Here is a 57,671-nt window from a genome sequence, read left to right as displayed (position 1 = left end):
GCCCCCAAGAGTGATGCCGCAAGCGCTCCTGTGGTGACCAATCTCAATCAGGTGTCCCTCTTGAGCCTGGAGTTCAATGGCACCCAGGCTCAGACTCAGACGCTTGATGCGCTCAATGAGGCGGGTTTGAACCCGCTGGCCTACTGGTCTCAGGGGCAACACAAACTTGAGCTGGCCTATACTCCCGAATTATCCCGCCAAGTCTGGCAGTTACTGGAAGCGCAGACATCCGAGCTCAAAATTCAAAGCATTACCGAGGACAGAGAGCTTGGGCTGGTAGCCCTGGTAAGCAGTGGCGCCGGCAGTTATCGCCGCAGCTTTGCCCGCTTGCTGAGCCGTGAAGCGCGGCCTCTGTATCAGGACCAACTCAGCCTGGTCACCCTGGTGCCCAAATCGCAGGTGAACCTGCTGACCCAGAAGGTGCACAGGCGCTGCGCCGGCCCCCGCAAACGCATAGGCGTTATTCTGCTGGGGGTGGGTAACATAGGCGAAGCCTGGGTGGAGTTGTTCGGCCGAGCCCGCGACGGCCTCAAACGTGAGCTGGAGGCCAGTGTTGAACTCCTGGGCTTGGCGAGTTCGAGCCGTGCCTGGATCTGCAATGAAGGGATCTTTGGAGATGACTGGCAGGCAAGGTTTGAAGCCGAAGCCACCCCTTGGCAGTATGAACATCTGTTCGAACAGCTTGCGTTGCTGCAAGCCGATGAACTGGTGGCGCTGGATATCAGTGCCAGCGCCGGACTGACACTACAGTATCCTGAGTTTTTTGCCCGTGGAATTCATATGGTCAGTGCCAACAAGTTGGCCGGCTCCGGGCCATTGCCTTTCTACCGCGAGCTGAAACAGCAGTTGGGTAACCGCCGACTGTTCTGGCGTTACAACGCCAGTTGCGGCGCCGGGCTGCCGGTGCAGCACGCGCTCAATGATTTGCACAACAGCGGCGACAGGGTAGAGGCTGTCGGCGGTATCTTCTCCGGCACGCTCTGCTGGCTGTTTGAGCATTTCGATGGCATCAAACCTTTCTCCGAGCTGGTGCTGCAGGCCAAAGAGCTGGGGATCACTGAGCCGGATCCCAGGGACGATCTTTCCGGGCGTGACATGCAGCGCAAGCTGTTGATTTTGGCTCGAGAAATAGGTCTGGAACTGGAGCTTGAAGATATTCGCTTAAGCTCTCTGGTGCCTGAGGCGCTGGCCGACATTCCGCTGGATGAGTTCTTGCAGCGGATCCCCGAATTGGATGCCGCTCTCGCGCAGCAGTTTGCTGCCGCGGCCGAGCAAAACAAGGTGCTGCGCTATGTGGCTTCATTGGAGCAGCAAGATGGCCAGGTTAATGCCGAAGTCTCTCTGCAATGGGTCGAGCGTCAGCATCCATACGCCAATCTGACCCCGGGAGATAATGTGTTTGTCATCCGCTCGGCCTTCTACCAGGGTAATCCGCTGATCATTCGCGGCCCAGGTGCCGGCAGGGAAGTGACTGCCGCGGCAGTACAGTCGGATCTGGTGCAGATCTGTCGCGATCTGCTGCAGGAGTAGGGCTGGTATTAGCGTCATATTTGAAGCTGGTGGGCTCTTGGCTAGGAAAAGCCTGTGTGAGTGGCCGTTCTCGGACGTGCTGTCCTTCACTGTATTCGGGCTTTCAGTCTATCCGCACCGCGGGTGACGGGCTTGCGGTTTAGCTGGAAGCTGAGATCAAGTTCATTGGTGAGCTTTGGCTTAAAGCCATGCTAGCCGCTGTGCCAGCGGCGTAAAGTCGTGGTGTTCCACACCACACCGGGCAAGGGGCTTTGCTTGTCCAAAGCCCCTTGCATCCCCAAGGACACCCCCGACGTAGCCGAAATCCCCGCTGGCTTATGAAGCAAATTGGCTACACTCAGGACTCGCCAAATGCATCCATGCATAAGGGCCAGCTCGCCTTCCTTGGCTCGCGCTCATGAACTAGTTGCTTCGCAACATTCGCCTTGCTCGACCTTCGAGCCTCGACATCCCTGTCTCGGCTACGCTAATTTGCAACAACCCCAGCGGCGGCTCCGAAGGGGGAATTGGTGCAATTCTGCAATCATAGCGTTGCTTGAAATTGCTTATATATCTGCAGAGATACGCCTATTTTCCAGGCACAGGATAACTTGTGTGGAAGCTCTCTCCAGGTGTAAAGCCGAGGCTTTGCAGAAACGCTCATTAGCGGCTTTTATACTGATTAAGATAAATACATCTTTGAAGCCATCTTAGGGCTTGACTTCAATGACAGTTTCTCTAGTATGTGGACATATAGACGTCCAAACGTCCAGATAGACAGTTGAGGGAATTTTCAATGGCTTTTCATCACGCACAACATGCGCACTCGCTGAACCAGAGCTTGTCCGAGCTCAACGGCGACATCAATGTTTCTTTCGAGTTCTTTCCGCCCTCAACGCCTGAGATGGAAACCTTGCTGTGGAACTCAATTCAGCGCCTGGAGCCACTGAATCCCAAGTTTGTTTCCGTCACCTATGGTGCCAACTCAGGAGTGCGGGATCGCACTCACAGCGTGATCGAGCGGATCCAGCAGGAAACCGAGCTGGTGGCGGCGCCGCATCTGACGCTGGTGGATGCCAGTGATGAAGAGTTACTGGAGTTGGCGCGACACTACTGGAACAGCGGCATTCGCAACATAGTGGCGCTGCGGGGCGATCTGCCGGAAGGCAGTTCCAAGCCGACACGTTTTGCCTCAGATTTGGTGCGTTTGCTGCGCTCGGTTGCCGACTTTGATATTTCGGTGGCAGCCTATCCTGAGGTGCACCCGGATGCGGCCAATGCCCAGGCTGACCTTATCAACCTGAAGCGCAAGATTGAGGCCGGTGCCAGCCGTGCCATCACCCAGTTTTTCTTCGATGTGGAGTCTTATCTCAGGTTCCGCGACCGTTGTGTGGCCGCCGGCATTGATGTGGAAATTGTTCCCGGAATATTGCCTGTGGGCAACTTCAACCAGCTCAAGCGTTTCGCCGCCATGACCAATGTGTCTTTGCCGGGATGGCTGCACCGCCAGTTTGAAGGTTTGGATAACGATCCCGGTACCCGGGCGTTGGTGGGCGCCAACGTGGCCATCGACATGGTCAAGGTGCTTTCCCGTGAAGGGGTGAAAGATTTCCACTTCTATACCCTGAACCGCGCCGAGCTCACCTATGCTATCTGCCATACTCTGGGGGTGCGTCCAGGCAAGTGATGGCCTCTCAGTGAACCTTTGATAAAAGGAAGCCCACCAATCGGTGGGCTTGTCTTTAGTGAGTTAAACCTTGAATTGGCTGACCAACTGCTTGAGGCGTACCGACAGCTGCGCCAGCTCTTCACCGGCGACGGCTATCTGGGCGGCGCTTTCACTGCCCTGAGCCACGCCATCATTGATATTGTTGAGATTGCGATTTATCTCGGCCGAGACAGCGCACTGCTCATTGGCGGCGCTGGCTATCTGGATATTCATCTGGGTGATGGCGGAAACCGCGGCGCGGATCTCATTGAGAGCCGCATCGGCGTTTTGCACTTCGGCAACACACTTATCCATGGTTTGATTACTGCTCTGCATCACACCGACGGCTGACTGCGCCCCTTGTTGCAGGGTTTCAATCATCTGCTGAATTTCGGTTGTTGATGCCTGAGTGCGGCTCGCCAGGGTGCGTACTTCATCGGCCACCACGGCAAAGCCCCGTCCCTGTTCGCCGGCCCTGGCTGCTTCAATGGCGGCATTGAGTGCCAGCAAATTGGTCTGATCGGCAATATTGCGGATCACTTCCAACACTGAGTCTATCGCCTGACTGTCCTGCTCTAGCTTGTCGATAGCTGCCGCGGCGCCGCGGATCTCTGACTCCAGCCCGGCCATCAGCTCAACCACACTGTTGACCACCTGTTTACCCGAATCTGTGGCGGCATCGGCTTGCTCTGCCGAGTCGGCGGCAACAGTGGCATTTTGGGCGACCTCCTGAACCGTGGCAGCCATCTCGTTCATGGCGGTAGCCACTTGTTCGGTTTCCCTTTGCTGCTGCTCGGCGCTGTGGCGGCTGTCACTGGTGATGCCGGACATCTCTTCGGCTGAGGTTGCCAGTGAGTCCGTGGCTTGAGTCACCTGCTGAATAGTTTGCTGGATTTTGGCGACAAACAGATTGAATGCCCGCGCCAGATCGGCAATTTCATCCTTGCTGCTCACTTCGATACGCTTGGTCAGGTCGCCTTCCCCTTGAGCGATATCTTCCATGGCGCTGGTGGTTTGCGCTATAGGGCGGGTGATGCTGCGGGCGATAAAGAAGGCGATAACGGCGCCCGCCAACAGCGCTATGGCACCAATGGCTACCAACTTGAGTTTGATATACCAGAGGCTGGCTTCCGAGTGGCTGCGATCCATGGCGATCGCCAGTACGCCAATGGGATTATCGGAAAAGTCAGTCACCTGATGCAGGTAGAGGACATGACTATTGTTATTCAGACTTATCAGAGACTTGTCAGCTTTTCCCTGTTGTACTTTCTGCAGCAGCGCCGTGTCTTTGAAAGCCGCGGTTTCAAAGGTTCCGCCAAAACGGCGGTAACCGCTGCTGTCAGGTGTAAGCAGGGCAATTTCGGCCTGGTAATTCTGTTTGAAGGCATCGAAGAAAGGCTGGCCAAATGACATGCCAAACTCAACCGAACCTGTGTGTTGTCCCTGATAGGTCATTGGAGCCAGGCCACGGATCCCGAGGCCGGCCACACCCTTCTCGAGCCCCATTATCGGCTGCTTGCTGTTGTTGGTTTTCACTACGGTTTGGCGAAACCCAGAGAGATCGTCACCGAACTTTTCCGGCTTATGTACCCTGAGGAAGGAGGTGGCCGGTGGCAGATGGAACTGAAACTGCTGCACGGCAAAATCCCGCTTCAACGGGACAAACAGTTGTTGGCTGCGGTTGTTGAGTGAATCCCTGTCACCGAAGGCGAATTCCTGCTGCATTTCCGGGGTGTTGGCCACCACTGTGGCCAGCGCCTCGGCCAATCTGCCTGAAGAGTCAATTTCAGCAATCGCAGTTTGATACAGCTTATGCAGTTCACGCTGCTCGGCATTGTCAATTTGGCCGGAAAATTCCGACAGTACCAAGGGCATGATAAAGCTCATCATGGCGATAAGCACGGCGCAGATCCCCAGCACGATTCGAGTGCCGATTTTCAAATGTGAGAACAAGTTAGCCTCCAGGCATGGGAGTGATTAAAACGAGGGCGCAGGATCTCAATAGCCTTGTAATAGCCACCGACCTTGCGCTGGGCTCATTGTACCTTCACCGGGTCAAACAAGGTTGGAAAATTATAGTGGCCCTTGTGTTAACTGATTGCGACGTATGACAAATTTTTGTCCCGATCCGTTTACTTACTGAACAGATGTGCGAGGCAGATCGGGTTTATTTTCGATCGGCTATTTACTTAGCAGGCTAAATAAATAAAATACTTAGCCTGCTAATTAATCAGTTAATCAAGATGCACAGATATATAGAACAGCTGACCGAGACTTCTCTGGGAGAGCGCTTGGGGCGTTTACACAGGTTGTGGCGCATGGTCGCCGATAACGAGTTGGCGCCTCTGGGATTGACCCATCCTCGCTGGACCGCGCTGTGGAAGCTGAGACGCATGGGCGACCACATCAGTCAGAAGCAGCTGGCCGAGTCTCTGGAGATAGAGCTGCCTTCTTTGATGCGTACTCTGGGGCAGTTGGAGCAGCAGGGGTTGATCACCCGCCACAGCTGCGAGCACGACAAAAGGGCTCGCATCGTTTCCATGACGGCCCAAGGAGAGGAGGTCATTCGCTCCATGGAAGCCAGAATCATCCAGGTGAGGGCCAAGCTGCTGGTGGGTATAGATCCGGATGAGCTGGCCCATTTTGAAGCCGTGATTACCAGGATTTGCGATAACGCCCAACATCAGCTGCAGCAAGAACAAGATAAGTGAGAGAGACTTTATGACGCCAGATCAACAATTTGCCAGACTCGTTAAAATTTCCATGGCAGGCTTTGTGCTGGTCTTTGCCTATTTCATGTTGGCGGATCTGGAGATGCCGCTGACGCCGCAGGCGATGGCGACCCGCACTGTGGTCAAGATAGCTCCTCAAGTGAGCGGCCCGGTGCAATCTGTGGCCGTGGCCAACAATCAACATGTAGAGGCCGGTCAGTTGCTCTTCGCCATAGATCCGGCCCCCTTTGAGCTCGCGCTTGAGCAAGCCAAATTGGCGCTGGAGCAAGCGATGCAGGATAACGCCGAGCTGGATGCCGCCATAGAGGCTGCCAGAGCCGATGTCAGCGCCAATGAGGCCATGTTGCAACAGAAACAACGTGAGGCCAGGCGCCTGGATGCACTCTATGCCAGCAATGGTGTGTCACGCCAACTCAAGGATCAGGCAGATACCGATGCCAGTTCGGCGCTAGCCAAGTTGGCAGCCTCCAAGGCGCAGTTGGCCAAACTCAAGGTTTCCCGGGGAACAGCCGGGACAGAGAATCTCAAGTTGCGCCAGGCCCGCAGCCGTTTGGCTCAGGCGGAATTGGATCTGAGTTACACCAAGGTGCTGGCAGAAAACGAAGGCATAGTGACCAATCTGCAACTGGCCAGTGGCAGCATGGCCAACAAGGGCCAACCTGTATTGGCCCTGGTGTCGGAACAGCTGGATATCATTGCCGATTTTCGCGAGAAAACCCTCAGGGGGGTCGAACCTGGAACTGAAGCCTGGGTGGCGTTCGATGCCGAGCCAGGCAGACTCTACCCCGCCAGGGTCAGCAGCCGCGATGCCGGTGTCAGCGCCGGACAATTCGACGCCAACGGCATGTTGGCGACACCGACCGAGTCGGATCGTTGGGTGCGGGATGCCCAGCGTCTGCGTTTGCACTTTGAACTCCTGGGTGAAGAACACCCCATGTTGGCCGCCGGCTCCCGTGCTACCGTACAACTACTGCCGGACAACAGTTTCTACCGTTTCATGGCCAAGCTGCAGATCAAGGCAATCAGCCTGCTGCACTATATCTATTGAGGTGGCCGATGATCCTGCGTCACCACCCCTTGACTCAGAATGAGCTGCGCCAGTGCCTGCGCATAGCCACCGGCGCCAGCCTGGGCTTTCTGATCTGTAAGCTGATGAATTGGAATTACGGGGTGTTTTACACTGTCACTCCCATGTTGTTGCTGGGACTGGTACCTGTGATGAACGGCCATGCGGCGCGTCAGTTGCTGGCCGCTGCGGCCATCTGTGGGATTGAGGTTGGCATCATAGGCGGTTTGCTTGGCAGCCATCCGGCACTGATGACCTTGATTGTCTTTGTGCTGTTTTTGTATCGCTTTGCCTGTATGTCCCGTGGCGCTCTGTTTCTATTTGGTGCCAATGGGGTGATCAGCCTCAGCATCATGCTGCATTTTGCCAGCTATCCGGATACCGATCTTAACGATCTCATCTTCGGTAACTTTTGGGCCAGTGTACTGTCTGTGCTGATAGCTTATTTGATGACAGTGCTGATCCCGGATGTTGAACCTCGCAGCGCTTATGTGCCCGGGCCCAAGCAGCCCCACAGAATGCGCCATGAAGCGCTGATGGGGGCCAGTGTTGCAACCCTGTCCTTTCTGATATTCCAGGCTTTTGATCTGCGCGACTCCATGTCGGCTCAGGCAACCACCTTGCTGTTGCTGTTCCCCATGCATTGGAATGGGGCTCTCGATTATGCCCGCAAACGGGCAATGGGTACTGTACTCGGGGTGGTATACGGGATGGCGGTGCAGCTGTTTCTGTATGATTGGTCCGGTGTGCTTTTGTTGGTCGTACCCATGCTCTGGTTCGGTACCCTGTTGTTTGCCCAGGCCCATGTCAAAGAGGCCAGCGGCTCGGCGGTGGGCTTTGGAGCCATGACCACCTTGGGAATACTGTTCGGCCAATACCTGACTCCGGGGAATGATCTGATCTTCAGTGCCCTGTATCGGGTGAGCAGCATTCTGGTGGCCATAGTCGGTACTTTACTGGCCTGTTACCTGTTACATCATTTTCTCAACAGTTTTGAGGCGACCCGCTTTGGAGAGTAATTACCTCTAAACGAGAATCGTTATCCAATACATTGTTAGAAAAGGGTTTTTTATAAAACTCAAATCGTAAGCAAATATTTCAAAGGTTGGGATTTATTTGAGCTGCAAACCTTATGGCATCTGGATTGTGCCCGGTCGTCCTGGTTTTTTGATATTTATCGCAAACTTCTCATATATGTGATTTGGATCTATGCTATAGCCCTTACTCATAATGGGGGATAACAGATGAAATCAATCACGCTCGCCGCAGGTGGCCTGCTGCTGTTGGCTCAGTCCATAGGGACAGCCATGGCAGCACAACCGGCTATGCCACCACAGGCCGCGCTTTGTGGCAGTTGCCACGGCCCTCAGGGACAGGGCGTAGAGCCGCTGGGCCCAAGGCTCGCCGGACTTTCCAGCCAATATATTCAACAACAGATCAAGCTGTTCCAGGCAGGAACCCGCCAAAACGCCACTATGATGCCGATGGCAATGACTCTGCAGGGTGATGAGGTTATCGGCCAGGTGGCGGATTACTTCTCTGCCCAGAGCGTTGCCGAGGTCAAACCCAAGCTCAGAGGTGAGCAAGTGGTATTTGCCGATCCGACTGAAAAACTGGTGTACCAGGGCGATTGGACCAGGAACCTACCCGCCTGTGTAACATGTCATGGCCCGTCAGGCCTGGGTGGCGGCACTTTTCCAAGGCTTGCCGGTCAGCAAGCCAGCTACATCAAGACTCAACTGCACGCCTGGCAGGATGGCAGCCGTAAAGGTGATGTCGATGGCATGATGGAGCATGTTGCCAAACAGCTCAGCAGCGCCGAAATCGACGCCATCGCCAGTTATTTTGCCAATCTCAAGTAAGGACGCAGCATGAAAAAATCTACTCTGTTTATCATGGGTGCTGTGGCCGCAATGACAGCTCAGGCCCAGGCCGAGAATCTTCCCGATCGCCAGGCGCAATTGCCTTCTTCTCCCAAGGTGGAGGGACAGGAATATCTTATCCCCAGACCGCTGGATACCATTCCGGCCGGTGCCTTTGGTGACAAGGTGCGCAAGGGCTATCAGCTGTTCGTCAATACTCAGCAACTGCGGGATAAATACGTCGGCAATGAGCTGAACTGTGTCAACTGCCACATGGATGCCGGCCGTAAGCCCAACGCTTCTCCTATCTGGGGTGCCTATTTTGCTTATCCTGCTTATCGGAAGAAGAATGATAAGGTCAACAGCTTCGAAGAGCGTATCCAGGGCTGTTTTACCTATTCAATGAACGGCAAGGCGCCAAAGAGCGGCAGCCCTGAGTTGGTGGCCTTGTCTGCCTATGCCTATTGGCTTGGGGTAGGTGGCTTGATGGATCAATACGGCGTCAAAGGCGAAGTGCCTGAACTGGCCGATGCCGAGCTTATCAAGGGCGGCAAACGGGAAGACTTCCCTATTCCTGAAGCCATTAAGCAGCAATTGACGGTAGAGCAACGCGCCAATCTGCCGGGCCGGGGTTACCCTTCAATCCCCAAACCTGAGCAGGCCTATGACCCTGCCCGTGGTGAGCAGGTTTATCAGGCCCATTGTCAGGCATGTCATGGTGCCGATGGCCAAGGTCAGGCGATAGCCGGTGTATATGCCTTGCCACCTCTTTGGGGGCCTCAGAGCTTTAACTGGGGCGCCGGAATGCACAGGGTTAACACGGCAGCCTTCTTTATTCACGAGAATATGCCACTGGGCAAGAGTATGCAGCTAACCACTCAGCAAGCCTGGGATGTGGCCGCCTATATCAACTCCCATGAGCGTCCTCAGGATCCCCGCTTCAAAGGAAAGCTCGAGGAAACCCAAGGCAAGTATCACAAGCATGCCGGTTACTATGGTAAAGAAGTAAAGGGTATCTTGCTGGGCAAAGAGGCTTATCCAGTCTTCCCCAAGAAGCAGTAAGCTCAGAGCCTTAATCTATTCAGCGCGCCCATAGGCGCGCTTTTTTATACCTGGCTGCAAGGAGTAGGGATTGCAGCTCTGCTGGCTATAGACCGATGAGAGGACAGGCATTGAATAGCCGAGAGGGCATAGAAAGAAATAGAAAGGCCGGTCTCAGGGGGATGACCGGCCTTGGATACTGATGGGCTCAAACGGAGATGAGCCCAGGCATCATACTCTGCTTAGATGATCAGAGGTTATTTTCCAGGTACTGGCGGATAGCTGTGTCGTTAAAGACACAGGCGTGGTTGCCGCCGAAACCGACTTCGAGTGCGAAAACGCCATCGCCGATACGCATGTTCTTGGCTTCTTCGGCATTGTCGTTGATGTTCTTGATATGCAGGGTCTTGATCTGCGCAACAATCTCTTCCTTGGCATCCTGGTCGTTGGCGAGTTCTCTGAACGCGGATTTGACACGATCCAGTGCATAGGTGGGCACGTACATGATCTCTTTGGCGCTGTCGAAGCTATCCCAGTCAAAGGTTACGTCCAGGTCGGCATCCAGAATGCTCTTTATGTCCTGCTTGAACTCAACCACATACTGCTCTTCGATAGAGCGCTTCCATTGCTTTTCTTGTAAACCCATTATTTCCTTCTCTATAAGTTGAGGAGAGCGCGTACTGGCCACTCAAGCAACCGATTTACGCCCCCAAATCATATCCCTTGGTTTGTTTCCAAGGAGGTAAACCGGGGCCAGTCTACCTACTTTGTGGCATGGGATCCATAGGGTTATGAGCGAAAAATGCTTCCTTAAAAATAAATTAAAAACTCAGCTAATCAATGAGATTGGTTGTTTCGCTCCGATAGTATGCGATTTGTTCGCTATCAGAAACATTCGTTGGCACCCCCTCGGCGTTGATGACAAATCCTCGGTGCCATAGGGGCGGTAAGCCGCCTGATAGCGCCATTATCAATAGAGCAACCATTATCAACATTATCGGTTCAGGCATGGGTTTGAGCTCTGCAGCCTCAGGAGCTCGAAGCTGAATGTTCCATTATGGCACCTGGAATAGTGGCAATTTACTGCAACAATATCGGGTGAAATGCTTACCCATTGGCAGGAGGATAAGCATAGAATGAATGTCTGAATGGAGAATTATTTAGCTTGGCAGTTCAGCTTCTGTCTATTGGCAAGCGTTTTTCCCTGGGGCAAGATGAAATAAGCCGTATGCCGTTTCGCTTGAATTTTCAGCATAAGCTTGCCCGATAAATCAGGATTACAGGGATTGTCATGACTCAGACTCACTATATTGCCCGTTGCCATTGTGGCGGGGTTCAGTTGGCGCTCACTTTTCCCAAGGGAGTCAACAATGTTCGCCGTTGTGATTGCTCCATGTGTCGCCGCCGCGGCGCACCGGTAGCTTCTGTGTCCTTGGCCAATCTCAAGCTGGTGAGCGGCGCAGAGCTGCTCAGCTGTTATCAGTTCAATACCCATACCGCCAAACACTATTTCTGTAGTCGCTGCGGTATCTATACTCACCATCAAAGGCGCTCAAACCCACAAGAGTACGGCATTAATCTGGGGTGTATCGACGAGTTGGATCCCTTTGCCTTCAAGGATGCTCCCGTGATGGATGGCATCAATCATCCCGCTGACAGGGAGGCCTTATGACAGATAAGTCCGCCGCCCTGTGCCCCGTCTGCAGGCAAGCCAATCAATGCGCCATGGCGGCAGGTACAGATCCTGCGCTTTGCTGGTGCATGCAGGCTGACTTCAGCTACCTGGAGTTGGCGCTGCGGAATATCCCACGCCATAGCTGTATCTGTAGTCGTTGCCTGCAGGAGTTAAAGCAGGAAAAATCCACAGTTCCAAAAAGTTAGGCATGTTAACCTAGGTCTACTACAATGACCTCAGCGTAATGGGCAAGGAACTGCGAACTGCAAATCAGCGTGAATTCAGTGTATTTGGCGTATTTGGCCAACCTCCTCCTCTTCTCAATTCCTCCGCTGTATCTGGCAACTTTGCCGCCCATGGTGCGCAGGGTAGGTCTATATAGCTACTTGTCCATTATTCTGCTCATTGGCGGAGTATTGGGCGGCGTATACACTTTTCCCCTGGCCGATGGCCTGACACTTTCCGGTGGCAACATGGCTTACGGTGCCTTTATGGTGACGGCCGTCATGCTGCTAATCACCGAACGGCGCGAGTATGTGTTTCACTATCTGCTCAGGTTGCTGGTCTCGGTTAATCTATTTGTCTTTTGCGGTTTCGAGTTCCTGCTATGGGTGTTGGAAAGCCCGAGTATGGTCAACTTCAACAATCTTAACCCGGATCTGTTTCGGGTTTCGTTGTGGATGATGTTGCTGGGCGGTACCATGATAGCCCTGCAATTTCTGCTGATGATGCAACTGTTTATCTGGCTCAAGAAATGGCTCAAGACCTTGGCCGCCGTGACCGGAGTCTACACCTTGGTGTTTATTCTGGTGCTTTGTCTCGATGGGGTAGTGTTTCCGCTGATCGCGGTTGGGTTGTCACCTGAGCTGATTGAGTTGATGATCAGTAATCTGCGCGGAAAGCTGGTGCTGGCCATCTCTTTCAGCTTGCCTTTACTGCTGTTTTATTGGCTGTTTCGCAATAATTTGCGCGCCTTTATCCGCACGCCACTCACCATGCGCAAACTCCTGTATGTGAGCCGAGATCAGCTTATCCGTGAGCTCAATGCCAGCCACTCAGAGGCCAGTCGCCTGAAGGAAGACAATGCCCAACTGGCGAAACAGTCGCAGCAGGATCATTTGACAGGCCTGTCCAATCGCCGCCATTTCGATGATAGATTCCAGTATTACTGGCTCCATAGCATGCAAGAAGGGGAGCCTTTCTCACTGGTGATCGGCGATATCGATTTTTTCAAGCGTTACAACGACAGATATGGCCATCAGCAGGGAGATCGTTGCCTGCAGCAGGTTGGTGCGTTGTGGCGGCGCTATCTCTTGTCTCATGGTGCTCTGGTAGCAGCCAGGATAGGCGGTGAGGAGCTGGCAGCGCTGTTTCCGGGTAAGAATGAAGCTCAGGTCAAACACTTGCTACAAGGGTTTATTGAGGCGCTGCTGGCGCTGGGGATGGAACATAAAGACTCTGACGCGGCCGCTGTGGTAAGTATGAGCCTGGGAGTTGCCTGCCACCTGCCAAACCAGAATCATGCCCCATCAGAGCTGTTTGCCCAAGCCGATGAGGCCCTTTATCGCGCCAAGACATTGGGGCGTAACCGGGTTGAAGCCGCATCCGGCTGATGTTTTGTTGTTAACCGTGAAGCCGATACAAAAAACCACCCTTGAGGGTGGTTTTTCATTGGCAGATATCAGCCGCGGTCGTCACGACGACGGGGCTTACGATCCGGACGGCGCTCTCCAGAGTGCTTGCGAGGGCGACGAGCCGGGCGCTGTTCACCTTCGAAGCTCTGGCTGCCGGCTTCACGGATATTGATAGGTTTGCCACATACCCGTACTTTCTTCAGGTGTGCCAGTACGTCTTTAGGCATGCCGGCGGGCAGATCGACTGTGGTCAGGGTATCGAACAACTGGATCTGGCCTATGTAACGGCTGTCTATGCTGGCTTCATTGGCGATGGCACCCACGATATTGCCTACACCTACACCGTGTTCACGACCCACATCCAGCACGTAACGGCACATTTGCAGATCCGGGTTGTCCTTCAGGGAATCGGCCTTGCCGAGATCGCCTGGAACCGGACGAGAGTCACGACGGCGCGAACCACGCTCTTCCCGTGAACCACGATCGTCGCGTGAGCCGCTGCGCTCATCACGGCTGTCACGCTGACGCTCCTGGATCGGAGGCAACTGCAGCGGACGTTCTTGCTGTACCTGGTGCAGCAGTGCAGCAGCCAGAATATCTGTGTCCACTTCCAACTGCTGACACAGCTGAGCCACGGCGCCTTTCATAAAGTCCAGCTCTTCGTTGGCTATGATGGCAGCAACCTGTTCGCCCAGGCGTGACAGACGGCGCTCGGCCACAGTCTCGGGGCTTGGAACCTTCATCGGGGAAATACGGCTGTTGGTGGCACGCTCAATGGTGCGCAGCATGCGCATCTCTCTGTGGGTCACAAACAGAATCGCCATCCCGGTACGACCGGCGCGGCCGGTACGACCGATACGGTGTACATAGGCTTCTGTATCGTAAGGGATGTCATAGTTAACCACGTGACCGATACGCTCAACGTCCAAACCACGGGCGGCAACGTCGGTGGCAATCAAAATATCCAGCTTACCGGACTTGAGTTGATCCACGGCGCGCTCACGGGCCTGTTGGTTCATATCACCGTGCAGTGGTGATGAGGCGTAACCGCGGGCTTCCAGCTTTTCGGCCAGTTCCACACAGGAGTTACGGGTACGCACAAAGATGATGATACCTTCGGTGTTTTCCACTTCGAGCACACGTACCAGGGCTTCCAGTTTGTTGTGCTGAGACACCTGTACAAAACGCTGCTCGATGGAGTCAACCGTGGTGTGGCTGGCGGCAATGCTGATGGTGGCAGGGTTGTTCAGGTGCTTGTTGGCAACCCGCTTGATCTGCTCAGGCATGGTGGCAGAGAACAGTGCCAGTTGACGCTCGGCCGGAGTATGATCCAAGATCCACTCGATATCGTCGATAAAGCCCATTTTCAGCATTTCATCGGCTTCATCCAGCACCAGAGCCTTGAGGCTATCGAGCTTGAGGGTGCCACGGCGCATATGGTCCATGACCCGGCCTGGAGTACCAACAACTACCTGAGGGCCACGACGCAGCGCCTGCAGCTGTTGGTGCATGCTTTGACCGCCATAGATAGGCAGTACATGGAAACCTTTCATGAATTTGGCATAGCTTGAGAAAGCTTCAGCTACCTGTACCGCCAGTTCGCGGGTTGGTGCCAGCACCAGAATTTGCGGTGCGTTGAGGTTATGATCTGTTGCATTAAGCAGAGGCAGAGCGAAGGCGCCGGTTTTACCCGTACCTGTCTGTGCCTGGCCGAGAATATCCTGGCCCGCCATCAGGGGGGCGATACTCGCAGCTTGAATTGGGGTCGGGTTCTCGTAGCCGAGCTCATCTAGAGCACGCAGCAACGCCTCGGAGAGGCCGAGTTCTCGGAAAGTTTTTTCACTGGATGACATGGGTTGTAGCCTTGTGGACGCGTCCGGATGACGCAGAAAGTTTCACAGACAGAAAATCAACCCCGTGTCGATTTCCCGCATCGAAAACGCCAGATTATAACAGCGAAATCTGCTTCTTTCCACGGCTAAAGGAATTTTTATGGCAAATTTAAAGCAAATAGTAGGCCAACTATCGGTTTTGTAACTGCTTAGTTGGCAGTCGCAGCAACTGTTCCGCCGCCTCGGCCACGGCGCCGATGAAAGGATAATCCAGTCTGTCTGCCGTGTCGTCACGGGTATGGTACTGGGCGTGGGCGGGAACGCCGAAATAGAGCCAGGGGATCCCAGCCTGGTGGAAGGGATAATGATCCGAGGCCCTGAGCCAATCGGTACGCTGCACGCTGCGACCAATAGGGCGCGGATGACTGGGGCGAATGCACAGCCCTGTGCCCGCCATCAGTACGGCGCTGAAGTTATCATAGTGGCGGAAATAGCGGCTGCCTTCGAGGTAGATGGCATAAGGAAGCCCGGGCCTGCCTATCATATCCAGATTGACCGCCAGCGAGATGTGCTCGGCAAAACCGCTCTGCTGTAATGCGCTCACCAAGGCCTTGCTGCCATAGAGTCCCGGCTCTTCGGCGTCACTGGCAATAAACAGCAGGTTGTAGCGACTGGGCGCTTGTTTGACTCTTCGGGCTATGGCCAACAAGGCCGCCACGCCAGAGGCGTTGTCGTCGGCACCCGGATAAAAGCCCGGGCCGCGATCGCCCAGATGATCATAGTGGGCAATCAGCAGGCGCCACTCAGTGGTCGGCTGGGCAGCCGGCAGCCAGCCCAGCAGGTTGATGCCCCGAGCGTCGGCTAAGCCATCGACATAGTTGAATGAATGTTGAAAGCCGCTCAGAGTCTCGGCCAGGGGCGGAAATACCGAAGTGGGTGGCTGCAGGCCGATCTGTTCAAAGCGCTCCGTGAGGTACTCACGGCTGAGCGCCGCACCTTGGGTGCCGCTGCGCCGACCTTGCAGCCTGGGCGAGGCCAGCACTTCGACATCCAGTTGCAACTGCTTCGTCTCGGCCCAGCTCAGTTGAATCTCACCGCCACAGCGTTCGGGCGAGCTGCTGCAGCCGGCAGCAAGCGCCGGCAATATCAATAGGAGTGCCCACAGCGGCAGGCGGATAGAGAGTGCCCACAGCGGGGGAGGGATAGAGAGTACCCACATCTGCGGGCGGATAAAGAGTGTCATCGGCATCCTGCCTCCGGCAACGGCAATCAACTCAAGCTATGTTGCAGTTTATACCATTCCCCAAGACGGGTTTGCCTGCTTATTTGGCGAGTTGTGCCATGCCGCCCTGATAGCCGGGCGGTGGGGTGTTGCCACCGCGGCTGGCGGAAGGTGTCTCAGTTTCCGCTCGGCCCTTGAGCTTGAACACCTCAATACCCGACACCAAATGACGCTTGGCGCCTATGGTGACCAGAGTCGCCGGAGGCAGGGCACTGGGTTCAACCAGCGCCGTGCGGCCATCGGGCAGAGCAACCGTAGTGCCGTCCGGACCGGAATGCACTACTTCACCCAAATAGCGTTTGCAGTTGCCCACCAAGGGATCAAAAGCTGCCAGCAATAAACCCGCCATACAGATAACCAGGGCCAATAACAGCAGTCTGTTGCCTGTCACAGTCACCTCACAGCATAGGTTTAAGGAAGCGGGCGGTATGGGACTCTGGATGCTCGGCTACCTGCTCCGGGGTACCGGCCACCAGAATGGTGCCGCCACCCGAACCGCCTTCCGGCCCCAGATCCACTATCCAGTCAGCGGTTTTGATCACATCCAGATTGTGTTCAATCACCACTATGGTGTTGCCCTGGGACTTGAGTCTGTGCAGTACATCCAGCAGCAGCTGGATATCGGCAAAGTGCAGCCCTGTGGTGGGTTCATCCAGAATATAGAGGGTCTTGCCGGTATCCCGCTTCGATAGCTCTTTAGCCAGTTTGACCCGCTGAGCCTCGCCGCCGGAAAGGGTCGTGGCGCTCTGGCCCAAACGTATATAAGACAGACCGACATCCATCAGGGTTTGCAGTTTACGGGCAATGGCCGGCACCGCATCGAAGAACACACGGGCTTCCTCGACCGTCATCTGCAGCACTTCGTGAATGTTCTTGCCCTTGTACTTCACTTCCAGCGTTTCACGGTTGTAGCGCTTGCCCTTACAGACATCGCAAGGCACGTACACATCCGGCAGGAAGTGCATCTCTACCTTAATAAGGCCGTCACCCTGACAGGCCTCACAGCGGCCGCCCTTGACGTTGAAGGAGAAACGCCCCGGCTGATAGCCGCGGGTACGGGATTCCTGAGTCGCCGAAAATAGCTCGCGGATTGGGGTAAATATGCCGGTATAGGTGGCCGGGTTAGAGCGCGGCGTGCGGCCTATGGGGCTCTGATCTATATCCACCACCTTGTCGCACAGCTCCATGCCCTCGATACGCTCATAGGGCGCCGGCTCTTCGGCGGTGGCGCCGTTGAGCATGCGATGGGCAATCTTGAAGAAGGTGTCGTTGATCAGGGTGGACTTGCCTGAGCCGGATACCCCGGTGACACAGGTCAGCAGCCCGACAGGGATCTCCAGATCCACCTGCTTGAGGTTGTTGCCGCTGGCACCGAACAGCTTGATCATCTTGCCGGGATCACAGGGCACCCGACCTCCGGCCACAGTGATCTTTTTCTTGCCGGACATATATTGACCGGTGACAGACTCTTCACAGGCCATAATGGCGTTGATGTCGCCGTCACAGATCACTTCACCACCGTGAACCCCGGCACCGGGGCCGATATCGATAATATGATCCGCCATGCGGATGGCGTCTTCATCGTGTTCGACCACAATCACAGTGTTGCCCAAGTCCCGCAGGTGAGTGAGGGTGTTGAGCAGGCGCTCGTTGTCGCGCTGATGCAAACCAATCGAAGGCTCATCGAGTACATACATCACCCCGACCAGACCGGCGCCGATTTGGCTGGCCAGGCGGATCCGCTGCGCCTCGCCACCTGAGAGGGTTTCTGCCGAACGAGACAAACTCAGGTAGTTGAGGCCGACATTGACCAAAAAGCCCAGGCGATCGCCCACTTCCTTGAGGATCTTCTCGGCTATCTGTGCCTTTTGCCCCTCAAAGCCCAGGGTGGCGAAGTAGTCGCTGGCCTCGCCAATGGACCAGGTGGTCAACTCCGGCAGATTGATATTGCCGATAAATACGTTGCGGGCCTCTTCGCGCAGGCGTGAGCCGCCACAGCTGGAACAGGCCTGGTTGCTGATATATTTGGCCAGCTCTTCACGCACCGAGTTGGACTCTGTCTCCCGGTAGCGTCTGTCCATGTTGTTGAGGATCCCCTCGAATGGATGGTTGCGAACCACTACATCGCCGCGGTCGTTGATATAACGGAAGGCGACATTCTCTTTGCCTGAGCCATAGAGCACTATCTTCTTCACTTTGGCGGGGAGATCGCCAAAGGGGGTTTCCACATCGAAGCCGTAATGCTCGGCCAGTGAGGTGAGCATCTGGAAATAGTAGAAGTTGCGTCTGTCCCAGCCACGAATGGCGCCGCCGGCCAGCGACAGCTCGTCGTTGGTGATCACCCGATCGGGATCGAAAAACTGCTGTACCCCGAGGCCGTCACAGGTCGGGCAGGCACCCGCGGGGTTGTTGAAGGAAAACAGCCTGGGTTCCAACTCGGCCATGGAGTAACCACAGTGAGGGCAGGCGAAGTTGGCGGAGAACAGCAACTCTTCATTGCTGCCTTCCTCCATGCTGGCTACAGTGGCCACACCGCCGGACAGCTCCAGTGCGGTTTCGAAAGATTCCGCCAGCCGCTGCTGCAGATCCTCGCGCACCTTGAAGCGGTCAACCACCACATCGATATTGTGTTTTACATGCAGATCCAGCGCCGGTGGATCGGAAAGATCGCACACCTCGCCATCGATCCGGGCGCGAATATAGCCCTGGGCCGCCAGGTTCTCCAGTAATTTGACATGCTCACCCTTGCGGCCCTGCACTACGGGGGCCAACAGCATCAGGCGCTCGCCTTCGGGGCGCTCCAGCACCTTGTCTACCATCTGGCTGACGGTTTGTGCCGCTAGCGGCTGGCCGTGAACCGGGCAGCGGGGCTCGCCCACGCGGGCAAACAGCAATCTGAGATAGTCGTAGATTTCGGTAATGGTTCCCACGGTAGAGCGCGGGTTGTGGGAAGTGGACTTCTGTTCAATCGAGATAGCCGGGCTCAGACCTTCGATATGATCCACATCCGGTTTTTCCATCAGACTCAAAAATTGACGGGCATAGGCCGACAGGGATTCCACATAGCGCCGCTGACCTTCGGCGTAGAGGGTATCGAAGGCGAGAGAAGATTTGCCCGAGCCAGATAAGCCTGTAATAACAATGAGTTTGTCTCGGGGAATGGTCAGATTGATGTTCTTGAGATTGTGGGTTCTGGCACCGCGAATGTCTATCTTGTCCATCAGTCTCTACTTTGGCTAATCACTGGAGAAAAAGAGCACAAGTATCACATATTTTGCGCTGTGCCGATAGCGGCGGCGCATTTGTCCTACTGACACCATACTGTCAGTAGCAAGCCCTCAGCCGTGGGCAGAGGGCGACTTGGGTTTTTCTCTTTGAGCTGTTCAAAACCTTCGTGGTAACATGCGCTCCCTTAAAAAATTCTTAATCCAGGGCAAAAACTATGGCCAACGGTGGACTTTCCGGCACAGAAAGAAAAGTCGCGTTCTCATTAGCCAGTGTATTTGGGCTGCGCATGATGGGCTTGTTCATGATCATGCCTGTCTTCGCGCTCTATGGACAAGATCTCAAAGGCTTCTCACCTCTGTGGGTGGGTATTGCCATCGGCGCCTATGGTCTGACTCAAGCGATACTGCAGATCCCCATGGGGATACTGTCAGACAGAATTGGCCGCAAGCCGGTGATCCTCGGCGGCCTGTTGGTGTTTGCCCTCGGCAGTGTCCTGGCGGCTATGTCCGACAGCATTTACGGAGTTGTCGCCGGCCGAGCCTTGCAGGGTATGGGTGCCATCGCCGCCGCTGTGCTGGCATTGGCGGCAGATCTCACCCGGGATGAGCAACGCACCAAGGTGATGGCCATCATAGGCATGTGCATAGGTTTCTCCTTTGCTTTGTCGCTGCTGGTGGGGCCTGTGGTGGCGCAGCATCTTGGGCTATCTGGCTTGTTTGCCCTGACTGCGGGCCTGGCACTGCTGGGTATGCTGATAGTGCAACTGCTGGTGCCCAACCCTGTGGCTCATGCGCCCAAGGGCGATACCATGGCGGAACCGGGCAAGCTGAAAAATATGCTTAAAGATCCGCAGTTGTTTCGCCTTGATGCCGGTATTTTTATTCTGCATTTGGTGCTGACGGCGGTATTCGTGGCATTGCCGCTGGACTTGGTGGACGCCGGCCTTGCCAAAGAAAAGCACTGGATGCTGTACTTCCCGGCCTTTGTCGGCGCCTTCTTTTTGATGGTGCCGCTGATCATAATCGGCGTGAAGCGCAATAATACCAAGGGCATGTTCCAGTTGGCCCTGCTGATCATGTTGGCTGCCTTGCTGGCGATGGCGCTGTTTTCCCATACTCTTTGGGTGTTGGCGGTAGCCATAGTGGCCTTCTTTACCGGCTTTAACTACTTGGAAGCCTCGCTGCCCAGCCTGATCGCCAAGTTTTGTCCCGTGGGGGCCAAAGGTTCGGCCATGGGGGTGTATTCCACCAGTCAGTTTCTCGGTGCCTTCTGTGGCGGTTTGCTCGGTGGTGGCGCCTATCAAATCATGGGCGCCGCCGGGGTGTTTACCGTGGCGGTCGTGCTGTTGATTATCTGGCTGGCATTGACCCTGGGAATGAAAAATCCAGTGCTGCTCAAGAGTTACACGCTGGAGGCCCAGGTGAACGGCCGCGAGCATGCGCAGAAGATGGCCGCCGAGCTGTCTGCGCTGCAAGGGGTTGCTGAAGCCATAGTGGTTTTGGAAGAAAAAGTCGCCTACCTCAAGGTGAACGATCAATTCGATTTAAGACAAGCCAGAGCTGTGTTAGGCTCTGTCAATTAAGCTAAGTATTACGTGAAAATCGCAGGAGATTTCGATGGCCAGTCGTGGTGTTAATAAGGTAATTCTGGTGGGCAATCTGGGACAGGACCCAGAGGTGCGCTACATGCCAAACGGCAACGCCGTAGCGAATATCACAGTGGCCACCAGTGAGTCATGGAAGGACCAACAGGGCCAACAGCAAGAGCGTACCGAGTGGCACAGGGTTGTCATGTTCGGCAAGCTGGCTGAAATTGCCGGTGAGTACCTGCGCAAAGGCTCGCAAGTGTATCTGGAAGGCAAGCTGCAGACCCGCAAGTGGAAAGATCAGAGCGGTCAGGACAAGTACACCACTGAAGTGGTTGTCGATATGGGCGGTACCATGCAGATGCTGGGTGGCCGTAACCAAAACCAAGGTGGTATGAGCCAAGGCGGCAATCAGGGTGGTATGAACCAAGGTGGTATGAACCAAGGCCAAGGTAGCTATGGTGGTGGTCAGGCACAGTCTCAACCTCAATACAATGCGCCACAGCAGTCCGGCGGCTATCAGCCCAAGCCTGCTCAGCAACCGCAGCAGCCACAACAACAGTACAACGCGCCGCAGCAGCAAAGCTATGGTCAGCAACAGAACTCAGGTTATGCGCCCAAGCCACAGCAGCCAGCGCCGCAACAACAGGCAGCTCCGCAACAGCGGCCGGCACCACAGCCTCAGCCACAACAGCAGAACTACACGCCGGATCTGGATGACGGCTGGGATGATGATATCCCGTTCTGAGGTATGCTGGAGATAGGAACTTGTGCTTGATACCGCAAAAAGCCACTGCAACTGCAGTGGCTTTTTGCTTGGTGCCTTTCGAGCTATAGTCGCGGCTCTTTTTGTGGTAATCGTTTGAGGCTCGAAAGCGGGCCATTGCTTGTTTGGCTCCGTCTCCTTGGGTAAACCTGACCAGGCCTTTAGCAATATTATCGGCGTCATGGACGGTTTACTGAGATGCTTTCCTGATAGGTACAGATGCGCTTTTGGTCTCAAGTCAGTGCCCGCTATGCCTGATTCGCCAATAGCGGCAGGATATTTTTTGATAAAAACTGACAATCTTTACATTTGTGAGTGGCTTATCTGTCGTTTAGTGTTTGACGGTTTTTTAGACGGTGGGTCAATTTGACTTGATGACGGTTATTCTGTTTCCCCGGCTGTCCATTGCAGATAGTGTGAAAGTGTTACTGATGTAATACTTTGTTTTATCTGTTATATTCCTGCGTTCTGTTATTTCCCCTTGCGCTTGTTGCCGGCTTTTTTAGCACAACCCTTTTCTATTTCCCGTCGATTGAGCCTCAGTTAATGGTGCTTTATCCTGCCTTTTTCGCTGTTGGGACAAAATTTACCTATATATTTGGACAAAATGTCTTTTAGTGTATTTTTTGTTCATTTTGGTTTTATAAACTGCTTATGGTTTGTTTGTTGGCTTTTTGCTCTGCTTGATTCTATTTTTGTGGTTCAATTTGTCATAGCTATTCCTTTGTGATCTCTGTCTCGTGTCATTATTTGTTATCCTGAGTTTCTTTAAGGATAATCTTACACAGAGTGTGGTCTTTGGTTTGACTGCACTTGGCAGGTCGCAGCCAAGGGCTGCGACCCCAATCAAAACTCATAACGACAAGAGTGTGAGGACGCTATGAACAGACGTCAGTTTTTCAAACTGTGCGCTGCCGGGGCGGCAACTTCAGCCATATCTGCGCTGGGGTTGTTGTCCGAGAAGGCTTATGCCGCAGTTCGGGAATTCAAACTACTCAGAGCTAAAGAGACCCGCAACAACTGCCCGTATTGCTCGGTGGGTTGTGGCTTGCTTATGTATAGCCAAGGCAGCGGTGGCAAAAACTCTGAACATGCCATTTTTCATATTGAAGGTGATGCCGATCATCCGGTAAACCGCGGGGCGCTCTGCCCTAAAGGCGCAGGCCTGGTGGACTATGTTAACAGTCCGCACCGTCTGCAGTACCCTGAGTATCGCGCTCCGGGCACCAATGAATGGAAGCGCATCAGCTGGGGCGAAGCTTACAAGCGTATCGCCCGTTTGATGAAAGACGACCGTGATGCCAACCTGATTGAGAAAAACGCCGATGGCGTTACAGTCAACCGTTGGTTGACCACAGGGATGATGACTTCATCCGGTATGGCGAACGAGAGTGGTCTTGCGACTCAGAAGTTTGCTCGTTCTCTCGGCCTAGTCGCCATCGATACCATTGCACGTAACTGACACTCCCCAACGGTAGCAAGTCTTGCTCCAACATTTGGGCGCGGTGCCATGACCAACCATTGGATCGACATCAAGAACTCTAATGTAGTGATAATTATGGGCGGTAATGCTGCAGAAGCGCACCCTGTCGGTTTCGGCTGGGTTACAGAAGCTATGCAACATAACAATGCCAAATTGATTGTGGTTGACCCTCGCTTCAACCGTAGTGCCGCTTTGGCCGATCACTATGCTCCTATCCGCTCAGGCACAGATATTGCCTTCTTGCTGGGTGTGATCCGCTATCTGATCTCCACTAACCAGATCAACTTCGACTATGTGAAGGCCTATACCAACGCCAGCTATCTGGTGCGGGAAGACTTTGAATTCCACGAAGGTCTGTTCTCCGGTTTCGATGAAGAGAAGGGCGACTACAACAAAGAATCCTGGTTCTATCAACTCGACGAAGACGGCTATGCCAAGGTGGATGAATCCCTTGAGCACCCACGTTGTGTATGGAACCTGCTGAAAGAGCACGTAGAACGTTACGACTTTGCCACTGTCAGCAACATCACAGGGACGCCGGTAGATGACTACCAGGTGGTCTGTGAGGCGATTGGCAGCACTTATACCAAAGACAGGGTTGCGACCTTTATGTATGCCCTGGGTTGGACTCACCATAGTAAGGGTGCGCAGAACATTCGCACTATGGCCATGGTGCAGTTGCTGCTGGGCAATATTGGTCAGTTGGGTGGTGGGGTTAACGCCTTGCGTGGTCACGCCAACGTTCAGGGCTCAACCGATATGGGTCTGCTGGCGCAGAGTCTGCCGGGCTACGTTAAACTGCCCAACGACAATGAACCCACTTTGGCCGCTCACCTGGCAGCGCATACGCCCAAGCCTTTGCGTCCGGGTCAAACCAACTACTGGCAAAACTATCCCAAGTTCTATGTCTCTTTGCTGAAAGCGTTCTGGGGCGATAACGCGACCCCTGAAAACGACTTCGGTTACGACTGGTTGCCGAAATGGGATCAGATGTATGACTTTGGCCGCTACCTCGACATGATGTATCGCGGTCAGATCAACGGTTGTATCGTGCAAGGGGTTAACGCGATTAACTCTATGCCCAACCGTAACAAGAACCTCAAGGCGCTGAGCAAGCTCAAGTACTTGGTCGTGCTGGACAACTTGTCATCTGAAACCGCAACCTTCTGGCAAAACGAACCCGGCTTCAACGAAGTCGATACCGCCAGTATCCAAACGGAAGTGTTCCGTCTGCCGACAACCTGTTTTGCCGAGGAAGAAGGTTCCATCGTCAACTCGGGTCGCTGGATGCAGTGGCACTATAAAGGCGCCAATGCTCCCGGCGAAGCCATGGCCGACTCGGAAATCGTTGCCGGCATCTTGCTGGAGCTGAAAAAGCTGTATCGCGAAGAGGGCGGTAAACTGCCTGAGCCTGTGGCTGCGGTTAACTGGGAATACACAGATGCCCATAACCCGAGCTCTGTTGAGCTGACCAAAGAGTTGAACGGATACGATGTTAACACCGGCCGTCAACTGAGCAGCTTTACTGAACTCAAGGCCGATGGCAGCACCGCCTGTGCCTGTTGGATCTATGCCGGTTCCTGGACCGAGCAAGGCAACCAGATGGCACGCCGCGACAACCACGATCCGTCAGGTAAAGGTATTACCCCGGGATGGGCATTTGCTTGGCCTGCCAACCGTCGGGTGCTCTACAACCGTGCCTCTTGTGATGTCAACGGTAAGCCATGGGATCCAAAGCGCACCATAGTCGAGTGGAAAGATGGCAAGTGGGAAGGCATAGACGTGCCTGACTTCAACGCCAAGCTCAATCCACAGGACAGTGCACACCCATTCATCATGCAGCCGGAAGGGGCGGGCCGTTTGTTCGCGCTGAAACTGCTGAAAGAAGGGCCGTTCCCTGAACACTATGAGCCGGTGGAATCACCAATCGGTACCAACCCATTGCATCCGAAAGTGGTGCACAGCCCAGTGCTGCGTTGGTTTGAGGGTGTGAAAGAAACCATAGGTACCAAAGACGAGTTCCCATACGCCTGTACCACTTACTCGCTCACAGAACACTTTAACTTCTGGACGACTCACTGCCGTTTGGCGGCGATCTCCATGCCAGAGACCTTTGTGGAAATGAACGAGCAGTTGGCGGCAGAAAAAGGCATCAAGAATGGCGACTGGGTGAAAGTGAGCTCCAAGCGTGGCCACATTCTTACCAAAGCCTTGGTGACCAAGCGTTTGCGGCCACTGCAGGTCAATGGTCAAACGGTACACACCTTGGGTATTCCACGTCACGGTAGCCATAACGCCCTCACCAAGAAGGCTTATAGCTGTAACGTGCTGACTACCGAAATGGGTGATGCCAACACGGGTGTTCCTGAGTACAAAGCGTTCCTGGTGAACGTTGAGAAGGCGGAGGTCTGATAATGGCAACACAAGATATTATTCGACGCTCCGGCACCTCAGCGGCAACGCCGGCATCGCAAACTCGGATTGGTGACGTCAAGCAGGTCGCAAAACTGTTTGATGCGACCAAGTGTAACGGCTGTAAGGCCTGTCAGGTGGCGTGCTCTGAATGGAACGATCTGCGCGAGGAAGTGGGCAGTTTCGAGGGAAGTTATCAAAACCCGATGAAACTCTCAGGCCAGGTCTGGACCCTGATGGAGTACAACGAGGTGATGGACGAGCGCAATAAGCTGCGCTGGCAGTTCACTCACTCTGCCTGTATGCACTGTGCCGATCCCGCCTGTCTCAAGGCGTGTTCGACCGCAGGTGCCATTGTGCAGCATGTCAATGGGGTGGTGGACTTCGATTCAGACAAGTGTATCGGTTGCGGTTATTGCGCCAGCGCTTGTCCGTTCGATATCCCCAAAATCGACCCCAAGGACAACAAGGCCTACAAGTGCACCATGTGTTCCGACCGTCTGGCGGTCGGGCTGGAGCCTTCCTGCGTCAAGACCTGTACTACAGGCGCACTGCGTTTCGGTACCCGTGAAGACATGTTGTTCTATGCCGATAAGCGAGTGGCCGAACTCAAGGAACGCGGCTTTGCCAAGGCCGGGCTGTACAACCCAGAGGGTGTGGGTGGCACAGGGATGATGATGATATTGCACGATGTCACTCAGCCTGAAAGCTACAACATGCCGGAAGATCCGCAGATCCCACTGTCTGTCACTCTGTGGCAGGACTGGGTCAAGCCTCTGGGTACCGTGGGGATCCTGGCAACAGCCGCTGTGGCTTGTCTGCACAAGATCACCGTTGGCCGCAACATAGTCGAAGAGGATCAACCCGGTTATCAGCCGCCTGAAGAAGATCAGCAAGCGGCTCAGAAAGAGGAGGACGGCAAATGAGCGAGCATCACAAGCAAGAGATGATAGTGCGTCATAAGCTGTTCGACCGTATCTGCCACTGGTTTATTGTGGCGGCAGGTTTAGTCACTTTCCTGACCGGTTTTTCGTTCTTTTATCCTTCCTTCCAGTGGTTGGGTGGTATTGCGGGCACGCCTCAATTGGCGCGCTTCATCCACCCCATTGCCGGGTTGTTTATGTGTCTGCCGCTGATGCTGATGTTGGTGCGTTACTACCATCACAACAAGTGGGAGAAGAACGACCTGAAATGGATGCTGGCCATCAAGGATGTGATGTTTGAGAACGAGGACAAGATCCCGCCTATCGGCCATTACAACCCTGGGCAAAAGGTGCTGTTCCGTGCGTTTGTGGTGACATCTATCGTACTGACTGTCACCGGCTTCATCATGTGGCAGCCCTATTTTGCACCTTACTTCTCAGCCACTACCGTGGGCTGGGCTATTCTGCTGCACGCCGTCTGTGCTCTCATCATGTTGATTTTCGTGATGGTGCACTTCTGGATGGCGACCTGGGTAGAAGGTTCGGTCGCGGGCATGCTCTACGGCAAGGTCTCCAAGGCCTGGTGCCGTAAGCACCACCCCAGAATGCTGGAAGAAGATTCGGAAGCGGAGAAACATTAAATGAGTCATACAGCCGAGATACCCCTGGCCCCCGGCAGCGAGTCGCCGCTGGAGCTCAAACCACTGAAAGCCGCCGACCCTGCCAGCGTCTATCTGCGCAGAGCCAAGCGTTTGGAAGTGTTGGCCAAGGACTCGCCGCTGGCTGATTACCTGGAGCTGTGTCGCCGTTTGGTCGCTGTACAGGCCAAACTGGCGGCGAAGGAAGACTTCGGTCTTCCTCCAGCCTGGGACAAGTCCGAGGGCGAGCCCCTCACCGACTTGGGTCCCAGCGCCGACAGCTATTGGCAGAGCTTACTGCAGCAGTTGCTCAGTGAACTCCTGCCGCAGGTGGATGAGTCGGTCGCCCGGGTGCTGCGTCTTTTGATGCAACAGGCACCTGAGCAATTGAGTGCCTGGGGGCAGGCGCTGCGTCAGGGCAACCTGAGTGCAGTGCCAGCCAGGTTCAGTCTGTTTCTGTGGGCCGCTATGGGGCTTTATTGGTCTCATTGGGCGCCGGCAGTTATTCAGCGCATGGATCAGCGCAGGGTCGAACAGCAGAGCCTGTGTCCGGTCTGTGGCAGCCATCCGGTTGCCAGCGTGATAGTCGATGAACCCAGAGCCGGTTTGCGTTATCTGCATTGCAGCCTGTGTGAGAGCGAGTGGCACTACATACGTGCCCACTGCACTTGCTGCGGGCATGACAAGGAGATGAACCTCTGGTCTCTGGACGACTATCAGGCCAATGTTCGCATCGAAAGCTGCGAGGCTTGTCATGGTTATACCAAGATGATGTTCCTCGAAAAGGCGCCGCTGATGGATGTGGCCGCCGATGATTTGGCGACCCTGATGCTCGACAGTCAGCTCAATGAGAAAGGCTATGGTGCTACCACAGTCAATCCCTTGTTGCTGGCCCACGAGACAGAAGACAGCGAGTAACCAAGCCAGTAAGAAAGCCGGGAGGGCTCAGGCCCTCCCTTTATTCAGTCAATGATGAAACAGATGATGACCCAAACTGCCGATACTCTCAAAGACCTCTATCGGGCTTTGCCTTCCATGGATAGCCTGCTGGCCGAGCCAGCTCTGGCCCCACTGCTGAGCCGCTTTGGCAAGGCCGCCGTCAAACAGGCGCTGGATGGACAACTTCGGCTGGCAAGAGCCGGGATAGGCAGCGAGCAACGCCTGCCTGAGTGGTGTCACTCACACCAAGCCTTGTATGGCATTTTGGTTGATCAGCTGTCCAGCGATTATCGCCACAGTTTAAGGCCGGTATGGAACCTCACCGGCACCCTGCTGCACACCAACCTGGGACGGGCGCAGCAATCCGAGGCGGCCATCGAGGCCGTCACTTCTGTGATGCGTTACCCAACTCCGCTGGAGTTTGAGTTGCAGGCCGGCAAGCGCGGCCACAGAGACAATGCCGTCAGCTCGCTTATTCACCGCCTCACAGGTGCCGATGCCTGCTGTGTGGTCAACAACAATGCCGCCGCTGTGCTGTTGATGCTGTCGGCGGTGGCGGCCGGTAAAGAGGTGATAGTTTCCCGCGGCGAGTTGGTGGAGATAGGCGGCGCCTTCCGGATCCCCGACATCATGCGTCAGGCCGGGGTTACCCTGGTGGAAGTGGGCAGCACCAACCGTACCCACCTCAGGGATTACGAGCAGGCGATAACCGAAAACACCGCTGCCATCATGAAGGTACACACCAGTAACTACCATATTCAGGGCTTTACCGCCTCGGTGGAAGAGTCGCGGCTGGCGACACTGTGCCGCGAGCATGATATTTCGCTGATCTCGGATCTCGGCAGCGGCTCGCTCACCGACTTGCGCCGCTTCGGGCTCAAGCAGGAGCCCACTCCGCAGGCGATGCTGGCCGATGGGGTCGATTTGGTGAGCTTCTCCGGCGACAAGCTGCTCGGAGGCCCTCAGTCGGGGCTGATTGTTGGCAAACAGTCGCTTATCAATAAGTTGCAAAGCCATCCGCTCAAACGGGCGCTGCGCTGCGATAAGCTGATTCTGGCGGCGCTGGAAGCCACACTGATCCATTATCTCAACCCGGAAACCCTGGATACTGAACTGCCTATGATGGCCAAGTTCGGCCGCAGCCAGCAGCAACTCAAACTGCTAGGCAGCCGTTTGCACCAGGCGTTGCAGCCCCTGTTTGCCCCCGGCTATCAACTGGAGCTGGTGGAGTGCCGCACCCAGGTGGGAAGTGGCTCACAGCCGGATACCTTCCTGCCTTCGGTGGCACTGGCTTTCAGTGCCAATCCGGGCGCTAGCCTGATTGAGCTTGAGCAACACTTCAAGCAGGCGGAGCGGCCGGTGATTGGCCGGATCAGCAATGAGCAACTGCTGCTGGATCTGCGCGGGGTCGACGATGAAGCCGAGTTACTGGCCGAGCTGAGCACTCTGGGAGTGTCGCTGTGATCCTGGTAACCGCCGGCCATGTAGACCATGGCAAGACCAGCCTGATTCGGGCCCTGACAGGGCAGAATACCGACAGATTGCCGGAAGAGAAACGCCGCGGCATGACCATAGATCTGGGTTATGCCTTTATGCCGTTTGCCGACGGCCAGCGACTGGCCTTTATCGATGTGCCTGGCCATGAAAAGTTTATCAACAACATGCTGGTGGGCGTCAGTCATGCCAGACACGCGCTCTTGGTACTGGCCTGTGACGACGGCGTGATGCCGCAGACCCGTGAACACCTGCAGATTTTAGCCATGTTGCCGCTTAAGAGCCTGACGCTGGTGCTCACCAAGAGTGACCTGGTGGAGCGGGCCCGCATTGATGAAGTGGCTGCAGAGAGTGAGGCGCTGCTTTGTGAGTTTGCCCTCAAGGCCTCCGGTGTGTTTAGCGTTTCGGCCAGCAATGGCCAGGGGATCGATTCACTCAGAGAGCATATTCTGGCGCTGGCATCGAGCGAGCTACAGCTTGAGAAGGCTGGCGTCGCCGCAGACGCGCAGCAGGCCTTTCGCATGACCCTGGATCGCGCCTTCAGCGTCAAAGGCGCCGGTTGGGTGGTCACGGGCACAGTGATCAGTGGCAGTGTCAATGTCGGTGATAACCTCTACAGCTCGGGTCAGAAAGACAAGCTGAGGATCCGCGGCATTCACTGCCAGGGGCAGGAGTCGCAGACGGCGCTGCCGGGCACCCGGGTCGCCCTCAATCTCAGTGGCGTCGATAACCACAGGGCGCCGCAGCGTGGCGATTGGCTCAGCAACTTGCCACAGCCGGACGCCTGTGGCCGCCCAGTAGTGCAGATCCGTGCCTTTGAGCCTGTGACTCACTGGCAGAGCGTACATTGCCACCACGGCGCCGATCATACTCTGGGACGCATATCCCAGTTAACCGAGGCCGATGAGCGCGGCTACTGCCTGGCTGAGCTGGTGCTGGATAAGCCACTGATATTGTGCCAGGACGACCCCATAGTGCTGCGTCACGCCAGTGGCAAGCATACCCTGGGTGCCGGCAGAGTACTGGCACTCACAGTGCCCAATCGCAAGAAACGCACCGAAGAGCGGCTCGCTCTTCTTGGCCGTCTCGCCGACGCCGAAACTCCGGCCGCGGCTCTTACCCTTCTAGGCAGGCAGCAGGCCTTGGCCGTGCCTGACTTGGCTTGGCGCTGGCAGTTGACTGAAGCCGGTTTGAGTCGGGTCATCGAAGAATCCGGACTCAGCCGCCATGGCGGTTTCCTGTTGGCACCGGAACTGCTTGAGGCCGAGCAACAGCACTATCTGTCCTTGCTGGAGCAATACCATCAGCAGCACCCGGATCAATTGGGGCTGGGGCGCAACCGCCTGCTGCGCATGAGTCACAGCAAGTTGCCATCGCCGCTGGCCGGTTTGATCCTGGAGCGCCTCTGTCGCGATCGCCGCATGGTGCTGCGCGGCGCCTTGCTGCAGTTACCGCAGCACAGAATGACCTTGGATCCCAAAGCCGAAGCCTGTTGGCAGCGTTTATCTCCTTGGCTGGAGCAGCAGGATACCCCTGTGTGGGTCACGGAAATGGCCGAATATCTTGAGCTGGAGCCGGGTGAGCTGCGGCCGCTGTGTTTCCAGTTGGTGCAACAGGGGTTTATCACCGCAGTGGTGAAAGACAGATATCTGCTCAGCAGTAAGCTGTGCCACTACGCCGATCTTATTCGCGGTCATTTAGAGCTAAAGGGACAACTGGAAACCGCCGAGTTCAAGGCGATGGTAGGTCTTGGCCGCAAGGTAAGTATTCAACTGTTGGAGTTCTTCGATCGCAGCGGTTTTACTCGCAGGAAGTATCGCAGTAACAGTCGGGAGATCCGGGACGCTGAACTTTTCTGGTCCCATGAAGATTGGCGGAAGAACATAGGAGTCGAACCTACCCGGGACTGCTGGCAGCCCCACCCGGATTTGAAGTCCGGACGCCTCACCGGAGACGACGTTCTTCCATCGAAAGACAGAAGGATAATAGAAAATGAATGCAGTTGAAGCAACCCTGTTTTTATTTACTTTATGAGTTTGTGATATAGCTCTTATTTTATTTTAAAGTCTGTAAATTTTTATTATTTAGATAGGTTCAGAGGGTACTTATGGATTATTATTCGCATGACGTTGTCACCGAGAAACAAGTCACCCTTATGGAACAAGGGCAGGCTTCGGAATTAACTGACTACTTAGCGAACGAAGTGAGAATCGCCCTGGTATATAACGGCATTGCCCACACGGTAATGTTGGCCAGTCCGCAGGATCTCGAAGCCTTTGCAATCGGCTTTACCTTGTCGGAGCGCATAGTCAGAAACATAAATGAAATCAAGGGTGTTGAACTTGAATATACCGAAGAAGGTGTGCTGGTTCAGATTGAGATAACCCAAAGATGTTTCATGGAATTAAAGCAACAAAGACGCAATATGGCCGGTAGAACCGGTTGTGGACTTTGCGGTGTTGCCCAACTTGAAGAAGCGGTTAAACCTGTTATTCGAGTTGATGATGGTGCCAAGTTTAATATCAACAATTTAAAGGTTGCTTTGAATTTTGTTAAGGACAATCAACAGCATTTTAAATTAACTGGCGCCACCCATGCTGCCATGGGGTTAAATAAAGAAGGGCATATTATTGATGCCTATGAAGATATTGGAAGACATATAGCACTGGATAAGTTAATCGGTGCCTTTTCACAGAAACATGCCGAGCGGCCAATCGCGGTTTTATTGACCAGCAGAGCCAGTTTCGAGATGGTGCAAAAGGCTGCCAGTGCCAATATTCAGATTCTTTTTGCCATGTCCGCCGTGACCTCACTGGCGTTGGAGTTGGCCGAGAAGAGCAACATCACGCTGGTGGGCTTTTGCCGCAACGGTCGTGCGACGCTCTACACCCATGGTCACAGACTGACGGGATTGAGCCGCGATCGCCTGGCCAAAGCCATTTAGGGAAGCTGCGAATAAGGCCTCGAAGTACTCGGGCCTCTTCCCTGGCACAGCGCTTACTGTCTGCTCATCATCGTTGTTAAACACTGTTTATGACCGGTCGGAACCCAGTTCCAGCCGGTCTTTAGTGCTTTGATGATGGCAGACAGCCGGTCGTTTGCTGCACTCCAGCGATTTTATCGCCGTAAAGGCATACATAAGATGCGACAGGTCAGTTTCTGCGGGCTGCCTGTTCGCACCTGTAATGGTTGACGGACACGCCTGTGTCCGTTTAGACAAGGTCTCGTTCATTAGGGTAATGACATGACATGGCAACAATTTAAACAACAATATCTGGTCCGTTTCTGGGCTCCCATGCCGGCTGTTATCGCTGCCGGTATTCTCTCCACCTACTATTTTGGTCTTACCGGAACCTTCTGGGCCGTGACCGGCGAATTTACCCGCTGGGGTGGGCATTTACTGCAAATGCTTGGTGCCGAGCCGGAAAACTGGGGTTACTTCAAGGTGATAGGTCTGGCCGGTACGCCGCTGGATCGCATCGACGGCATGATGATTATCGGTATGTTCGGTGGCTGTATCGCTGCGGCGCTATGGGCCAACAACGTCAAGCTCAGAATGCCACAGAGCCGGGTGCGCATCATGCAGGCCCTGGTTGGTGGCATCATAGCCGGCTTCGGCGCCCGCTTGGCCATGGGATGTAACCTGGCGGCCTTCTTTACCGGTATTCCGCAGTTCTCGCTGCATGCCTGGTTCTTCGCGCTGGCCACTGCTGCCGGTTCCTACTTTGGCGCCAAGTTCACCTTGCTGCCCATGTTCCGCATTCCGGTGGCGCTGAAGAAGGTCACCAAGGCCAGCTCGGTCAAGCAGGATGAAAACCAGGCCAGAAGGCGTTTTCGGATCGGCATGCTGGTGTTTATCGGCATAGTCGGTTGGGGACTCCTGACCCTGTTCAACGCACCCAAGCTGGGTATTGCCATGCTCTGTGGTGTCGGTTTCGGTCTGTTGATTGAAAGGGCACAGATCTGCTTTACCTCGGCATTTCGCGACATGTGGATCACCGGCCGTACCCATATGGCCAAGGCGATCATCATAGGTATGGCGGTCAGTGCCATAGGGATTTACAGCTATGTGCAACTAGGGGTTTCACCCAAGATCATGTGGGCCGGTCCCAACGCGGTTATCGGTGGCTTGCTGTTCGGTTTCGGTATAGTGCTGGCCGGTGGCTGCGAAACCGGTTGGATGTACCGCGCCGTGGAAGGGCAGGTGCACTTCTGGTGGGTTGGCCTGGGTAATGTTATCGGCTCCACCATTTTGGCCTACTACTGGGACGACTTTGCCGAACCACTGGCCACCAGTTGGGACAAGGTCAACCTGCTTTCCAGCTTGGGGGACAAGGGCGGCTTGCTGGCCACCTACCTGATGCTGGGCCTGGCGTTTGCCGCCATGCTCGCCTGGGAAAAACAATTCTTTGCCCGTAAAGCCAAACGGGATGCACAACTGACTGCGGAGGCCGCGTAATGAGCCAATATACTCCTGATTACCAATTGGATATGGTTGGTGAACCCTGTCCTTATCCCGCCGTTGCCACCCTGGAGGCCATGCCCCAGCTCAAGCCCGGTGAAATTCTGGAAGTGATCAGCGACTGCCCACAGTCGATCAACAATATTCCATTGGATGCCAAGAACCACGGTTACAAGGTGCTGGAGATAGAACAGAACGGCCCGACTATCCGTTATCTGATCCAGCGCTGAGGAGCCGGTTATGCTGACGATTCTCAGTGGTTTGGGCATAGGTCTGGCCATGGGGTTTGTGATGCAGCGGGGGCGTTTCTGCATGGCGGGTGGCATACGTGACACCTTCCTGCAGAAAGACTTCACCATGGTGATCGCCATATTGATCGCCATCAGTATCCAGAGCCTGGGGCTGTTTGCTTTTTATGAGCTGGGTTGGGTCAAGTTGCCGACGGGGCATTTCCCCTGGTTGGCAACTCTGATTGGCGGCGTGCTGTTTGGCCTGGGTATGGCGGCGGCAGGCAGTTGCTCCACCGGAGCCTATTACAGGGCGGCCGAAGGCTTGGCTGCCAGTGTGATGGCAGTGCTGGGCTTTATTGTTGCCAGTAAACTGGTGCGCACGGCCGAGCTCAAGAGCATGCTGGCCCCCATCAAACAGCAACAGTTGGCCGATCAGACCCTGTATCAAAGCCTGGGTGTTTCGCCCTGGTTGGTGAGTATCGCCCTGGCGCTGCTGACCTCCGTACTGGCGATGCGCTATCTCAAGCGGCGCAAGCGCCCTGTGGCCCTGATGACCCCGAGGCGCAGCGGCCTGGCACACCTGTTGTTTGAAGCCCGTTGGCACCCCTTCGTGAGTGCGCTGATCATTGGCGTGCTGGCTCTGCTGGCCTGGCCTGCGAGCTTGGAAAGCGGTCGGGTTGGTGGCGTTGGTATCAGTGGCCCCAGCGCTCAGCTGTGGGATCTGCTGACCACTGGCAACACCAAGTTCTTCGGCTGGCCGGGATACTTCCTCATCGGCTTGTTTGTCGGGGCCTTTATTGCCGCCCGCGGCAGTTCGGAGCAGCGTTGGCGCTATCCGGGCCACAAGACGGTATTGTTTGGGCTTATCGGCGGTCTGTTGATGGGCTTTGGCAGCGGTATTGCCGGTGGTTGCATGTTGGGCAATGCGCTGGTGGGTACCGCCTATCTGTCCTGGCAGGGCTGGCTGTTTATTCCGGCCATTCTGCTTGGCAGTTACTGCTTCAGTTACTTTACCCTGATCCGGCCCATGCGTCTGGCTCAGATCTGAGTTTTATCCAAGGAGTTGTATATGAAACATGTTCTCGATACTACCGGCAAACTCTGTCCTTTCCCTTTGATAGAGCTGCAGAAGCTGATAAAGGGCATAGAAAAAGGCGACGAAGTGGTACTGGACTATGACTGCGCCCAGGCGACAGAAAATATTCCTCGCTGGGCCGCCGAAGAGGGCCATGAGGTGACTCACTTTGCCCAGAAGGGTGATGCCGCCTGGACCATGACCATCAAGAAGGGCTAACGGCCGTAAAGGTAAAAAAGCGCTGCCGAGGCAGCGCTTTTTTCATCCAAACTGTAACGCTATCAGCGAGCCTGCATCTGGATGCTGACTCCTTCGGCATTGGCACCATCCAGCATCAGATAGTACCAACCTTCGCTTGGCGCCTGCAGCAGCAAACGCTCTGCGTTGCCTTGCTGGGTGGATGCCTGTTGATAACTGTTGGCCGTAGGCCAGCTAGTGCCACCATAGAGGCTGACATCGCCGCTGCCGTGGCCTGTGACAACTTCAATCTCCTGAGTACCTTCGGCAATATAGAAGTAGAAGTCTCCCCGGCCACTGGCGGCGCAGATGGCCGCGCCGGACTGCAACTCGCTGTAACTCCGGGGAGCCTTGGTGGCGCAGGCATTTTCGAGGACACTGGGCTGAGGTTCACCGGCCGTGGCCACTTTCAGGCTCAGGCTGACACCGGCATACTGGCTGTCACTCTCCACCGCCAGGTAACGCCAGCCGCGATTGGCCGTGACTGTCAGTGTCTCGCTGTTGCCTGCGGTCTTGGCGAACGCATCATAGTGAGCTGTACCTGCCCAGGTATCGGCAGCATAGTAGAGATCGGCGTCACCAGTGCCGCCGCCGAGGCTGAAGGTCAGGCGAGTGTTATCTTCCTCAACCCAGACATAAAAGCTGGAACGGCCACCACTGAGGCATTCATTCTTGCCGGCCAGCAACTGGCCATAGTCTGTGCTTGGAGCACCGCAATCCACCGGCTCGCTGCCATCGCCATCACCGCCGCCTTGGGCCGGGTCCGGGTCGGCTTCGACTTCTGTGGTCGACAGCAATAGATCCACGCCGCCAAATTCACCGGCCAGAGTCAGGTAATGCCAGTAGCTGTCGGGGTTGAGGCGCACCTTGATCACCTCGTGATTCCCATTGCCTATACCTAAGCCCTCGTTGTTTTCGGCGCTGGCCCAGCCTTGGGAGCTGAAATAGATATCGGCATCACCCCAGCCGTCACCCACCTTGATCCACAGCTCTTGGTCGGAACGCTGCTCATTGGCAAACACCAGGCTGGCGCGGCCGTTTTTCGAGTCGATACACTCGATTGGCACATCCAGCAGCGGTGTCATGCCTTCCTGATAACGATAGGATTCGTCGCTGACCGTGCAGGGGGCAAAGTCGCGGCTGATATTGCCGCCCGGGCCACTCCAGTTACCTTCATGGCCGCTGGGGGCGGCGTCTATGTCGCTGGGGCCCTTATCCACTATGCCGTTGTCCGCCGTGCTCAGGCCGCTTGTCAGCCAGTTGTACCACTCATTGTCATAACGACTGCCTATGCCATCTATCAGGGCTTGATACTCGCTGTAGTTGTCGCTGCGCAGCAGACTGAGGATCTGGCGAACATCATCCATATGGCGCTCGAACATAAAGCGCACCGCCAGATAGCCCCAGCGATAGACTCTGTCCTGCCCGGAATCATAGGTATTTTTGAATATTTGCGACAGGGCAAATGCCTTGGTTTCACCAAGTGCTATGGCTGCGGTGTTGGCATCCCGGTAGGAGATGTATTCAGCCAATCCTTCAACCCACCAGATGGTGTCGGCCGACATGCCGCGGGCAAAGTCGCCGTGGAGGTTGAAGCGGCCATCTAGGTAGTGCACATATTCATGCTGCAGGTTCCAGACATGGAAATCGGGGCGGCGCCACTCGGCTTCATAGGCGATAAAACGGGCCTGATTCTTGAGCCCGGCCGGCGCGCCTTCAAGATACATGCCGCCGTTGTCTGTGTTGATACCGAAGAAGCTGCCGGCGAATGACTGGTAGTCGCCGGAGGAGTTGAAGATCACCAGCTCAAGGTCGTCGTTGTTATCCTCGCTCACCGGGGTATTGCCGGTTTCCAGCTTGCTGTGGAAGTAGGCTTCCTGGCCGCTGAGCACTTCGCAGATCCAGCTTGCCTGATCCTGATACAGATCCTGGGCGCGCATCTTCAGGGTATCCGAGCACTTCCAGTTGAAACTCAGGGTGTCCTGCTCCAGTTGGTATTTGAAGCCGCAAATGCCGTAGTAGTTGCACTGGCTGCGGTCATAGTAGTCGGCCATTTCTGCAGCGGCGAGCCAGATGGCGCGGCTGCTGTCCTCTTTACTGCTGCTGTCGATTACCGCCTTGACCAGAGTCGTGACCCTGGGCTTCATCGCCTCTATGTAGTAGAGGCGGGACATCTCACGTACCGCATTGACCAGCAGGTATTCGGCGTTGGTTCCCAGTAGTTGGCGCTGCTCAAGTTGAAACTGATTGAGGGCGTCGAGAATGCTCTGATCCCGGGCGAACAGCGCTTGCATTTCGTTGTTCCACTGAGCCCGGAACAGGGTAGTAAACACAGCATTGGCGGCGGCATTCATGCCAAACAGCGCCTGCCAGTCACTGTCGTATTCGTTGAGTACCTTGATGGTTACCCAGTTGAATTCGGCGCCCAGATTGGCCGAATCCACCAGGATCAACGCTTCTTTGAGAACCCCGGCATTGGCCTCGGAAACTGTCCAGCTCTTGGGATTGTTGAACAGACTATCCAGTGCGCCGCTTAACGCCGTGGTTACCGAGACATCATAGGCGGGCACATCTTCCGGATGATAAAACTGCACATAGAGGGCGGCGCGGACAAAGTTTATCAAGGATTCCAGCCCTTGGGTGTCAGTTCCTGTGTAGCTTTCGGCACGGCCGTCTATGGCGTTGGCTACTGCCAGCACATTGGCCTGGCTGAAGCTGGCGGTGGCCTGACTGCCCACCAGGCTGTAAAAGGCACCGACACAAGCAGGCGTGGCGGCGCTTAATGCATCGACCAGTGCCTGACCATTGAGGCCTGTCAGCTCATCGCAGCTGCTGTCGGCCTGCATCTGCAGATCGCCGGCTGCCGAGCGGCTCATCAGGTTGAGGCTTTCGACGGCTTGGCGTTTTTGGGGCGTTTTTTTGTCAACGGCATGTCCTTCAATTACCTGGTGCGCCACCGACTGACTGCTAAAGGCCTGCGGCGGCGCCGGCAACGAAGCCTTTGTCTGCCTCTTAGCTTGAGAGTTGGCCTCACGCTTAAGCCGCGCGTGAGAGGCCAGTCTCGCTTGCTCGTTGGCTTGAGCGGGCAGTAAGGGGTGACCGTGCAGCCTGGCGGCGGAATGAGGTGAGGAAGCTTGGGGGGAGGAGGGCTGTGCAAACGTCTGTTGGCTGAATGCCATGCCGGAAAGCAGGCCGATACTGGCGACCAGTGGGCTGATCTTCATTGGTTTTCTCCATTTTATTTGAGTCTGCTGTTGCAGATCTTTAGTGGTTAAAGTGACCTCCTGCGCCGTTTGCCGATACTGCCTGACTGTGCACAACACTTTATTCAGGGTAAATCAGTGTTTCATCATAGAAGCAAAAGAATAAAATATACAATATAAAATTGTCTATTTTTTATTCCAAGGGAAAACAGCGAGGATTTCCTTGGTCACCGCGAGCTAGAATAGATTTATAACGCAATGAAATTAATGGAATTTACATTTAAATTCGCCGAAGCTGAATTTTGCCTGGCGGCTTTGTTGTGCTTCTGGCAAAAGACTGAAGCCATTTACAGTGAAGCACGCCTTGCATCCAGGCCTGTAAGTCGATGCAGTGCATGGATGGGACTTGTTCTCATCTTCCTTGATGCGGGTATGAGCCTGAGACGGCTTCTGCTACTGTGTTGGCTAGGTATCAGTCTCTGCCAGGCTTGACCTCTGGATTAACGTCAGAGGCAAATCTTTCGGCAGTGGCTCAGTTATCAAGGAGCAGTGTATGAGACAGGTGACTTTCGACACACCCGGGCAGCCCGAGGTGCTTTATCTGACGGATGTGGAGATCCCCAAACCCGGTCCGGGTCAGGTGTTGATTCGGGTGGCGGCGGCCGGGGTCAATGGCCCGGATCTGGCCCAGCGTAAAGGCAACTATCCGCCGCCGGCAGACGCTTCCCCCGTGCTGGGGTTGGAAGTGGCCGGCGAGATAGTGGCGCTGGGGCAGGGCGTAGCACAATGGCAGACCGGGCAAGAGGTCTGTGCCCTGGTGCCGGGAGGCGGTTACAGTGAGTATGTGCTCACCTGGGCCGATCATTGTTTGCCTATTCCCAGGGGCTGGAGTCTGGAAGAAGCCGCGGCGATTCCCGAGACTTTCTTTACTGTGTGGGGCAATCTGTTTATGCGAGCCGGGTTGCAGCAAGGCGAGACAGTGCTCATCCACGGCGGCTCTGGGGGTATCGGCAGCAGCGCCATAGCGCTGGCCAAGGCCTTTGGCGCCAGGGTACTGGTGACTTCCGGCAGTCCTGAGAAATGCGCCTGGTGTCAGCAACTGGGAGCCGAACTCGCGATTGACTACCGCCGACAGGACTTTGTCGAGCCTGTGTTGGACTGGACCCAGGGCAAGGGTGTCGATGTGGTGCTGGATATGGCAGGCGGAGACTTTGCCAACAAGAATCTCAAGGTACTCGCCTGTGATGGCCGCATGGTGTCCATTGCCATGCAAAGGGGGGCCAAGGCTGAAGTGGATATCTTTCGCCTGATGGCCAAACGTATTGTTTGGACCGGCTCGACTCTGAGGCCTCAAAGCGTAGCGGCCAAGGCGGCGATTGCTGCCGATCTCAAGGCCAAGGTCTGGCCGTTATTGAATGAAGGTGCCCTGAAGCCACATATTTTTGCCAGTTTCCCGCTGCAAGAGTGCATTGCGGCACATCACTTGTTGGAATCCGGAAGTCACTCGGGCAAGGTCGTGCTGACACTGAAGTAAGTAGCTACTGACGCTCAACACCCTATGGCTGCTGAACACTCGCTCGGCAGCTTTTTCTCTGTCGCCGCTGTTTGGCTGTAACATGCAGCCTTAAGGCGTTTGCGTGCAAAATTCAACTTGCCCTGATGGAAATTTGGGCTAAAGTCCTTTGTGAGAGCACTCGAGGGTGCTGTCATGAAAAATTAATCGTTATTTAGTTGGAAAAATCACGGTTTGTAGCATTGATTCTCGGAAAGATTCTGTAAGAATACGCACTTGAAAACTCCACCTCCCAAAGGTGGAAACCTATTGTGGCAAAGTGAGCAGTAGTGCGCTTCTTTGGCCGAAAAACTTTAGGGAAGGCGCGAGCAAGTCCAGGCACTATGCGCAGCGACTTATTGGCAACTTCTCTGGTGTATGTGTTGATTTAAGGGTATTGGCATATATGTATAACACTGCAAAGAAACAAGTTTGGTATGGCGAGCTCAGAACCGCACGTGGCAATGCTATCGTCGTCCATGACAATCAGTTACCCGAGGCATCTCCTGGACGTATCTACCTGTTCAACTCTCAGCGTAATGCGATTATTGAATACGTGGAAGATATAGTTAAACCCAACTTGCATGATCTGGGTGAGGATGAAGCCAAGGCTGCCGAGCGTGAGTTCGGTAGTGCATTCAAAGCGGTCCGCAGCGAGTTTATGCAAAAGCAGCAGGCCAGAGTCAATCTGAACAACGTCAAAGACAGCGCTCCCGCGCGTAAGCCCAAGCCGGAACCTGAGGTCGAGGTCGAAGCCGACAACATGGGTGATGATTTCGATGACGATTGGGATGATAGCTTCGACGACTGATATCCCTATGCCCGGCCGTCCGACTTCAGTTCACTGAAGCGATGGTCCGGGTATACCGGACAGTCGAACGCTGACATTTTAAGACGATGATTTATAAGTTGGAGAATAATGATACCAGATATTAACGAAGAATATTATGTACTGATATGTGGCTCTGGAAAGGTGCCTTCCCCTTATGTTTCCTGCAGTAAAAGTCATTATTTAACTTTTAGACAACCGACTTGCCTTAAAATGCCTATTCAGGTTGAATCTGGGGCAGATGATAATGAGGCTATTCCGCTGATCGAAGCAATGACTGCATTAAGTGATCCATTACTGTCAAACAGAATAAGTAAAGTGCTGGAATACTTTGATCTTTATCAGGTTCAGTTACTCCCAGCTTTATATACCCATAATGATGAAAGTGTACATTCATATTCAATTTTAGTCGTAGATAATAATATTGATGCTTATGACTTTGATAATGGAAAATACACTGGGATTTTAGAGGATGGTGAAGTAAGAAATCCAAGGAATTGCCGACTGGACTCTAATAAGTTATCTAAAATACCTCTTGAAAAGAGATGTATTTTCCAAATTCCAGGGATGATGGATTATTTGGTGCATAAGTCAATCGCAGAGCCATTAATCGCCTTGAATGCCAGTGGTTTGCATTTGGTTCCAGTACTGGAATGGGATCTTAGCTTTGGTATGACAATTTAATAGCTGGGTTAAAGATGAATAATTGTCAGATTTTCATCACAGCAAATACTGGCAGAAATTAAACTATACAACCCAAGCCAATATGGGGTGAATGATGTAGGTTTAACCCGATCTTCCTTTATTGATGATGAAATTTTAAATTGAATTTTGATGTCAATGAAATACGACAATCAATATCCGGCGATAGTCGATTATTCTTTATCGAAGCTATCGACTATGATGGCGCCCATAGAGGCCGGCATGGCGATCAGCAGGGTGCGCTTCAGCGCCAGTAAGGGATCGCTCAACAATGGCCATTTATCCAGGGCCAGTAAGACGACACTCACCACCAGCAAGGTCAGGGCATAAGCCAGCAGGATCCGCAGCCAGAACACCCACACCCTGGCCTTGATATTGGCCTGAAACACACTCTGATAAGCAAACAGGGCGATAAAGCTCAGGCTCAATACCACCACCAGCACCAGATTCACCATCGGCAGATTGGCCGCCAGCATCCAGGCCTCCTCGGAAAAAGAGATGGGCACGGACAAGGCAAAGGCGCCTATGCTGATCTGGCCGAGATCCTCGGCGTTGAAATAGAGTTTGGTCATGCCTGGGTATCGAACTCGTAGCGGCTCAAATGGTGATAGACTTGTCCGGGTGTTATCCAGGGATCGCCGTGCAGCTGTGGCTGATTGGCGCCGTCCGGCAGCATTTGCGGCTCAAGACAGACACCCTGCCAGGCCTTCATCGCCTGGCCCTTACGACCCTTGACGCCTTCGAGCCCGGCGCCGGTGTAAAGTTGCACTCCGGGTTGATTGGTATACAGTGTCAGGCCGCGACCCGATAGCGGCGCGCTCAAACGGCCCACACGCCAGAGCTCATCTTTCTGTTGTCGGCTGATAAAGCAGTGATCCAACCCTTGGCCGGCGGCTAGTTCCGGCTGCCCCAGCAGCGTCTTGAGTGCCTTGCCCTGACTGAGATCCAACATGCTGCCTTGGGTATCGACTATGCCGCAGGGAATGCCTTCAGAGTCGGTTGCCAGGGTTTTGTTGCTATCGAGTTGCAACTGGTGCTCAGTGATATCCGCCCGGCCATCGAGGTTGAAATAGCTGTGCTGGGTCAGGCTCACAGGGCAGTCTTGGCTGCTTGAGGCCATAAACTCAACAAACAGGTTGTTGCCCGCCAAACGATAGTCCAGCTGTACCCGGCATTCACCGGGAAAGCCCATGTCGCCATCCGGGCTTATCAGGCTGAGGCGCACCCCGTCCGGCAGTGTGCCCAGTTGCCACAGGCGCCGATGAAAGCCTTCGCGGCCGCCATGCAGGCAGTGGCCGTTGAAGTTCTTATCCAGAGAAAAAGTCTTGCCGCGGCAGTTGATTTGACCTTGCTTGATGCGATTGGCGTAACGCCCCACAGCGGCGCCCAAACAGGCGTCCTGGGCCAGATAATCGGCTGCAGAGTCACAGCCAAGCACGATATTGGTTCGTTCACCGTGGCGATCCGGTGCCCACAGTGAGCGAATAATGCCACCGAGACTGAGCACTTCCAGTGCCAGAATGCCGTTGTCGATTCTGATTCTTTCTATCTGGCCGCCGCGGGGATCTTCCCAACTGTCGAGTGCGCTGAAACGTATCATCTGCTAGTTCCTTTTGGCTTAAGGGCTACAATTCAGTCCAGGCGGCTGGCTCCGTCGCTGGGGCTGCATAGGTACACACTGGCCTCCAGCTCGGTTTTAGCCGGATATTGCTGCTCAACGGCGGCTATCACCTTGTCGGTCAACTCATGTTCCACCAGGGCGATGACGCAGCCGCCAAAGCCCTTGCCTGTCATCCGTACTCCGCCGCGTTCGCCGACGACTTCGGCTATCAGCTCCACCAGGGTATCAATTGCCGGATGGCTGATTTCAAAGTCATCGCGCATCGAGCGGTGTGATTCGGCCATCAGTTTGCTGAGCCTGGCGATATCGCCCTGCTCCAGGGCGCGGCAGGCGCTCTGGGTGCGTTGGTTTTCACTGATCACATGGCGGGCACGGCGAAAGGCAACCGGGTCCAGTTCATCTTCGGCGCTTTGCAGCGCCCTGAGTGACAAGTGGCGCAGGGTATCCAATCCGAAATGACCGGCCACCTGCTCGCATTGCAAGCGGCGTTCGCCAAACTCTGTGCTGTGGGCGATGGAGGGCAAGCCGGAATTGATGATCAGCAGGCTGAGATCGTCTGGGAAGGGCACGCTCTCGCAGTCCAGATCCAGGCAATCGATCAACAGTGCCGCACCGGCTTCGGCCATGGCACAGGTGATCTGATCCATGATGCCGCAGCCATAGCCGACATAGTGGTTTTCGCCCCGCTGCGCCAGTTGTGCAATCGCCAGCGGCGACAAGTGCAGTTGACTGGTGTCATTGATGGCGGTGCCGAAGGCGATTTCCAGCGAGGCCGATGAGGCCAATCCGGCGTTGGCCGGCACATTGCCGATCACTGCCAGGTCCAGGCCGCGAGCCGGCAGGCCACTCTGGGCCATGGCCGAGGTAAAGCCCTTGAGATAACTGACCCAGCCCTCATCCTCGCTCATGCTGCCTTCATCGCCATAGTGCCATTCAAAAATGCCGGGAAAGGCACCCGATACGGCGCGGAACTTGTCATCGTCACGGCGTTTGACCGCGATTATGGTGTGAAAGTTGATTGCTGCCGGCAGCACCAGACCTTCGTTATAGTCTGTGTGTTCCCCGATAAGGTTGACCCGCCCGGGGGCCTGATACAGGGCATCCGGCTTGGTGCCGAAGGTTTTGACAAAGAGTTTGGTAACGCTGGGGGCAGGATTCGACATGCTCTTATGGATTCCGCAAAAAAACGTTCGAACAGCAACATAAATGACTGCTTTTCTGTTGTTATATCATTTCTGTCACTGAGGTGTAAGTGAGATTTTTATTCGGATTGCGCCCAAGGGCAGATTAAGGAGATATCTATGGGAACAAGAGAAAAGCCTCACTCAGTCCGCTAACGGCGAGTGAGGCTAAATGATGCCGAAAAATATCAGGATGCGGCTTCCTTGGCGGGCGATTCATTGACGGTTTCGGCCGCCAGCAGTTCACAGACCACATGCTCAACGAAACCGGCACCGGCGGCCTCGTAGAGATTATAAACGCTGTGAACGCCGGATTCGCGCAGGGCCACGGCATCATCACCATACTGCACTATGGCGCTGATCTTGCCTTGGTAATCCAGTTTCTTGAGCTGTTCAACCGCAAACATGTTACCCGCATGGTACGGCATCGCCAGTAGCACAAGTTCCAGCGCCGGAGCTCGGTCGAGTTTTTCCCAGAAGTCGGTATCCGAGGCATCGCCCTGTACCACATTACGCCCTTGCTCGCGGTGGAAGTCCACCAACTCCTGTTTATGTTCTATGCCGAGGATCTCACCATCAAACCTGGCCTTGAGTTCATCGTAGGCGCCAGAGCCTATGCGCCCCATACCCAGAATAAGAAAGCGCGGGTTGCCCACGGGGATCTGCCTGTCTTCCGGATGCAGTGGGTGCTTCTCGAGCTTGACCAGCTTCTGCTGATACTTCTGGTAGATGCTGCCCACCATGGCGTTGAGCGGCGCCGCCAGCACGAAACTCAGGCTCAGGGCCACAGCAATGATCACCAGCCATTGGGCGGGCAGCCAGCCTTTGCTGGTGGCTACGGCAGCCACAATCAGACCGAACTCGCTGAAGTTACCCAGGTTGAATGAGCCCAGCATTGAGGTACGGGAACGCAGTTTGAAGCGGGTAAGGATATAGACAAACAGCAGAATTTTCAGCGGCACCAGAGTCACCAGCAGCACCGCCAGCATAATATCTGTCATGCTCGGCAGGCCGTTGAGGCCTATGGTGAGGAAGAAGGCCACCAGAAACAGTTCTTTAAAGTAGAACAGCGACTTGGCCAGCTCGGATGCCTTCTTGTGCCCGGCCAGCAGTATGCCGATGATCAGCGCGCCGAGATCCGGTTTCAGCCCCACGGACTCAAACAGCCAGGCGCCGACCACCAAAGCCATTACCAGGCCGAAGAGCACCAGGAGTTCACCGTGGCCGACCTTGTCAAAGGCCCTGTATATCAGCGGCTTGGCCAGAGGCAGCAACAGCAGCGCCAAGGCCCATATCGACGGAAACTCGCCCTTGGAAATAGTCAGGAATAATACGGCAAAGATATCCTGCATAATCAGAATACCTATGGCAACCCGGCCGTAGAGAGATTGCATATCGCCCTTGTCTTCCAGCACCTTGACCGCAAACACAGTACTGGAAAAGCTCAGGGCAAAGGCCAGCAGGGTCAGCTGTTCGACCGTGAGATTGGTCAATTGCACCAGGCCAATCAAGCCCAGTAGCTTGAGAATGGGGACAAAGATTACCATGGACAACATCAGGTGCAGGCTGGAGCCTGCCCAGACTTCGGCCTTGAACAGGCTGCGGATATCCAGCTTGAGACCTATGGCAAACAGCAGCAGGGTCACACCCAGACTGGCCAATTGGTTGAGCAGCGGCAGGCTTTCATTTTCTATGCCCATGGTATAGAGCACAAAGCCGGCGGCCAGGTAGCCGATAAGCGGTGGTAAATTGATACGGTTGACCAGCATACCGCAGGCCAAGGTAATAACGAGAATTGCAGGTTCCATTTTGCTCTTTCAGGAAGGAGGCTAGCTGTTTAAAGAGTATTCTATAAGAAGAGCATTAAATTTAAATAAAAAAGCGAACTTATCTGCTGATAAATTCGCTTTTTCAGAAATGTCGGCGTGTTGAACGCTAGTTTTTGAGCAAAATATCCAGGTGGGCGGCAAACTCTTTCGGGCCCATGAAACCTGTCACTCTCAACTCATTCTTCAACTGGCCCTGTTCATCGATAAACAACAGTGTCGGCAGCCCCAGCACATCGTAGGCCTCCAGCAGAGCGACATCGGTTTCATCCATGGCGGTCACATCGGCTTGCAGCAGCACCATCTGTTCCATCCGCTGTTTAACCTCGGCATTCTTGAAGGTGATCTGCTCAAACTCCTTACAGGCCACACACCAATCGGCGTAGAGATCCAGCATCACCGGCTTGCCGGCGGCCTTGGCATCCGCCAGTTCGGCCTTGAAGTCCTCAAGCGACTTGATCCGTTTGAAGGCATGATGCTCGGCTTGCTGTTGCCCCATGAAGTGGTAACCCATGGCGCTCATTACCGCCTGGAGACCATAGGAGAAGCTCGACAGCAGCAGCAGGGTCAGGATCACGCTGCGTACCGTCTGTTTCCAGTTGAACTGGCTCAGCTTGTTCTGGTGCATCAGGTAGCCGACAAAGACGATGGCCCACACAGACCACATGAGATCCGACACCAATCCAGGCCAGATGCGGCCCAGCATTATGATGGACACGGCCACCAACAGGAAACCGAATACATGCTTGATGATGTTCATCCAGGTACCGGCGCGCGGCAGCAACTTACCGCCCGAGGTGCCTATCAGCAGCAGCGGTAGTCCCATCCCCATGCTGAGGATGTAGAGGGTCAAAAAGCCCTGCAGCAGATCGCCGGTTTGCGCCACGTACACGAGTACTGCCGATAAAGGCGCCGTGGTACAGGGCGAGGCCACCAGGCCCGAAAGCACACCCATGACGAACACGCCCAGCAGATTACCACCTTTTTGCTTATTGGAGAGGCTGTTCATCCTCTGCTGCCAACTGGCGGGCAGGCGCAGCTCATAGAGGCCAAACATAGACAGACTGAGTACTACAAACAGCACGGCTATGGTGATCAGCACGGCCGGATGTTGCAGCGCCGCCTGATACTTGAGACCGGCCGAAGCCACTACCAGCCCCAGCAGCGAATAGGTAATAGCCATACCCTGTACATAAGCCATCGACAGGGTAAAGGCCTTGCCGGTGGAGACTTTCTGCCCCTGGCCGACAATAATCCCCGATAGAATGGGATACATGGGGAACACGCAGGGGGTCAGTGCCAGACCTATCCCCAACACGAAGAAGGTCAGATAGTTGAGCAGAGTGCTGTCACCGGAGAGCAGTTTATCCAACAGGTTATCCTGTTGGGTCACTGCCTGGCCCTTGGGAGCCGCCTGGGCATCTGCGCCCTTGTCGGCATCGGGCAGTATCCCATCATTGGCCGCCACAGGTTTAAGCAGGGCGTCACGGGTGGTGGGCGGGAAGCAGAGCTTGCCCTCGGCGCAGCCCATAAAGGTTACGGATAACTTGGTGGCTTCACCCGCCTCCTTAATGGCAACTGGAATCTCGATAAAGGAGTAGTACACCTGCTGCTCACCGAAATACTCATCCGTGTGACCCTTGCCCTGGGGCAGGGCTATCTCGCCCAGTTCACCGCCATCTATGCTGAACTTGAGTTTGTCGCGGTACATGTAGTAGCCGTCGGCTATTACCCAACTGAGCTTGACCTTGTTGCCTTGCTGACTGAAGTCGAAGGCAAAGGCCTGATCCACTGGCATCAGCTCAGGTTCACTCTTGAGAAAATCGAATTGCTTGTTGCCAAAGATCCCATCGGCCTGAACCAGCGGGCTGAGAAGCAACAGGCTGCCTAGCAGCAGGGTAAGTATTTTCTTCATAGCTTAGTGTTGTCTTTTATCCAATCCAGATAGGCGGGCAGCCCATGGCTGATGGGCACAGCAATAATTTCAGGTACTTCATAGGGATGCAGTTCGAGTATTCTCTGCTCCAGCCTGGGGTAGGCGCTGGCCAGACACTTGAGCTGCAGGCTGACTTCAGTCTCCTGGCAGAGTTCGCCCTGCCAGACATAAAACGAATCCACAGTCTGGCTCACCTGAGCGCAGGCCACCAGCGACTCGCGTACCAAGGTTGCGGCCAGGCTCTTGGCACTGTCTGTATCCGGGCAACTGCAAAAAACCAGCAGCGCTTGTTGAGATTTTATGTCCATAATGAGCGGGTTAAATTAAACCTGACTTAAGCCAAGGGGATTAAAATCGAGCGTCTACTTTACGTGTTTTGCCGCAAGCTTGCATTAAGGCTTTGCTGAAACAGTGAGCTCAGGCGTCAAACCCGGGGCAGGCTGCGGACTTGAAATCAGACCGGGTTATCCCCATTTAGTTTTCAACTACTGCAAAAAATGAGGCCTACATGCCATTTCTGATAATGTTTATCATCTTTGTGCTGATCCCTGTCGTCGAACTCTCGGTGCTTATCCGGGTTGGCGAAGTTCTGGGCAGCTGGAACACAGTGGCATTGGTGATCCTCACCGCGGTGGTCGGTGTTTCTCTGGTTCGCAGCCAGGGCTTGAGTACCCTGATGTCGGTACAGAAAAAGTTGGCCGCCGGTGAAGCACCGGGGCAAGAGATTGTCGAAGGCATGATGCTGGCCATGGCCGGTATTCTGCTGCTTATTCCGGGGTTTGTGACCGACCTTATCGGCCTTATCCTGCTGACTCCAATCACCCGGGCACCGCTGGCGCGTTATTTCTATCAGCGGATGCAGCTCAAGGTGGTTGCCGGTGCTCAGTTCAGAGCCGGTGCCAACCCCTTTGAGCCGCCACATCAAAGAGGCCAGGGCGGTGATGTGTTCGAAGGTGAATTTGAGCGCAAGGCCGACCCTTCCGATAAGCGTCCTGAGAGCCATCAGCTGGGTGGGGAGAGCCATCAGCTGGAAGAAGATAGCCCTCAGCGAGGTGAAAATGGCCATCAGCGAGGTGAAAACAGCCCTCAGTCGCAGGATACGGAAAACCAAGACGATGATCGGCCCGGTAGCCGGTGATCAGCACAAACACTGATAAAAAAGACCTTCCGCTCGGAAGGTCTTTTTTATTCTCATAGCCGGCAAACAGCCTGTTGCCTCAAAAAGTGAAGAGGCCGGCAGCGTATTCTCAACTATCGTCAGCCAAATCTGCGCCCTTGGTTCGCATCCAGTCGGCCAGTGAATCCAAGGTAGGTTTCAAAGACTTCCCCAATGGGGTTATTCGATACTCCACACGCGGCGGCACTTCGGCGTAAACCTTGCGCTGCACCAGCTTGCGACGTTCAAACAGGCGTAATTGTCGCGTCAGTTCCTTCTGCGTAATGGGGGCTACGGCCCGCTGCAATTCACTGAAGCGTACCGGAGAGTCGATCACTATCAAACGATAGAGAATAGGGATGGCCCACTTACCCGAAATGAGATTGACAAAGCTCACCATGGGACAGGGTTCAGAGCTATTCAACTCATAGGAGGGCGCGGCCGTTAAACTTGTTTTCTGAGAGCTCTCTGCGGCGGACATAGCTATCCAAATGCCTCTTTAGTATCAAAAAGGTACCTACTATACAATGGATACTATTGCAAATAAAATGCGCCCTCCAACAGCGTAGAGGGAGGTATGCATGAAACGACTGCAAAATAAGTTTGCCTTGGTTACCGGGGGTACCAGTGGTATAGGCCTGGAAACCGCACGGCAGTTTCTTGCCGAGGGGGCCAAGGTTGCCATCACTGGGCGCGACATCAATGCCCTCAACCGGGTTCGGGAAGAGTTGGGGGGTAACACCTTGGCCATTTGCTGTGATGCCGGCGATATAAACTCACAACGGGAATTGGCACAAACGCTCAGTCGCCAGTGGCCGCGTTTGGACATCTTGTATGCCAATGCCGGAGACGTTACTCATCTGCCATTGCCGGATTGGGACGAAACCGCCTGGGATAGATTGATGTCGGTGAATCTCAAAGGGCCGTTTTTTCTTATCCAATCACTCTTGCCTCTGTTGGCAAACCCGGCCTCTGTCATCCTCTGTGGTTCAACCAGCGCGCATATCGGCCTGGTGCAAAGCAGTGCCTATGCCGCCAGTAAAGCGGCGCTGCTGTCGCTGGCGCGAACCCTGTCGGCAGAGCTGCTTGAGTCTGGCATCAGAGTCAACTGTTTAAGCCCCGGGCTGACAGAGACTGCGGCTTTGGGTAAGTTGGGGCTGGCTGCTGAAGAGCAAAAGGCACTGCAGCAGGAGATTCGGCAACTGGTGCCCATAGGTCGTATGGGAATGCCTTGGGAAATCGCCAAGGCGGCCGTGTTCCTCGCATCCGACGAGTCGCGTTTTGTCATCGGCACCGAATTACTGGTCGATGGTGGCGTTGCCAATCTCTAAGGAGGTGCGAGCCAGTCCCATGTGTGCTTTGCGTCGGCAGAGGCTAGGCCGAAAGGGCTTCGACAGGGGGCTGTATAAGCTTGCCCATCTTGGGCCCTTGCTGCTCGGCAAAGCGCTGTTGAATGTCGAGCAATTCAGCTTCGCAGGCACAAAAGGCTGCCACCAGTTATGGGTCGAACTGGCCTCCGGCCTCTCGGCTGGACAGTCTATTGCAAGCGCTGGAGGCACTGGTTTTCGCCCTGGAGGCCTTGCCCCAGCCGTCATCGCAACCGTCATCGCAGCCGTCATTAAAGCCTCAGACGTTTGAGACACTGTCTCCAATAGGCAGTTCCAGCTCAAGTGCGTCAGTGGCAACACTTACCGCCCAGTTCAATGCCCTGAACCAGAGCCTGGATGAATACAACACAGAAGCGCTGGAGCAGGTCGATGCCCTGGTTCAGCATTCGGCACTGCAGCCTTGGCGCGAGTCGCTTGAGCGGCTGCAGCGGGCGGTGCGGGCCTTTGATTTCGAGCGCGCCGCCACTGAACTAGCCAGGCTTCGGCAGTTGGCCCGGGTTTGATGGTGCTGCCCCTTCTCAAGCGGCAGCTTGGGTAAAGCCTGTCTGGTAAAAGCCGGCTGCACTAAAACCTATCGCCCCAAAACCCTGTGGCGCAGCTAGTGCGGCAGCGCCATAGGGTAGCTTAACAGCAGCAGATGGCAGAAGTTGAGGCAGAAGTGGCACAGCGCCGCCAGCCACAAACGGCCGCTCAGCTGGAACACCAAACCATAGAGGACACCGGCGAGGGCGGCGAACAGCACCAGAGTCCAACCCCCGGCCAGGTGCGCCAGCCCGAATAGCACGCTGGCTACCGTTACCCCAAGCAGGGCGCCGCCGCGCTTGACCAGATACTGTTGCAATGCGCCGCGAAACAACACCTCTTCGGCGACGCAGGTCAGCAGCAGATTATTGAGCGCAAACAGCCACCACCAGCCCGGCAGCTTGGGATCCCAATTGATGGCGCCGCTTAAACTTGCCAGCCCCAGCAGCGCAGGCGTGGTGGCAAACAGCAAGGCCAGTAGGATTATTTTTCGCCTTGGCAGAGGTTTCGGCGTACCCGCAACCAGCGGCCAGGCCAGCAGCAACAGGAACAGGCTCAGCGGCTTATCCAGGTTGAGATACATGCTGAAAGGTGCACTGCCGCTGCTGGCTTGCACTTTATCCAGCAGCTTGAGGTTGTCAAAGCCCGGCAGCAGATGCACTGTGAGTGCCACGGCGCTCAGCAGTATCAAGCCCTGAGTGCCATAAACGGCAAGCTGCTTGAGCCGTATGTGGCCCTGCTCGCTTGCTTCATTATTCGCCGCCGCATTCTTGGCTGAATTTGCCTGTCGGCAAAACCGCTGGCGCCATTTGGGCAACTTAAATGCCAGCGCCAGCAATAGGCCCACAAGTATCAGAGTCGGCGCTGCAATGCGGCCCAAAAACAGCGCCAGTAGCAGGCTGGTGGCGAGCAGCAAGAGTGCGATGGGAAAACGGCGCAGCAGCGCAAAAGGCACCGCCAACATCAGTGCTAGCCAGATAAGCAAATCGACAGAAGGCACAAAGGGCATGGGGAAGGCTCCGAAAAAGCGGCGATTAAAGCTGTATAGAGGATACCGGGCAAGCGCCGCTAACAGAGATCGGACTTGTTCAGCCTTTGCCGAGCAATTGATTAACCCAAGTCTGATAGTCGCCCTGATAGGTGGCTATCTCCATGGTGCTGTAGGGCGCCAGTAAGATGCCGGGAAACTGCCAGCCACGTTCCTGCATCTGTTTCAGAGGCGGCAACATGTCTTCTTTGATGGCATCAAAAGCGATGCGATAGCTGGCGAAATCCCCCTGGCTGAAGCGGGTTATCAGGCGGTCGAACAGCGCCTTCTCCTCCGGCTCAGCGTCTGCCGGGTTTGAATGGAAAAAGCCCTGCCCATACCAGTAGAGCAGCAAGGCTGTGCCGGCATCACAGAGAGGGTGATTGAGTATGGCGGCCGGGCTTTCAAGGCCGTTGTCCCAATTGAGATTGGCGGCCACATAATGCAGCTCTTCCATGCTCTGCAGCTCGGCTATGGTCATTAGGCTATCGGCAGTCTTGGCAAATTCACCGGCAATAGCCGTCAGTGCGGCGCCGATTTCCGGGTCTGCCAATTGTGCCTTTAACTGCTCGGCATCGCAGATGGCGCCGCTCTCGGCGCATTCAAAGGCCCTGAAAAACTGCTCTTGGGTCAGACGTTTGGCCATCCTTGTCTCCTGTCCTTTATCATCCCTCGTTGGGGCAGGGGGATTTGATTTTTTGCGGTTCGCTGATGTTGCTGGCCAGATAATAGCTGGCAATGCCCATGAGTATGTTGGTTACCGGCAGTGCCAGCATCAGGCCTTTTACCCCACCGAGGAAGGCGCCAAGCGCCGCCAGCGGCAGCATCAGCAGGAACAGGCGGCACAGATTCAGTACCAGCGAGGCCATGGGTCTGTGATAGGCGTTGAGCGAGGTGGCCACTATGATCACCACGCCCAGCGGGCCATAGGCGGCGGGCAACACCAGGACATAGAAGCTGAGCCATTCCAGCACCTGAGGGTCGGTACTGAACAGGGCGGCAATTTGCGGCGCCAGCAGCGCCAGCGGAATATACAGCAGGGTCTGGAACAGGAGCACAAACTTCAGCGCCAGCAACAGTGCCTCACGGGCGCGCTCCTTCTGGCCGGCACCCAGGTTCTGGGCGATAAAGGGCACCAGGCTGGAAGATAGCCCCATCACCACAATCAGCAGCAAGGACTCCAGCCGGGTTCCGGCACCGAAGGCGGCCACGGCGGCGTGATCTATCCGCGCCAGCATCCCCATAATCGCGGCGTTGGCCAGGGGGTTGATCATATTCATCAGCGCCGCCGGTTGGGCGATATGGGCCAGCTGTTTCCAGTTATCGGCAAAGCGGCTGAAACACCAACCCGCGGCCACCAACATATGGCGTTTGACCACCAACAGGTAACTGGACAGCGACAGCGCCACCAACCAGGAGATCAGGGTCGCCACGGCGGCACCTTGAATTTCCAGCCTGGGGAAGGGGCCGATACCAAAGATAAGCAGCGGGTCGAGGATCAGGTTAATCAGCGCCGCCAGCGACAAAATTGCCGCCGGTGAGCGGGTATCGCCAGTGGCCCTCAGGCCCTGATTGCCCACCATCAACACCACCAACAGCGGCGCCCCCAGATACCAGAGATTCATATACTCATGCACCAGCGGCAGTATGTCGTCTTTGGCGCCAAGCAGGGAAAACAGCGGGTCGATACACAAGCTGCCCAGCAAGGATAGCCCGGCAGTTAAAATAAAGGTCAGCAGCAGGGCGTCGTGCAGAAACACCTTGGCCTTGGGGGCGTGCCCGGCGCCTATCAGGCGGCCAAGATTGGTGGACACCCCGGCGCCTATGCCTATGGCAATACTGGACACCACCAGGGTAACAGGGAAGGTGAAGCTGATCGCCGCCAGCGCCTCTGTGCCCAGCTTACTGATGAAGTAGGTGTCTACCAGGTTGAAGCCCAGCACGGTGAGTATTCCTAACATGTTGGGAACACTCATATTAAGCAGTACACGACCTATCGGCTGACTGAGCAGCCCGTGTCTGTCTCTCATGGCCCGTATCTGCCTCTTGTGAAATGGATGAAGTAAATCGTGCGGAAGCGCGATTCTAACAGGATTGCCCCGGCTTTAAAAAACGAGGGTCAAAAATTTTCAAAAAATTTTGACCTGTCCCCTTGGAAGTGCCAAATCCGGCCCCATATAAGCCAACATCAAGCGGCTAAAGCCTGTTGGCCTGGCCGTCTTTTACATAAACCATGAACCGCCTCATATTGGGCAAAAATCATTAGGAGAATCCATAGATGAATATTCGTCCATTACATGACCGCGTGATCGTCAAACGCCTGGAAGTTGAAAGCACTTCGGCCGGTGGCATCGTACTGACCGGCAGCGCAGCCGAAAAGTCTACCCGTGGTGAAGTACTGGCTGTTGGCAATGGCCGCATCCTCGAAAACGGTGACATTAAGCCATTGGACGTGAAGGTAGGTGACGTAGTGATCTTCAACGAAGGTTACGGTGTCAAGAAAGAGAAGATTGACGGTGAAGAAGTCCTGATCCTGTCAGAAGCTGACCTGATGGCCGTAGTGGAATAAGCCACTCGAACCATTGAAAACCTTCCAAAGTAATCGAAAAATTTAAGGATAATCAACATGGCAGCTAAAGAAGTAAAATTTGGCAATGACGCTCGCGTAAAAATGCTGGCGGGCGTGAATGTTCTGGCTAACGCAGTAAAAGTGACTCTGGGCCCTAAAGGCCGCAACGTCGTTCTGGAAAAGAGCTTCGGTGCACCACTGATCACCAAAGACGGTGTTTCAGTCGCCAAAGAGATTGAACTGGAAGACAAGTTTGAAAACATGGGCGCGCAAATGGTTAAGGAAGTTGCTTCCAAGGCCAACGACGCTGCCGGTGACGGTACCACTACCGCCACAGTACTGGCCCAGGCTATCGTGACCGAAGGTCTGAAAGCCGTTGCCGCCGGTATGAACCCAATGGATCTGAAGCGCGGTATCGACAAGGCTGTAATCGCCGCCGTTGCCGAGCTGAAAGCCCTGTCTCAGGATTGCTCCGACTCCAAGTCTATCGCTCAGGTAGGTACCATCTCTGCCAACTCTGATGAGTCTATCGGTGAAATCATCGCCACCGCGATGGAAAAAGTGGGCAAAGAAGGCGTGATCACAGTTGAAGAAGGTCAGGCGCTGGAAAACGAACTGGACGTAGTAGAAGGTATGCAGTTCGACCGCGGTTACCTGTCTCCTTACTTCATCAACAAGGCTGAAACCGGCTCTGTTGAACTGGACAACCCATTCATCCTGCTGGTTGACAAGAAGATCTCCAACATCCGTGAGCTGCTGCCTATCCTCGAAGGCCTGGCCAAGACAGGCAAGCCACTGCTGATTGTTGCCGAAGACGTTGAAGGCGAAGCCCTGGCGACTCTGGTTGTCAACAACATGCGCGGTATCGTTAAAGTGGCTGCCGTTAAGGCGCCTGGTTTCGGTGACCGTCGCAAGGCCATGCTGCAGGATATCGCTATCCTGACCGGTGGTACTGTTATCGCCGAAGAGATTGGCCTGGAGCTGGAAAAAGCCACTCTGGAAGACCTGGGTACCGCCAAGCGCGTGGTTATCACCAAAGACAACACCACCATCATTGATGGCAGCGGTGAAGAGTCTCAAATTCAAGCCCGTGTTGCCCAGATCAAGCAGCAGGTTGAAGAATCGACTTCAGATTACGACAAAGAAAAACTGCAAGAGCGTATGGCCAAGCTGGCCGGCGGTGTTGCGGTAATCAAAGTCGGTGCCGCTACCGAAGTGGAAATGAAAGAGAAGAAAGCCCGCGTTGAAGATGCGCTGCACGCTACCCGCGCCGCCGTTGAAGAAGGTGTGGTTCCTGGGGGCGGTGTTGCCCTGGTTCGCGTTGCCTCCAAGATTGGTGAGCTGGACGTGAGCAACGAAGATCAGAAGCACGGTGTGGTTATCGCCCTGCGCGCCATGGAAGCCCCACTGCGCCAGATCGCTACCAACGCAGGTGAAGAAGCCTCTGTTGTCGCCAACAACGTTAAGAACGGCAGCGGTAACTATGGTTACAACGCCGGTAACGACACTTACGGCGACATGCTGGAAATGGGTATCCTGGATCCAACCAAGGTTACTCGTTCTGCGCTGCAGTTCGCGGCCTCTGTTGCCGGTCTGATGATCACCACCGAAGCCATGGTAGCCGAGCTGCCAAAGGAAGAGGCTGCGCCTGATATGGGCGGTATGGGTGGTATGGGCGGAATGGGCGGCATGATGTAATTCTAGCTGGTTAAAATCGTCTATAGCGGCGTTATCTTGCCACTCGTTTAGTTCACTAAACTTCGCGGCAAGATGCCTGGCTCTAAAACGATTTTTCCTGCGCTAGACGCAATGTCGGTCTATAAGCTCAGAAGCTTAGCACCTTAAAAAAGAAAGCCCCGATACCTTTGGCATCGGGGCTTTTTCTTATTCCGAGAAAGGAAAAGGCCCGCGCCTCGAACGCGGGCCTTTTCCATCTCAGTGGTTTCTGCCGATGGCGGGGGAGTGGTTTGGGTTTGGAATGGCTTCCGGCTGATCGTGCAACTCATTGCCTGCCGCAGGCCTTATGCATATGCACCTCAGTGACACGCTGTGAATACATATATGGACCCATCCCGTTTGCAAGACATTTGATTTCAATTTGAGAAGAGTTCATTGCACCCATATATTCGGCCTGTTACTGAGTTAAATCTCTGGCCCTGATGGATATGTGCTTCTACTTTCCTCATCATCCTTGCGGCTTCACGATGAGCCTATGGATTCAACAGGTTTTAAGTAGAACAGTCTGACTGTCTCATCATCAAATCAATTGTCACCGCAACTTGGTGATAGGTTGGCATTATCTTACTTCACAACCTGATTTATAAGCTTCATGTCGCCGGCCGATAC

The 57,671-nt window shown here is 54.8% G+C and carries 47 protein-coding genes, 1 tRNA gene and 1 pseudogene (1 of these 49 running past the window's edge); 31 read left to right on the top strand and 18 right to left on the bottom strand.

Annotation, left to right across the window (positions count from 1 at the left end; all coding sequences use genetic code 11):
- Both N512_RS0113165 and metF read left to right on the top strand, forming a co-directional pair.
- On the top strand, positions 1 to 1,530 hold the 3' portion of the coding sequence (locus N512_RS0113165) for a bifunctional aspartate kinase/homoserine dehydrogenase II (protein ID WP_028780632.1). 870 nt of this gene lie to the left of the window's left edge; the window shows 1,530 of its 2,400 coding nt (coding positions 871–2,400); the start codon falls outside the window, past its left edge; the stop codon is at positions 1,528 to 1,530.
- 775 nt (positions 1,531 to 2,305) lie between these two features.
- The gene (metF, locus tag N512_RS0113160) at positions 2,306 to 3,196 is read left to right on the top strand and encodes a methylenetetrahydrofolate reductase (protein WP_028780631.1); all 891 of its coding nucleotides are present in this window, start codon (positions 2,306 to 2,308) and stop codon (positions 3,194 to 3,196) included.
- A gap of 63 nt (positions 3,197 to 3,259) precedes the next feature.
- Here the strand turns inward: metF and N512_RS0113155 are convergent, their stop codons facing one another.
- Positions 3,260 to 5,107 carry a methyl-accepting chemotaxis protein gene (locus N512_RS0113155; protein WP_051472807.1) on the bottom strand — a complete coding sequence of 616 codons (1,848 nt, stop codon included), beginning with the start codon at positions 5,105 to 5,107 and terminating at the stop codon, positions 3,260 to 3,262.
- Positions 5,108 to 5,460: 353 nt separating this feature from the next.
- Between N512_RS0113155 and slyA the strand changes: the two genes are divergently transcribed.
- From slyA to N512_RS0113130, 5 genes are all read left to right on the top strand, one after another.
- The gene (gene slyA, locus N512_RS0113150; protein ID WP_025010189.1) at positions 5,461 to 5,928 is read left to right on the top strand and encodes a transcriptional regulator SlyA; all 468 of its coding nucleotides are present in this window, start codon (positions 5,461 to 5,463) and stop codon (positions 5,926 to 5,928) included.
- A 10-nt stretch (positions 5,929 to 5,938) separates the two neighbouring features.
- Entirely contained in the window at positions 5,939 to 6,997 is a 1,059-nt protein-coding gene (locus N512_RS0113145; RefSeq protein ID WP_028780629.1) for an HlyD family secretion protein, read from the top strand.
- A gap of 8 nt (positions 6,998 to 7,005) precedes the next feature.
- Entirely contained in the window at positions 7,006 to 8,034 is a 1,029-nt protein-coding gene (locus N512_RS0113140) for a DUF2955 domain-containing protein (RefSeq protein ID WP_025010188.1), read from the top strand.
- 288 nt (positions 8,035 to 8,322) lie between these two features.
- Positions 8,323 to 8,877: a c-type cytochrome gene (locus N512_RS0113135; protein ID WP_231473586.1), complete on the top strand. Its 555-nt coding sequence runs from the start codon at positions 8,323 to 8,325 to the stop codon at positions 8,875 to 8,877.
- Between the two features lie 9 nt (positions 8,878 to 8,886).
- Entirely contained in the window at positions 8,887 to 9,939 is a 1,053-nt protein-coding gene (locus N512_RS0113130; RefSeq protein WP_028780627.1) for a c-type cytochrome, read from the top strand.
- 229 nt (positions 9,940 to 10,168) lie between these two features.
- On the opposite strand, the gene N512_RS0113125 is transcribed toward N512_RS0113130, so the two are convergent.
- Positions 10,169 to 10,564 carry a hypothetical protein gene (locus tag N512_RS0113125; RefSeq protein WP_025010187.1) on the bottom strand — a complete coding sequence of 132 codons (396 nt, stop codon included), beginning with the start codon at positions 10,562 to 10,564 and terminating at the stop codon, positions 10,169 to 10,171.
- A gap of 645 nt (positions 10,565 to 11,209) precedes the next feature.
- On the opposite strand from N512_RS0113125, the gene N512_RS0113120 reads away from it, so the two are divergent.
- The 3 genes from N512_RS0113120 to N512_RS23025 all read left to right on the top strand — a co-directional run bounded on the left by N512_RS0113120 (position 11,210) and on the right by N512_RS23025 (position 13,206).
- Positions 11,210 to 11,590, top strand: a complete 381-nt coding sequence (locus N512_RS0113120; RefSeq protein WP_037475021.1) for a GFA family protein — start codon at positions 11,210 to 11,212, stop codon at positions 11,588 to 11,590.
- Positions 11,587 to 11,799, top strand: a complete 213-nt coding sequence (locus N512_RS24110; RefSeq protein ID WP_081737167.1) for a cysteine-rich CWC family protein — start codon at positions 11,587 to 11,589, stop codon at positions 11,797 to 11,799. Before N512_RS0113120 ends, N512_RS24110 begins: the two co-directional genes overlap by 4 nt.
- Positions 11,800 to 11,979: 180 nt before the next feature.
- Positions 11,980 to 13,206, top strand: a complete 1,227-nt coding sequence (locus N512_RS23025; protein ID WP_197021457.1) for a GGDEF domain-containing protein — start codon at positions 11,980 to 11,982, stop codon at positions 13,204 to 13,206.
- Positions 13,207 to 13,274: 68 nt separating this feature from the next.
- On the opposite strand, the gene N512_RS23020 is transcribed toward N512_RS23025, so the two are convergent.
- From N512_RS23020 to uvrA, 4 genes are all read right to left on the bottom strand, one after another.
- The gene (locus N512_RS23020; protein WP_037475015.1) at positions 13,275 to 15,080 is read right to left on the bottom strand and encodes a DEAD/DEAH box helicase; all 1,806 of its coding nucleotides are present in this window, start codon (positions 15,078 to 15,080) and stop codon (positions 13,275 to 13,277) included.
- 169 nt (positions 15,081 to 15,249) lie between these two features.
- Entirely contained in the window at positions 15,250 to 16,308 is a 1,059-nt protein-coding gene (locus N512_RS23015) for a M20/M25/M40 family metallo-hydrolase (RefSeq protein ID WP_231473585.1), read from the bottom strand.
- A gap of 73 nt (positions 16,309 to 16,381) precedes the next feature.
- Positions 16,382 to 16,732, bottom strand: a complete 351-nt coding sequence (locus N512_RS23805) for a hypothetical protein (protein WP_129586019.1) — start codon at positions 16,730 to 16,732, stop codon at positions 16,382 to 16,384.
- 7 nt (positions 16,733 to 16,739) lie between these two features.
- Positions 16,740 to 19,562, bottom strand: a complete 2,823-nt coding sequence (uvrA, locus tag N512_RS0113095; RefSeq protein ID WP_028780625.1) for an excinuclease ABC subunit UvrA — start codon at positions 19,560 to 19,562, stop codon at positions 16,740 to 16,742.
- A 221-nt stretch (positions 19,563 to 19,783) separates the two neighbouring features.
- On the opposite strand from uvrA, the gene N512_RS0113090 reads away from it, so the two are divergent.
- From N512_RS0113090 to selB, 8 genes and pseudogenes are all read left to right on the top strand, one after another.
- On the top strand, positions 19,784 to 21,151 hold the full coding sequence (locus N512_RS0113090) for an MFS transporter (RefSeq protein ID WP_025887974.1): 1,368 nt from the start codon (positions 19,784 to 19,786) through the stop codon (positions 21,149 to 21,151).
- A 34-nt stretch (positions 21,152 to 21,185) separates the two neighbouring features.
- Positions 21,186 to 21,902, top strand: coding sequence for a single-stranded DNA-binding protein (gene ssb, locus N512_RS0113085; protein ID WP_028780624.1), 717 nt, complete (start codon positions 21,186 to 21,188; stop codon positions 21,900 to 21,902).
- 898 nt (positions 21,903 to 22,800) lie between these two features.
- Positions 22,801 to 25,815 (top strand): formate dehydrogenase-N subunit alpha, encoded by a 3,015-nt coding sequence (gene fdnG, locus N512_RS0113075; protein WP_093983768.1) that lies wholly within the window; start codon positions 22,801 to 22,803, stop codon positions 25,813 to 25,815.
- A 2-nt stretch (positions 25,816 to 25,817) separates the two neighbouring features.
- On the top strand, positions 25,818 to 26,741 hold the full coding sequence (gene fdxH / locus N512_RS0113070) for a formate dehydrogenase subunit beta (protein ID WP_025010179.1): 924 nt from the start codon (positions 25,818 to 25,820) through the stop codon (positions 26,739 to 26,741).
- Positions 26,738 to 27,379: a formate dehydrogenase subunit gamma gene (locus tag N512_RS0113065; RefSeq protein ID WP_025887980.1), complete on the top strand. Its 642-nt coding sequence runs from the start codon at positions 26,738 to 26,740 to the stop codon at positions 27,377 to 27,379. The genes fdxH and N512_RS0113065 overlap by 4 nt, the downstream gene beginning before the upstream one ends.
- The gene (gene fdhE / locus N512_RS0113060) at positions 27,380 to 28,294 is read left to right on the top strand and encodes a formate dehydrogenase accessory protein FdhE (RefSeq protein ID WP_028780622.1); all 915 of its coding nucleotides are present in this window, start codon (positions 27,380 to 27,382) and stop codon (positions 28,292 to 28,294) included. It abuts the gene before it with no gap.
- Between the two features lie 63 nt (positions 28,295 to 28,357).
- Entirely contained in the window at positions 28,358 to 29,779 is a 1,422-nt protein-coding gene (gene selA / locus N512_RS0113055) for an L-seryl-tRNA(Sec) selenium transferase (RefSeq protein WP_028780621.1), read from the top strand.
- Positions 29,776 to 31,611 (top strand): annotated as a pseudogene (gene selB / locus N512_RS24835) (selenocysteine-specific translation elongation factor); the annotation flags it as partial. The gene selA and the pseudogene selB, both read left to right, overlap by 4 nt.
- A 69-nt stretch (positions 31,612 to 31,680) precedes the next feature.
- Here the strand turns inward: selB and N512_RS24390 are convergent.
- Positions 31,681 to 31,775, bottom strand: a tRNA-Sec gene (locus tag N512_RS24390).
- 141 nt (positions 31,776 to 31,916) lie between these two features.
- Here N512_RS24390 and fdhD point away from each other — a divergent pair.
- The 5 genes from fdhD (at position 31,917) to N512_RS0113025 (ending at position 35,795) form a co-directional block, all read left to right on the top strand.
- Entirely contained in the window at positions 31,917 to 32,753 is an 837-nt protein-coding gene (fdhD, locus tag N512_RS0113045) for a formate dehydrogenase accessory sulfurtransferase FdhD (RefSeq protein ID WP_028780619.1), read from the top strand.
- 300 nt (positions 32,754 to 33,053) lie between these two features.
- On the top strand, positions 33,054 to 34,268 hold the full coding sequence (gene yedE / locus N512_RS0113040) for a selenium metabolism membrane protein YedE/FdhT (protein ID WP_028780618.1): 1,215 nt from the start codon (positions 33,054 to 33,056) through the stop codon (positions 34,266 to 34,268).
- Entirely contained in the window at positions 34,268 to 34,501 is a 234-nt protein-coding gene (gene yedF, locus N512_RS0113035) for a sulfurtransferase-like selenium metabolism protein YedF (protein ID WP_025010175.1), read from the top strand. The genes yedE and yedF overlap by 1 nt, the downstream gene beginning before the upstream one ends.
- 10 nt (positions 34,502 to 34,511) lie before the next feature.
- Positions 34,512 to 35,549, top strand: coding sequence for a YeeE/YedE family protein (locus tag N512_RS0113030; RefSeq protein WP_037475011.1), 1,038 nt, complete (start codon positions 34,512 to 34,514; stop codon positions 35,547 to 35,549).
- 21 nt (positions 35,550 to 35,570) lie between these two features.
- Entirely contained in the window at positions 35,571 to 35,795 is a 225-nt protein-coding gene (locus N512_RS0113025; RefSeq protein ID WP_025010173.1) for a sulfurtransferase TusA family protein, read from the top strand.
- 62 nt (positions 35,796 to 35,857) lie between these two features.
- Here the strand turns inward: N512_RS0113025 and N512_RS0113020 are convergent, their stop codons facing one another.
- A complete protein-coding gene (locus N512_RS0113020; RefSeq protein WP_081737172.1) occupies positions 35,858 to 38,992 on the bottom strand; it encodes a M9 family metallopeptidase in 3,135 nt (1,044 codons plus the stop codon).
- A gap of 577 nt (positions 38,993 to 39,569) precedes the next feature.
- Between N512_RS0113020 and N512_RS0113015 the strand changes: the two genes are divergently transcribed.
- From N512_RS0113015 to N512_RS0113005, 3 genes are all read left to right on the top strand, one after another.
- The gene (locus N512_RS0113015; protein ID WP_028780615.1) at positions 39,570 to 40,550 is read left to right on the top strand and encodes an NAD(P)H-quinone oxidoreductase; all 981 of its coding nucleotides are present in this window, start codon (positions 39,570 to 39,572) and stop codon (positions 40,548 to 40,550) included.
- A 424-nt stretch (positions 40,551 to 40,974) separates the two neighbouring features.
- Positions 40,975 to 41,379 (top strand): hypothetical protein, encoded by a 405-nt coding sequence (locus N512_RS0113010; RefSeq protein WP_025010165.1) that lies wholly within the window; start codon positions 40,975 to 40,977, stop codon positions 41,377 to 41,379.
- Between the two features lie 108 nt (positions 41,380 to 41,487).
- Positions 41,488 to 42,081, top strand: coding sequence for a hypothetical protein (locus N512_RS0113005; protein WP_028780614.1), 594 nt, complete (start codon positions 41,488 to 41,490; stop codon positions 42,079 to 42,081).
- Between the two features lie 191 nt (positions 42,082 to 42,272).
- Here N512_RS0113005 and N512_RS0113000 read toward each other — a convergent pair whose 3' ends face one another.
- The 6 genes from N512_RS0113000 to cutA form a co-directional block, all read right to left on the bottom strand.
- Positions 42,273 to 42,671 (bottom strand): DUF2391 family protein, encoded by a 399-nt coding sequence (locus N512_RS0113000; protein ID WP_025010163.1) that lies wholly within the window; start codon positions 42,669 to 42,671, stop codon positions 42,273 to 42,275.
- On the bottom strand, positions 42,668 to 43,699 hold the full coding sequence (locus N512_RS0112995; protein ID WP_028780613.1) for an aldose epimerase family protein: 1,032 nt from the start codon (positions 43,697 to 43,699) through the stop codon (positions 42,668 to 42,670). The genes N512_RS0113000 and N512_RS0112995 overlap by 4 nt, the downstream gene beginning before the upstream one ends.
- Positions 43,700 to 43,731: 32 nt before the next feature.
- Positions 43,732 to 44,883: a galactokinase gene (galK, locus tag N512_RS0112990; protein ID WP_028780612.1), complete on the bottom strand. Its 1,152-nt coding sequence runs from the start codon at positions 44,881 to 44,883 to the stop codon at positions 43,732 to 43,734.
- A 206-nt stretch (positions 44,884 to 45,089) separates the two neighbouring features.
- The gene (locus N512_RS23005; protein WP_025887992.1) at positions 45,090 to 46,709 is read right to left on the bottom strand and encodes a cation:proton antiporter family protein; all 1,620 of its coding nucleotides are present in this window, start codon (positions 46,707 to 46,709) and stop codon (positions 45,090 to 45,092) included.
- 127 nt (positions 46,710 to 46,836) lie between these two features.
- On the bottom strand, positions 46,837 to 48,642 hold the full coding sequence (locus tag N512_RS0112980; RefSeq protein WP_028780611.1) for a protein-disulfide reductase DsbD: 1,806 nt from the start codon (positions 48,640 to 48,642) through the stop codon (positions 46,837 to 46,839).
- Positions 48,639 to 48,971 carry a divalent-cation tolerance protein CutA gene (gene cutA / locus N512_RS0112975; RefSeq protein ID WP_037475009.1) on the bottom strand — a complete coding sequence of 111 codons (333 nt, stop codon included), beginning with the start codon at positions 48,969 to 48,971 and terminating at the stop codon, positions 48,639 to 48,641. The genes N512_RS0112980 and cutA overlap by 4 nt, the downstream gene beginning before the upstream one ends.
- A 200-nt stretch (positions 48,972 to 49,171) precedes the next feature.
- On the opposite strand from cutA, the gene N512_RS23000 reads away from it, so the two are divergent.
- The gene (locus N512_RS23000) at positions 49,172 to 49,801 is read left to right on the top strand and encodes an FxsA family protein (protein WP_025887996.1); all 630 of its coding nucleotides are present in this window, start codon (positions 49,172 to 49,174) and stop codon (positions 49,799 to 49,801) included.
- 109 nt (positions 49,802 to 49,910) lie between these two features.
- Here N512_RS23000 and N512_RS0112965 read toward each other — a convergent pair whose 3' ends face one another.
- Positions 49,911 to 50,300 (bottom strand): winged helix-turn-helix transcriptional regulator, encoded by a 390-nt coding sequence (locus tag N512_RS0112965; protein WP_028780609.1) that lies wholly within the window; start codon positions 50,298 to 50,300, stop codon positions 49,911 to 49,913.
- A 100-nt stretch (positions 50,301 to 50,400) separates the two neighbouring features.
- On the opposite strand from N512_RS0112965, the gene N512_RS0112960 reads away from it, so the two are divergent.
- Entirely contained in the window at positions 50,401 to 51,150 is a 750-nt protein-coding gene (locus N512_RS0112960; protein ID WP_028780608.1) for an SDR family oxidoreductase, read from the top strand.
- Positions 51,151 to 51,497: 347 nt separating this feature from the next.
- Entirely contained in the window at positions 51,498 to 51,710 is a 213-nt protein-coding gene (locus N512_RS0112950; protein ID WP_028780606.1) for a hypothetical protein, read from the top strand.
- Positions 51,711 to 51,805: 95 nt separating this feature from the next.
- On the opposite strand, the gene N512_RS0112945 is transcribed toward N512_RS0112950, so the two are convergent.
- The 3 genes from N512_RS0112945 to N512_RS0112935 all read right to left on the bottom strand — a co-directional run bounded on the left by N512_RS0112945 (position 51,806) and on the right by N512_RS0112935 (position 54,786).
- On the bottom strand, positions 51,806 to 52,738 hold the full coding sequence (locus N512_RS0112945; protein WP_028780605.1) for a CPBP family intramembrane glutamic endopeptidase: 933 nt from the start codon (positions 52,736 to 52,738) through the stop codon (positions 51,806 to 51,808).
- Positions 52,739 to 52,817: 79 nt separating this feature from the next.
- Positions 52,818 to 53,402, bottom strand: coding sequence for a DUF4274 domain-containing protein (locus N512_RS0112940; protein ID WP_028780604.1), 585 nt, complete (start codon positions 53,400 to 53,402; stop codon positions 52,818 to 52,820).
- Positions 53,403 to 53,421: 19 nt separating this feature from the next.
- Positions 53,422 to 54,786, bottom strand: a complete 1,365-nt coding sequence (locus tag N512_RS0112935) for an MATE family efflux transporter (RefSeq protein ID WP_028780603.1) — start codon at positions 54,784 to 54,786, stop codon at positions 53,422 to 53,424.
- 248 nt (positions 54,787 to 55,034) lie between these two features.
- On the opposite strand from N512_RS0112935, the gene N512_RS0112930 reads away from it, so the two are divergent.
- Both N512_RS0112930 and groL read left to right on the top strand, forming a co-directional pair.
- Positions 55,035 to 55,325 carry a co-chaperone GroES gene (locus N512_RS0112930; protein WP_025010152.1) on the top strand — a complete coding sequence of 97 codons (291 nt, stop codon included), beginning with the start codon at positions 55,035 to 55,037 and terminating at the stop codon, positions 55,323 to 55,325.
- A 57-nt stretch (positions 55,326 to 55,382) separates the two neighbouring features.
- A complete protein-coding gene (groL, locus tag N512_RS0112925; protein ID WP_028780602.1) occupies positions 55,383 to 57,023 on the top strand; it encodes a chaperonin GroEL in 1,641 nt (546 codons plus the stop codon).
- Positions 57,024 to 57,671 lie beyond the last annotated feature (648 nt).

This window comes from Shewanella sp. 38A_GOM-205m, from assembly GCF_000518445.1.
In the GTDB taxonomy this organism is placed as follows: Bacteria; Pseudomonadota; Gammaproteobacteria; order Enterobacterales; family Shewanellaceae; genus Shewanella; species Shewanella algae.
Note: the sequence above shows the minus strand (reverse complement) of the source record. Positions and strands in the feature narration are given on the sequence as shown.

Bases quoted from the DNA above. Each gene is read 5' to 3' on its own strand.
- metF (WP_028780631.1), top strand. From the start codon at position 2,306: ATGGCTTTTCATCACGCACAACATGCGCACTCGCTGAACCAGAGCTTG.
- N512_RS0113155 (WP_051472807.1), bottom strand. From the start codon at position 5,107: ATGATGAGCTTTATCATGCCCTTGGTACTGTCGGAATTTTCCGGCCAA.
- slyA (WP_025010189.1), top strand. From the start codon at position 5,461: ATGCACAGATATATAGAACAGCTGACCGAGACTTCTCTGGGAGAGCGC.
- N512_RS0113145 (WP_028780629.1), top strand. From the start codon at position 5,939: ATGACGCCAGATCAACAATTTGCCAGACTCGTTAAAATTTCCATGGCA.
- N512_RS0113140 (WP_025010188.1), top strand. From the start codon at position 7,006: ATGATCCTGCGTCACCACCCCTTGACTCAGAATGAGCTGCGCCAGTGC.
- N512_RS0113135 (WP_231473586.1), top strand. From the start codon at position 8,323: ATGGCAGCACAACCGGCTATGCCACCACAGGCCGCGCTTTGTGGCAGT.
- N512_RS0113130 (WP_028780627.1), top strand. From the start codon at position 8,887: ATGAAAAAATCTACTCTGTTTATCATGGGTGCTGTGGCCGCAATGACA.
- N512_RS0113125 (WP_025010187.1), bottom strand. From the start codon at position 10,564: ATGGGTTTACAAGAAAAGCAATGGAAGCGCTCTATCGAAGAGCAGTAT.
- N512_RS0113120 (WP_037475021.1), top strand. From the start codon at position 11,210: ATGACTCAGACTCACTATATTGCCCGTTGCCATTGTGGCGGGGTTCAG.
- N512_RS24110 (WP_081737167.1), top strand. From the start codon at position 11,587: ATGACAGATAAGTCCGCCGCCCTGTGCCCCGTCTGCAGGCAAGCCAAT.
- N512_RS23020 (WP_037475015.1), bottom strand. From the start codon at position 15,080: ATGTCATCCAGTGAAAAAACTTTCCGAGAACTCGGCCTCTCCGAGGCG.
- N512_RS23015 (WP_231473585.1), bottom strand. From the start codon at position 16,308: ATGCCGATGACACTCTTTATCCGCCCGCAGATGTGGGTACTCTCTATC.
- uvrA (WP_028780625.1), bottom strand. From the start codon at position 19,562: ATGGACAAGATAGACATTCGCGGTGCCAGAACCCACAATCTCAAGAAC.
- N512_RS0113090 (WP_025887974.1), top strand. From the start codon at position 19,784: ATGGCCAACGGTGGACTTTCCGGCACAGAAAGAAAAGTCGCGTTCTCA.
- ssb (WP_028780624.1), top strand. From the start codon at position 21,186: ATGGCCAGTCGTGGTGTTAATAAGGTAATTCTGGTGGGCAATCTGGGA.
- fdxH (WP_025010179.1), top strand. From the start codon at position 25,818: ATGGCAACACAAGATATTATTCGACGCTCCGGCACCTCAGCGGCAACG.
- N512_RS0113065 (WP_025887980.1), top strand. From the start codon at position 26,738: ATGAGCGAGCATCACAAGCAAGAGATGATAGTGCGTCATAAGCTGTTC.
- fdhE (WP_028780622.1), top strand. From the start codon at position 27,380: ATGAGTCATACAGCCGAGATACCCCTGGCCCCCGGCAGCGAGTCGCCG.
- selA (WP_028780621.1), top strand. From the start codon at position 28,358: ATGATGACCCAAACTGCCGATACTCTCAAAGACCTCTATCGGGCTTTG.
- fdhD (WP_028780619.1), top strand. From the start codon at position 31,917: ATGGATTATTATTCGCATGACGTTGTCACCGAGAAACAAGTCACCCTT.
- yedE (WP_028780618.1), top strand. From the start codon at position 33,054: ATGACATGGCAACAATTTAAACAACAATATCTGGTCCGTTTCTGGGCT.
- yedF (WP_025010175.1), top strand. From the start codon at position 34,268: ATGAGCCAATATACTCCTGATTACCAATTGGATATGGTTGGTGAACCC.
- N512_RS0113030 (WP_037475011.1), top strand. From the start codon at position 34,512: ATGCTGACGATTCTCAGTGGTTTGGGCATAGGTCTGGCCATGGGGTTT.
- N512_RS0113025 (WP_025010173.1), top strand. From the start codon at position 35,571: ATGAAACATGTTCTCGATACTACCGGCAAACTCTGTCCTTTCCCTTTG.
- N512_RS0113020 (WP_081737172.1), bottom strand. From the start codon at position 38,992: ATGGCATTCAGCCAACAGACGTTTGCACAGCCCTCCTCCCCCCAAGCT.
- N512_RS0113015 (WP_028780615.1), top strand. From the start codon at position 39,570: ATGAGACAGGTGACTTTCGACACACCCGGGCAGCCCGAGGTGCTTTAT.
- N512_RS0113010 (WP_025010165.1), top strand. From the start codon at position 40,975: ATGTATAACACTGCAAAGAAACAAGTTTGGTATGGCGAGCTCAGAACC.
- N512_RS0113005 (WP_028780614.1), top strand. From the start codon at position 41,488: ATGATACCAGATATTAACGAAGAATATTATGTACTGATATGTGGCTCT.
- N512_RS0113000 (WP_025010163.1), bottom strand. From the start codon at position 42,671: ATGACCAAACTCTATTTCAACGCCGAGGATCTCGGCCAGATCAGCATA.
- N512_RS0112995 (WP_028780613.1), bottom strand. From the start codon at position 43,699: ATGATACGTTTCAGCGCACTCGACAGTTGGGAAGATCCCCGCGGCGGC.
- galK (WP_028780612.1), bottom strand. From the start codon at position 44,883: ATGTCGAATCCTGCCCCCAGCGTTACCAAACTCTTTGTCAAAACCTTC.
- N512_RS23005 (WP_025887992.1), bottom strand. From the start codon at position 46,709: ATGGAACCTGCAATTCTCGTTATTACCTTGGCCTGCGGTATGCTGGTC.
- N512_RS0112980 (WP_028780611.1), bottom strand. From the start codon at position 48,642: ATGAAGAAAATACTTACCCTGCTGCTAGGCAGCCTGTTGCTTCTCAGC.
- cutA (WP_037475009.1), bottom strand. From the start codon at position 48,971: ATGGACATAAAATCTCAACAAGCGCTGCTGGTTTTTTGCAGTTGCCCG.
- N512_RS23000 (WP_025887996.1), top strand. From the start codon at position 49,172: ATGCCATTTCTGATAATGTTTATCATCTTTGTGCTGATCCCTGTCGTC.
- N512_RS0112965 (WP_028780609.1), bottom strand. From the start codon at position 50,300: ATGTCCGCCGCAGAGAGCTCTCAGAAAACAAGTTTAACGGCCGCGCCC.
- N512_RS0112960 (WP_028780608.1), top strand. From the start codon at position 50,401: ATGAAACGACTGCAAAATAAGTTTGCCTTGGTTACCGGGGGTACCAGT.
- N512_RS0112945 (WP_028780605.1), bottom strand. From the start codon at position 52,738: ATGCCCTTTGTGCCTTCTGTCGATTTGCTTATCTGGCTAGCACTGATG.
- N512_RS0112940 (WP_028780604.1), bottom strand. From the start codon at position 53,402: ATGGCCAAACGTCTGACCCAAGAGCAGTTTTTCAGGGCCTTTGAATGC.
- N512_RS0112935 (WP_028780603.1), bottom strand. From the start codon at position 54,786: ATGAGAGACAGACACGGGCTGCTCAGTCAGCCGATAGGTCGTGTACTG.
- N512_RS0112930 (WP_025010152.1), top strand. From the start codon at position 55,035: ATGAATATTCGTCCATTACATGACCGCGTGATCGTCAAACGCCTGGAA.
- groL (WP_028780602.1), top strand. From the start codon at position 55,383: ATGGCAGCTAAAGAAGTAAAATTTGGCAATGACGCTCGCGTAAAAATG.